Source organism: Nostoc sp., from assembly GCF_036917575.1.
Lineage (GTDB): Bacteria > Cyanobacteriota > Cyanobacteriia > Cyanobacteriales > Nostocaceae > Nostoc.
The window spans coordinates 57672-115342 of sequence record NZ_JBALDC010000042.1 but is presented as its reverse complement, the minus strand read 5'-3'; the positions used below and the strand labels follow the sequence as shown (position 1 = coordinate 115342).

The 57671-nt window shown below is 41.5% G+C and carries 56 protein-coding genes, 2 tRNA genes, 1 pseudogene and 1 other annotated feature (2 of these 60 cut by a window edge); of the genes and pseudogenes, 35 read left to right on the top strand and 24 right to left on the bottom strand.

Annotated features, from left to right (window positions below; genetic code table 11):
* Nucleotides 1-79 carry the 5' end (the start) of an LLM class flavin-dependent oxidoreductase gene (locus V7K79_RS11115; RefSeq protein ID WP_335047524.1) on the bottom strand. 1286 nt of this gene lie to the left of the window's left edge, so the window shows 79 of its 1365 coding nt (coding positions 1-79); the start codon lies at nucleotides 77-79; its stop codon lies beyond the left edge, outside the window.
* A 1210-nt stretch (nucleotides 80-1289) separates the two neighbouring features.
* On the bottom strand, nucleotides 1290-2273 hold the full coding sequence (locus V7K79_RS11110; protein ID WP_335047522.1) for a CHAD domain-containing protein: 984 nt from the start codon (nucleotides 2271-2273) through the stop codon (nucleotides 1290-1292).
* A gap of 264 nt (nucleotides 2274-2537) precedes the next feature.
* Between V7K79_RS11110 and V7K79_RS11105 the strand changes: the two genes are divergently transcribed.
* The gene (locus tag V7K79_RS11105) at nucleotides 2538-3605 is read left to right on the top strand and encodes a DUF3616 domain-containing protein (protein WP_335047519.1); all 1068 of its coding nucleotides are present in this window, start codon (nucleotides 2538-2540) and stop codon (nucleotides 3603-3605) included.
* A gap of 75 nt (nucleotides 3606-3680) precedes the next feature.
* Here V7K79_RS11105 and V7K79_RS11100 read toward each other — a convergent pair whose 3' ends face one another.
* Nucleotides 3681-4085: an NIL domain-containing protein gene (locus tag V7K79_RS11100; protein ID WP_094347724.1), complete on the bottom strand. Its 405-nt coding sequence runs from the start codon at nucleotides 4083-4085 to the stop codon at nucleotides 3681-3683.
* A gap of 649 nt (nucleotides 4086-4734) precedes the next feature.
* Here V7K79_RS11100 and V7K79_RS11095 point away from each other — a divergent pair.
* Nucleotides 4735-5490, top strand: coding sequence for a sterol desaturase family protein (locus V7K79_RS11095; protein ID WP_335047517.1), 756 nt, complete (start codon nucleotides 4735-4737; stop codon nucleotides 5488-5490).
* A 183-nt stretch (nucleotides 5491-5673) separates the two neighbouring features.
* Here the strand turns inward: V7K79_RS11095 and V7K79_RS11090 are convergent, their stop codons facing one another.
* Nucleotides 5674-6030, bottom strand: coding sequence for a hypothetical protein (locus tag V7K79_RS11090; RefSeq protein ID WP_335047515.1), 357 nt, complete (start codon nucleotides 6028-6030; stop codon nucleotides 5674-5676).
* A 415-nt stretch (nucleotides 6031-6445) separates the two neighbouring features.
* Nucleotides 6446-7318, bottom strand: a complete 873-nt coding sequence (aroF, locus tag V7K79_RS11085; RefSeq protein ID WP_335047513.1) for a 3-deoxy-7-phosphoheptulonate synthase — start codon at nucleotides 7316-7318, stop codon at nucleotides 6446-6448.
* A gap of 773 nt (nucleotides 7319-8091) precedes the next feature.
* Between aroF and V7K79_RS11080 the strand changes: the two genes are divergently transcribed.
* The 4 genes from V7K79_RS11080 to V7K79_RS11065 all read left to right on the top strand — a co-directional run bounded on the left by V7K79_RS11080 (nucleotide 8092) and on the right by V7K79_RS11065 (nucleotide 11082).
* Nucleotides 8092-8586, top strand: coding sequence for a hypothetical protein (locus V7K79_RS11080; protein WP_335047510.1), 495 nt, complete (start codon nucleotides 8092-8094; stop codon nucleotides 8584-8586).
* 195 nt (nucleotides 8587-8781) lie between these two features.
* Nucleotides 8782-9489 carry a pentapeptide repeat-containing protein gene (locus V7K79_RS11075; RefSeq protein ID WP_335047507.1) on the top strand — a complete coding sequence of 236 codons (708 nt, stop codon included), beginning with the start codon at nucleotides 8782-8784 and terminating at the stop codon, nucleotides 9487-9489.
* A 212-nt stretch (nucleotides 9490-9701) separates the two neighbouring features.
* Entirely contained in the window at nucleotides 9702-10556 is an 855-nt protein-coding gene (locus V7K79_RS11070) for a DUF72 domain-containing protein (protein WP_335047505.1), read from the top strand.
* An 85-nt stretch (nucleotides 10557-10641) separates the two neighbouring features.
* A complete protein-coding gene (locus V7K79_RS11065; protein ID WP_335047502.1) occupies nucleotides 10642-11082 on the top strand; it encodes a hypothetical protein in 441 nt (146 codons plus the stop codon).
* Nucleotides 11083-11388: 306 nt separating this feature from the next.
* Here V7K79_RS11065 and V7K79_RS11060 read toward each other — a convergent pair whose 3' ends face one another.
* The 4 genes from V7K79_RS11060 to V7K79_RS11045 all read right to left on the bottom strand — a co-directional run bounded on the left by V7K79_RS11060 (nucleotide 11389) and on the right by V7K79_RS11045 (nucleotide 12725).
* Nucleotides 11389-11796, bottom strand: coding sequence for a VOC family protein (locus V7K79_RS11060; RefSeq protein WP_335047500.1), 408 nt, complete (start codon nucleotides 11794-11796; stop codon nucleotides 11389-11391).
* Between the two features lie 144 nt (nucleotides 11797-11940).
* Nucleotides 11941-12189, bottom strand: a complete 249-nt coding sequence (locus V7K79_RS11055) for a YybH family protein (RefSeq protein ID WP_335047498.1) — start codon at nucleotides 12187-12189, stop codon at nucleotides 11941-11943.
* A 6-nt stretch (nucleotides 12190-12195) separates the two neighbouring features.
* Nucleotides 12196-12384: a YybH family protein gene (locus V7K79_RS11050; RefSeq protein WP_335047495.1), complete on the bottom strand. Its 189-nt coding sequence runs from the start codon at nucleotides 12382-12384 to the stop codon at nucleotides 12196-12198.
* A gap of 161 nt (nucleotides 12385-12545) precedes the next feature.
* Nucleotides 12546-12725: a hypothetical protein gene (locus V7K79_RS11045; protein ID WP_335047492.1), complete on the bottom strand. Its 180-nt coding sequence runs from the start codon at nucleotides 12723-12725 to the stop codon at nucleotides 12546-12548.
* A 707-nt stretch (nucleotides 12726-13432) separates the two neighbouring features.
* Here V7K79_RS11045 and V7K79_RS11040 point away from each other — a divergent pair.
* The 6 genes from V7K79_RS11040 (at nucleotide 13433) to purU (ending at nucleotide 20291) form a co-directional block, all read left to right on the top strand.
* Nucleotides 13433-14650, top strand: coding sequence for a glutathione S-transferase family protein (locus tag V7K79_RS11040; RefSeq protein WP_335047490.1), 1218 nt, complete (start codon nucleotides 13433-13435; stop codon nucleotides 14648-14650).
* A 416-nt stretch (nucleotides 14651-15066) separates the two neighbouring features.
* Entirely contained in the window at nucleotides 15067-16077 is a 1011-nt protein-coding gene (locus V7K79_RS11035) for an ABC transporter ATP-binding protein (RefSeq protein WP_335047487.1), read from the top strand.
* Nucleotides 16078-16890, top strand: coding sequence for an ABC transporter permease (locus V7K79_RS11030; RefSeq protein ID WP_335047484.1), 813 nt, complete (start codon nucleotides 16078-16080; stop codon nucleotides 16888-16890).
* Between the two features lie 99 nt (nucleotides 16891-16989).
* On the top strand, nucleotides 16990-18732 hold the full coding sequence (locus V7K79_RS11025; RefSeq protein WP_335047585.1) for a GldG family protein: 1743 nt from the start codon (nucleotides 16990-16992) through the stop codon (nucleotides 18730-18732).
* A 51-nt stretch (nucleotides 18733-18783) separates the two neighbouring features.
* Nucleotides 18784-19410 carry a DUF4340 domain-containing protein gene (locus tag V7K79_RS11020; protein WP_335047482.1) on the top strand — a complete coding sequence of 209 codons (627 nt, stop codon included), beginning with the start codon at nucleotides 18784-18786 and terminating at the stop codon, nucleotides 19408-19410.
* A gap of 26 nt (nucleotides 19411-19436) precedes the next feature.
* A complete protein-coding gene (gene purU / locus V7K79_RS11015) occupies nucleotides 19437-20291 on the top strand; it encodes a formyltetrahydrofolate deformylase (RefSeq protein ID WP_335047480.1) in 855 nt (284 codons plus the stop codon).
* A gap of 85 nt (nucleotides 20292-20376) precedes the next feature.
* Here purU and V7K79_RS11010 read toward each other — a convergent pair whose 3' ends face one another.
* The 3 genes from V7K79_RS11010 to V7K79_RS11000 are packed head-to-tail and all read right to left on the bottom strand — an operon-like array spanning nucleotide 20377 to nucleotide 23912.
* Entirely contained in the window at nucleotides 20377-21612 is a 1236-nt protein-coding gene (locus V7K79_RS11010) for a hypothetical protein (protein ID WP_335047478.1), read from the bottom strand.
* 27 nt (nucleotides 21613-21639) lie between these two features.
* Complete coding sequence (locus V7K79_RS11005; RefSeq protein ID WP_335047476.1) at nucleotides 21640-22338, bottom strand: hypothetical protein; 699 nt, start codon at nucleotides 22336-22338, stop codon at nucleotides 21640-21642.
* Nucleotides 22339-22340: 2 nt separating this feature from the next.
* Nucleotides 22341-23912, bottom strand: coding sequence for a tetratricopeptide repeat protein (locus V7K79_RS11000; RefSeq protein WP_335047473.1), 1572 nt, complete (start codon nucleotides 23910-23912; stop codon nucleotides 22341-22343).
* Between the two features lie 426 nt (nucleotides 23913-24338).
* Here V7K79_RS11000 and V7K79_RS10995 point away from each other — a divergent pair, with 426 nt between their 5' ends.
* The gene (locus V7K79_RS10995) at nucleotides 24339-26627 is read left to right on the top strand and encodes an FUSC family protein (protein WP_335047470.1); all 2289 of its coding nucleotides are present in this window, start codon (nucleotides 24339-24341) and stop codon (nucleotides 26625-26627) included.
* A 229-nt stretch (nucleotides 26628-26856) separates the two neighbouring features.
* On the opposite strand, the gene V7K79_RS10990 is transcribed toward V7K79_RS10995, so the two are convergent.
* Entirely contained in the window at nucleotides 26857-27912 is a 1056-nt protein-coding gene (locus tag V7K79_RS10990; protein WP_335047467.1) for a glycosyltransferase family 2 protein, read from the bottom strand.
* 153 nt (nucleotides 27913-28065) lie between these two features.
* Here V7K79_RS10990 and rplS point away from each other — a divergent pair, with 153 nt between their 5' ends.
* The 8 genes from rplS to rplL all read left to right on the top strand — a co-directional run bounded on the left by rplS (nucleotide 28066) and on the right by rplL (nucleotide 32443).
* The gene (gene rplS, locus V7K79_RS10985) at nucleotides 28066-28428 is read left to right on the top strand and encodes a 50S ribosomal protein L19 (protein WP_335047464.1); all 363 of its coding nucleotides are present in this window, start codon (nucleotides 28066-28068) and stop codon (nucleotides 28426-28428) included.
* A gap of 152 nt (nucleotides 28429-28580) precedes the next feature.
* Nucleotides 28581-28653 (top strand) — tRNA-Trp (locus V7K79_RS10980).
* Between the two features lie 188 nt (nucleotides 28654-28841).
* The gene (gene secE, locus V7K79_RS10975; protein ID WP_335047461.1) at nucleotides 28842-29063 is read left to right on the top strand and encodes a preprotein translocase subunit SecE; all 222 of its coding nucleotides are present in this window, start codon (nucleotides 28842-28844) and stop codon (nucleotides 29061-29063) included.
* Complete coding sequence (gene nusG, locus V7K79_RS10970; protein WP_335047458.1) at nucleotides 29063-29716, top strand: transcription termination/antitermination protein NusG; 654 nt, start codon at nucleotides 29063-29065, stop codon at nucleotides 29714-29716. The genes secE and nusG overlap by 1 nt, the downstream gene beginning before the upstream one ends.
* A 6-nt stretch (nucleotides 29717-29722) precedes the next feature.
* The gene (gene rplK, locus V7K79_RS10965) at nucleotides 29723-30148 is read left to right on the top strand and encodes a 50S ribosomal protein L11 (protein WP_104904955.1); all 426 of its coding nucleotides are present in this window, start codon (nucleotides 29723-29725) and stop codon (nucleotides 30146-30148) included.
* A gap of 150 nt (nucleotides 30149-30298) precedes the next feature.
* A complete protein-coding gene (gene rplA / locus V7K79_RS10960) occupies nucleotides 30299-31012 on the top strand; it encodes a 50S ribosomal protein L1 (RefSeq protein WP_335047455.1) in 714 nt (237 codons plus the stop codon).
* A gap of 99 nt (nucleotides 31013-31111) precedes the next feature.
* Nucleotides 31112-31279 (top strand) — a sequence feature (ribosomal protein L10 leader region).
* Nucleotides 31280-31342: 63 nt separating this feature from the next.
* Nucleotides 31343-31957: a 50S ribosomal protein L10 gene (gene rplJ / locus V7K79_RS10955; protein ID WP_335047452.1), complete on the top strand. Its 615-nt coding sequence runs from the start codon at nucleotides 31343-31345 to the stop codon at nucleotides 31955-31957.
* 93 nt (nucleotides 31958-32050) lie between these two features.
* Nucleotides 32051-32443 (top strand): 50S ribosomal protein L7/L12, encoded by a 393-nt coding sequence (rplL, locus tag V7K79_RS10950; RefSeq protein WP_335047450.1) that lies wholly within the window; start codon nucleotides 32051-32053, stop codon nucleotides 32441-32443.
* A 263-nt stretch (nucleotides 32444-32706) separates the two neighbouring features.
* Here the strand turns inward: rplL and V7K79_RS10945 are convergent, their stop codons facing one another.
* Nucleotides 32707-32946, bottom strand: coding sequence for a group I intron-associated PD-(D/E)XK endonuclease (locus tag V7K79_RS10945; protein ID WP_335047448.1), 240 nt, complete (start codon nucleotides 32944-32946; stop codon nucleotides 32707-32709).
* 39 nt (nucleotides 32947-32985) lie between these two features.
* Nucleotides 32986-33058, bottom strand: a tRNA-Arg gene (locus tag V7K79_RS10940).
* A gap of 358 nt (nucleotides 33059-33416) precedes the next feature.
* On the opposite strand from V7K79_RS10940, the gene V7K79_RS10935 reads away from it, so the two are divergent.
* The 3 genes from V7K79_RS10935 (at nucleotide 33417) to V7K79_RS10925 (ending at nucleotide 36094) form a co-directional block, all read left to right on the top strand.
* Entirely contained in the window at nucleotides 33417-34076 is a 660-nt protein-coding gene (locus V7K79_RS10935; protein WP_335047444.1) for an Npun_F0813 family protein, read from the top strand.
* A gap of 140 nt (nucleotides 34077-34216) precedes the next feature.
* Nucleotides 34217-35068: a hypothetical protein gene (locus V7K79_RS10930; RefSeq protein ID WP_335047441.1), complete on the top strand. Its 852-nt coding sequence runs from the start codon at nucleotides 34217-34219 to the stop codon at nucleotides 35066-35068.
* Between the two features lie 21 nt (nucleotides 35069-35089).
* Nucleotides 35090-36094, top strand: coding sequence for a transposase (locus V7K79_RS10925; protein WP_335047440.1), 1005 nt, complete (start codon nucleotides 35090-35092; stop codon nucleotides 36092-36094).
* A 407-nt stretch (nucleotides 36095-36501) separates the two neighbouring features.
* Here the strand turns inward: V7K79_RS10925 and ileS are convergent, their stop codons facing one another.
* Both ileS and V7K79_RS10915 read right to left on the bottom strand, forming a co-directional pair.
* The gene (ileS, locus tag V7K79_RS10920) at nucleotides 36502-39384 is read right to left on the bottom strand and encodes an isoleucine--tRNA ligase (RefSeq protein ID WP_335047584.1); all 2883 of its coding nucleotides are present in this window, start codon (nucleotides 39382-39384) and stop codon (nucleotides 36502-36504) included.
* A 364-nt stretch (nucleotides 39385-39748) separates the two neighbouring features.
* Nucleotides 39749-40186, bottom strand: a complete 438-nt coding sequence (locus tag V7K79_RS10915; protein ID WP_335047438.1) for a hypothetical protein — start codon at nucleotides 40184-40186, stop codon at nucleotides 39749-39751.
* Between the two features lie 153 nt (nucleotides 40187-40339).
* Between V7K79_RS10915 and V7K79_RS10910 the strand changes: the two genes are divergently transcribed.
* Nucleotides 40340-40750, top strand: coding sequence for a hypothetical protein (locus V7K79_RS10910; RefSeq protein ID WP_335047435.1), 411 nt, complete (start codon nucleotides 40340-40342; stop codon nucleotides 40748-40750).
* 588 nt (nucleotides 40751-41338) lie between these two features.
* On the opposite strand, the gene V7K79_RS10905 is transcribed toward V7K79_RS10910, so the two are convergent.
* Both V7K79_RS10905 and V7K79_RS10900 read right to left on the bottom strand, forming a co-directional pair.
* A complete protein-coding gene (locus V7K79_RS10905) occupies nucleotides 41339-42787 on the bottom strand; it encodes a serine/threonine protein kinase (RefSeq protein ID WP_335047433.1) in 1449 nt (482 codons plus the stop codon).
* Nucleotides 42788-42832: 45 nt separating this feature from the next.
* Entirely contained in the window at nucleotides 42833-43861 is a 1029-nt protein-coding gene (locus V7K79_RS10900; RefSeq protein WP_335047431.1) for a serine/threonine protein kinase, read from the bottom strand.
* 149 nt (nucleotides 43862-44010) lie between these two features.
* On the opposite strand from V7K79_RS10900, the gene V7K79_RS10895 reads away from it, so the two are divergent.
* A complete protein-coding gene (locus tag V7K79_RS10895; RefSeq protein ID WP_335047429.1) occupies nucleotides 44011-44715 on the top strand; it encodes a Uma2 family endonuclease in 705 nt (234 codons plus the stop codon).
* Nucleotides 44716-44926: 211 nt separating this feature from the next.
* Nucleotides 44927-45397, top strand: a complete 471-nt coding sequence (locus V7K79_RS10890) for a GNAT family N-acetyltransferase (protein ID WP_335047427.1) — start codon at nucleotides 44927-44929, stop codon at nucleotides 45395-45397.
* A gap of 19 nt (nucleotides 45398-45416) precedes the next feature.
* On the opposite strand, the gene V7K79_RS10885 is transcribed toward V7K79_RS10890, so the two are convergent.
* The 5 genes from V7K79_RS10885 to V7K79_RS10865 form a co-directional block, all read right to left on the bottom strand.
* Complete coding sequence (locus V7K79_RS10885) at nucleotides 45417-46079, bottom strand: class I SAM-dependent methyltransferase (protein ID WP_335047425.1); 663 nt, start codon at nucleotides 46077-46079, stop codon at nucleotides 45417-45419.
* 151 nt (nucleotides 46080-46230) lie between these two features.
* A complete protein-coding gene (locus V7K79_RS10880) occupies nucleotides 46231-46365 on the bottom strand; it encodes a hypothetical protein (protein WP_335047424.1) in 135 nt (44 codons plus the stop codon).
* Nucleotides 46362-47492 (bottom strand): CO2 hydration protein, encoded by a 1131-nt coding sequence (locus V7K79_RS10875; protein ID WP_335047582.1) that lies wholly within the window; start codon nucleotides 47490-47492, stop codon nucleotides 46362-46364. The genes V7K79_RS10880 and V7K79_RS10875 overlap by 4 nt, the downstream gene beginning before the upstream one ends.
* Before the next feature lie 172 nt (nucleotides 47493-47664).
* Nucleotides 47665-49170 (bottom strand): NADH-quinone oxidoreductase subunit M, encoded by a 1506-nt coding sequence (locus V7K79_RS10870; RefSeq protein WP_335047422.1) that lies wholly within the window; start codon nucleotides 49168-49170, stop codon nucleotides 47665-47667.
* Between the two features lie 89 nt (nucleotides 49171-49259).
* Nucleotides 49260-51116, bottom strand: coding sequence for an NAD(P)H-quinone oxidoreductase subunit F (locus V7K79_RS10865; protein WP_335047420.1), 1857 nt, complete (start codon nucleotides 51114-51116; stop codon nucleotides 49260-49262).
* A 654-nt stretch (nucleotides 51117-51770) separates the two neighbouring features.
* Between V7K79_RS10865 and V7K79_RS10860 the strand changes: the two genes are divergently transcribed.
* The 8 genes and pseudogenes from V7K79_RS10860 to V7K79_RS10830 all read left to right on the top strand — a co-directional run.
* Nucleotides 51771-52079 (top strand): carbon dioxide-concentrating mechanism protein CcmK, encoded by a 309-nt coding sequence (locus V7K79_RS10860; protein WP_012410633.1) that lies wholly within the window; start codon nucleotides 51771-51773, stop codon nucleotides 52077-52079.
* Nucleotides 52080-52171: 92 nt separating this feature from the next.
* A complete protein-coding gene (locus tag V7K79_RS10855) occupies nucleotides 52172-52516 on the top strand; it encodes a carbon dioxide-concentrating mechanism protein CcmK (RefSeq protein WP_010995041.1) in 345 nt (114 codons plus the stop codon).
* 6 nt (nucleotides 52517-52522) lie between these two features.
* Nucleotides 52523-52825, top strand: coding sequence for a EutN/CcmL family microcompartment protein (locus V7K79_RS10850; RefSeq protein ID WP_335047418.1), 303 nt, complete (start codon nucleotides 52523-52525; stop codon nucleotides 52823-52825).
* 222 nt (nucleotides 52826-53047) lie between these two features.
* Nucleotides 53048-54712 (top strand): annotated as a pseudogene (locus V7K79_RS10845) (ribulose bisphosphate carboxylase small subunit); the annotation flags it as partial.
* A 93-nt stretch (nucleotides 54713-54805) separates the two neighbouring features.
* A complete protein-coding gene (locus tag V7K79_RS29975; protein WP_442938909.1) occupies nucleotides 54806-55063 on the top strand; it encodes a ribulose bisphosphate carboxylase small subunit in 258 nt (85 codons plus the stop codon).
* A gap of 190 nt (nucleotides 55064-55253) precedes the next feature.
* Complete coding sequence (locus V7K79_RS10840) at nucleotides 55254-56027, top strand: transferase (protein ID WP_335047414.1); 774 nt, start codon at nucleotides 55254-55256, stop codon at nucleotides 56025-56027.
* A 57-nt stretch (nucleotides 56028-56084) separates the two neighbouring features.
* Nucleotides 56085-56879 carry a BMC domain-containing protein gene (locus V7K79_RS10835; RefSeq protein ID WP_335047413.1) on the top strand — a complete coding sequence of 265 codons (795 nt, stop codon included), beginning with the start codon at nucleotides 56085-56087 and terminating at the stop codon, nucleotides 56877-56879.
* 246 nt (nucleotides 56880-57125) lie between these two features.
* A protein-coding gene (locus V7K79_RS10830; RefSeq protein ID WP_335047411.1) for a LysR family transcriptional regulator crosses the window boundary here: on the top strand, nucleotides 57126-57671 show its 5' portion. 396 nt of this gene lie beyond the right edge of the window; the window shows 546 of its 942 coding nt (coding positions 1-546); the start codon lies at nucleotides 57126-57128; its stop codon lies beyond the right edge, outside the window.

Genomic DNA, 57671 nt, shown 5'->3' with positions numbered 1-57671 from the left:
TGGGGTGTCGCCAAGCAGAGACATGATGTCCGGTAGCTTGAATGAATGCACCTAAACGAATTTTGCGTGTTGTACTCATGCTTTTTTCTTTTCTTAAAATTGCCTTAGCTGTAGCTCTATGGTTGTTATCGCTGATTTGTATATAACTGAATAGCACAAAGAAAAAGTGAAACCTCGCCTTTGTCAGGGTGTAGGGGATAGTGCTAAGAGACTTTGCATTATTTGAGAGTGTAAAACCTAGCTCAACTCTTCTCATATTCCTTACACCTCAAAAGCAATAATCTCAAGGGTTAGCACTTTTATTCGTGCCATTGGTACGGCTACGTCAGTACTAAATGTAATTATGGAATGCTCTCTAGCAACCAAACTTACCGTTTAGCTACCTAATAATTGCTCAAAAATTAAATAATCAAATTGCAAATTGTAAGTAAGTTTAATAGCACAGCAGAATTAGGGATGCTGCTGCTTGGTGCTTAAATTACCATAAATTTATTTAGTAATTTTACCCAGGAGATATGAGCCTACACGATCGCTATAAAAAAAGATGTGCTGGCAATCACAATCTTATGAAATACTAATTATTAGTTTCACTAATATTAAGTTTTGCAAATTATTTGTCTGCGGAGTTTATAGTTATGTATGATACCCAAAGTTTGTTAGACAATACTCTAAATTCGCTTAATTTCTCTCTATAATAAGAAATTGAGGGTTTTCACTCTAGCAATTGTTCGCTAGTTTTAAGATTCTGTTTTACGGCAGCACCGATGGCATGAACGGTTGGTTCTGTACTTTGTAGCAACGCATCTGCAACATTACTCTGGTAAAAATGACTGCAATTTTAGCTCAGGCAAATTGGCAACTCTAAGAAAATTAACTGTGTTATTTTCAATACTATATAAGGTGTATTTGCACTTTCAAGCTATTTAGACGGGCTGCAACCCGTCTTTTTTATCCCTGACTCGTTTTCAAATCTCCTCAAATCTCGTTTTCGGGTAGAACTGAAAATGCTCTTTAATTTAACTATGTACAAACTAGTAAAATCATTGAGAATAGCTCTGTTAGGGCAGGATTGTTAGAAGTACCTAGAACTTTTTCAGGCAAAGTACTCCCTGGACAAATTGAGCGGGGAATAATGTTAGAAAGCACTATTAGACTAATTTCAGGTTTGATTTAGCCAAAGAAAACCATATTGTACAAATTCTCCAGAGCAATGTTTATCTTTTGTCTCTATAAGCTTCTATTTAATTATCTATTCGTTAGTCCAATCCTTGCCCAACAAACAATAACTTTTAACTGATTACTCCTGAAAGCGGGTGCAATATTGTTAAATGAAAACTATGTCTGGTTTCAGTTTTCAGATACCGTTCTTGCAAAGGTTGCCACTGCTGCCACGACTCGTAACGATTTTCAGTTAACAAATTAGTAAGGGTGGGCAACTCAGTCTGAATTTCTGATTTGTAGACATCTGCAAGCCAGTCAGTTAAAACGGCACTATCTTGCATCGTACCCAAAATTTCTTGGATATTTTTCACTTCTGTAATATAAACTTCGTAAGATTCGCCATATAAGTCAGTAAATAACTCCATTTGATAGCGTATACGTTTAGCTTCTTTTCGTAAACTATGAAGATTTTCACCTTCTGTTGTCAATTGTTTTTCTATCTTTTTTGGTTTCCAGTTTTTCTGGATCTTAACTTCTGATTCTATAATTTCAGTACCAATTAGCCAGCCCGGATGCAATAAGAAGTTACTTACTTCTGGTAAAAGTAAGTCTGGTAGAACTTGCTGAATGGCAATAGATGCCAAAGGTTGATAAGTAGGTTTGTCTAACCACTTATTCAATGCATCTTTTAAAGACTTGTAAGATTCATCATTTAATGTTTTCTGCACGCTCGATTGTACATCTTCACGTTGTTTTTCCAAAGCGGCAAAAGCTATTTGTAGAGATTCCTGTTCTTTGCGGGGTAAGTTTGGTTTGTAATTATTTTCCAAACTTTCTTTGAGTACGTCTAAATCTCGCAGATTACCAAGACGACGAGCTATTTTACCAATATTTTTATCGCTGACTGGTTTCGATACATCCACCGCTAACCCAAACCGAGTTACTGCTGTCCGTAGGCGGCGCATTCCCACCCGCATTTGGTGTAGCGCTTCTGGATCTTCATCTTTCTTCACTGATTTTTCCCACTTCAAGGTTTTCTTAAAGTGTTTTTCAATCGCTTGGTAGGCGTAGTCACCGAGAGTTTTTACGGTGGGTTGTGTAGCTAATTTCATAATGGTTTGAATTATTACCTCATGAGATTAATGCATAATAACAATATTATTTAATAATTTACATCTACTTTTAATATTTTTTAGCTATGACTATTGATAGTTGTATACTCTTTTATAAATCTGTAATATCTGTCAAAGGTTTAAATAGTAGTTCATATTTTCAAGTTAATACTAGCTATAGTTTTAAGATAATCTTTCGTAATAATTAAATAATATATTATAATATCAATATTTCCATTTTTATAAATATCAATATAATTTAAAATGCCCAACTTACATTTGTTAAATCAAGTTTTATTGACTTTTGTAGATTCTTTTAAAGAACATAGAGAAGACTTATCAGCAGTACTACTAACACATGAGAAGTATTTATGGTTGGGGTCAGATGAAACCTCAACCATTGAGCGTTTATCTTTGGTTGATACTGATAAATTTACAGAACATCAACAATTTAAAGTAGCAGATTTTATCAATTTACCCGCACCAGAAGAAGAAGAAATTGATATAGAAGGACTGGCTTACGCTGATAATTACTTATGGTTTGTTGGTTCTCACAGCTACAAACGCAAAAAATCTAAACCGGAAAATACAGATGCTAAAAACTTTAAAAGGCTAGCAAAAATTGAATCAGAACCTAACCGTTACATTTTAGGGCGGATTCCTCTAATAGACGGTAAGCTATTCTCATCTTGCCCACATCCCGAAAAGCCAGATGTGCAATTGAATGCCGCTAAACTAGAAGTGACGAATCAGGGTAATTTGCTGATGACAGCTTTAGCAGATGATGCCCATCTTGGCTTGTTTATTCAAGCAGGAATTCCCGGAAAGGATAATGGCTTTGATATTGAAGGAATAGGCATTTATCAAAACCGCATCTTCCTGGGTTTGCGGGGCCCTGTATTACGGGGTTGGGCTGTGGTGCTGGAAATAGAGTTAGAAGATTCTACCCCTGGACTGATGAAATTAAAGCAAATTGGGGAATTAAAAGAGTTATATAAAAAGCATTTTATTTGCTTGAATGGTTTGGGAATTAGAGATTTGTATGTAGATGATCAAGATTTGTTGATATTAGCCGGCCCAACGATGGATTTAGATGGCCCTGTGCAAGTTTATCGTTGGGTAAATGGTGTGAATTTACGAGAAAATGTCTTCAGCAATCCTGGTTTTGTGCAAGATATTCCTTATGGAAATCGAGAAGAACACGCTGAGGGAATGGCGCTGTTTCAGGATGTAGCTGGTATACCTTCGCTATTGGTAGTTTATGACTCTCCAGCAAAAAGTAGGCTGGTGGGTGATGGTGGTGTAATAGCGGATGTGTTTAAGTTGGGCTAAATTCAATTTTAGATTTTAGATTTTGGATTGCTGAGAAACTTGGATGGGCAATCCTCCGTGGTGTATGCGGTAATCTTAAATGTTAGTAGAGATTGCTTGTACAGGACAAGTAGGGATACACTGTTCGCAGACAATACAGCGCGATCGCGTGAATGTCAACTTGTATGTCTCTGGCTGGAGGGTGAGAGCTTCAGTAGGACAAACCCCAGTACACAAGCCACAGTGTACACACACATCCTCGTCGATCGCAATTTCGCCTAATGTAGAAGAAACATTAACATTACGCGATCGCATCCACTCGATCGCTGCATCTAATTGATCGATATCTCCCGATAATTCCACTACCAGTTTGCCAATTTGATTTGGGGCAACTTGGGCGCGGATAATATTAGCGGCGACGTTGAACTCTTTGGCCAGTACGTAAGTGACTGGCATTTGCACAGCACGTTTCGGGAAGGTAAGTGTTACTCTTTTTTTCACAGATTTAGCAGAAGGTTTTTTCTGTTGTAGCGCATTGAGAGTTTTATCAGTCCTTCTCTACGGTAACTGCTTAGTGACTGGGTAGTGCCGACACTTCCAAATTGAAGCAAGAAGAAAATGTAAGCAATATACATTGATAAACCGTATTATAAGTAATTACCCAGACTTAATATTCTTTGTAATTTCAAGACTTGATCAGACATTATTCAAAAATAAAATATGCAAGCAAAATAATTTATAAAAAGTAAACGTAGAAAAAAGTGAGTTAAAAGTTTTTTTATGTATTGAAAAACACAATTGTTTAAAAATCAAGCCAGTTCTTGTTAGAATATACAATATAAACGAACGATTTAAATAAATTATAGCTTGGTTGCAAAATTAGGTATTTACCACAATTTCAGTTAACCAATAACCTTTTTTTCATGAATAGTAATAACTTATATTTTATAGATATACTAAAATTAGTTTAACTTTTCTTAATAAAATTTAATATATATTTGCTAAACTACTTAATGCTGTAAAATAAGCAGTGGGTTTTGTCTATTAACAAATTAAATCGTAATTTGCTTATTTTTGGTAATGAAGACCAAAACAATTGGACATGATCAGCATTTTCATTTCACCGAATTAATATTACGGATGGGTCTAATTGACGAACCACTCATTTTGGTATTATTGCTTTTCCTTCTTCGGTATCACTCTTGCTCGATACTTTCTGATTGCTGGTGGAGCATACTTGCTCTTTTATTTAATTCTGGGCAAGTATCTCGCCAACAAGAGTTTGCGTTTGAAACCGTTAATGACTTGTTCGATAAAAAAGGATATTGAATTATCAGTAATCTCCACAGTAGTTTTCGCTATTTCTGGAGCATTTATGATCTCAGAGTATAATTTGGGAGCAACGCTGTTATACACTGACATCTGGAAATACGGACTGTGGTATTTAATAGTTAGCTTTATTGTAGTGCTAATTCTTCAGGATACTTACTTTTATTTTGTCCATCGGATGTTTCATCAGCCGCTAATTTTTAGATGGATGCATTATGGACACCACCGTTCAGGCGAGCCAACACCCTGGAGTTCCTCTGCCTTCGATTTACCAGAAGCGATCGTACAAGCACTTTTTTTTGTAGGTGTAAGCTTCATAGTTCCACTGCATTTTGTCACCTTAGTTGCTGCACTTATAACTATGACAGTGTGGGCAGTGTTTACCCATCTCGGATTTGAACTATTTCCCTCCTCTAAAAGTTACTGGATTGGAAAGTGGCTTATTGGTTCTATGCATCATTCCATACATCATCGCAAATATAAAGTACATTACGGTTTGTATTTTACGTTCTGGGACAAACTGCTTGGTACTGAAGATGCTAATTATCAAAACAAAACCCACACAAGAGAATTTTAACTATAGCAGTCCTAAATCATTTGTGAAATATTTTTGGAGTTGGCTGTCATTAGTCATTTGTCCTTTGTAATTGTAAATAATAAAGGACAAATCACCAAGAATGACCATAATAATAATTTTCACAATCTCATTTAAAATTGTTATAGCAGCACCGATTAAATTAGCGAAATTTTAGAGTACTGACTATTTAATTTTTGTGGAATTCTCAAGCTTGTTTGGATTCACCCAACGATTGACAAATTCGTTGTTATGTTTGTAAACCTTGATTTGCACTTGCTTAGAACTTAACTTGACTATTTCGGCAGGAATTTTTTGGACATCGCTAGAATCTGTGCGGGGTTTGTAAAGCCAAATGACTTTTTGCCCAACTCGAAAGTTGTTAGGATTGCTAGTTAAAGAAAGCGTACTTTCTGCCAAAGAGGGGAAAGCAATTACTAAGTCGATTAACAATATTAATATCACTAGAGTGATTTGAAAAAGTTTTACACTCATCGCACTTGTCTTAGGTCTGATGGGGCAATCAATCTGCTGCTCTAGCATTTAGTTATTGTCCTTCTTTGGATTATCAAAGTTGAAAGCTCGGTATACTAAAACTTGTTTAAACAATTTAGTAGAAATTAAAATATCTACTGATTTCAGGATAAAACGATTTATAGAATAAAATCAAATAGTCTTATTTGTTAAAAGGATAATTTAGATTTATATAGCAATTCTAAATCAGTCGTGAAAAGTTAGATCCCTGACAACTTTTACGAAGTCGGGGATCTGGACACCAAGAATTTTCACAAACCAGATAGGATTGCTATGTATAAAAGATTGTGTTGCAAAAATATGTTTGAGAACAAATAGAATAGCTGAAGTAACAACTTAATTTTATAAAAGCGATCGCTATTTATCCTTAAGCCAAAAGAAATATTTTGACTTCAAACATTCAAGCGTTCGCCTTGTGTGAAATTTAAGCAGCACAAAAAATCGGGGCAGGTGACAAGCCCGCCCCGACATCTGATGATATAATACGCCCAACGGCTGTGGCTACAGGCTTTAAACTATTAACTAAATGCACCATATCTTCCAAAGAAAGTGCTTGACGGGCATCAGAAACAGATTTTTCTGGTTCTGGGTGACATTCAATAATTAATCCATCTGCACCGCAAGCGATCGCAGCCCTAGCCACAGGTGCGACCAACTCCCGTTTACCAACAGCATGAGAAGGATCTACAATTACAGGCAAGTGAGTTATTTGCTTGAGTGCTGCCACTGCCCCTAAATCTAGGACGTTACGGGTGTAATCATCGAAGCTGCGAATACCTCTTTCGCACAACACCACATCAGGATTACCGTGGCTGAGGATATATTCAGCAGCCATGACAAACTCTTCTATAGTCGCTGCTAAACCACGTTTGAGCAGTATTGGTTTACCAGCTTGTCCCAAAGCTTTGAGCAAATCAAAGTTTTGCATATTGCGGCTACCAACTTGCAGCATATCAGCGTGGGCGGCGACTACTTCAATTTGGGAAATTGACATCACCTCCGTGACAACTGGCATATCGTAATGCGATCGCACCTTGGCTAAAATCTCTAACCCTGACTCTCCCATACCCTGGAAAGCATAAGGAGATGTGCGGGGTTTGTAAACACCGCCACGCAACCCCTGTACTGATGCAGTAGATAACTTTTCGGCGACTATCTCCATTTGTTCTAAGCTTTCAACAGTGCAGGGGCCACCGATGATTACCAATTCTTTACCGCCGAAAGCGACTTCTTTCGAGATTTTAACGATTGTCTGGTGGTTTAGATGGGATTGTGCAGCAAGTTTGGCATTAATCATGATTACATTCTCCAGAGAAATTAAGTATTGGATATTGGGTATGGGGTATTAGTTATTGGGGATTAGGACAAGAGTTATTTTCCAATCCCCAGTCCCCGATAACAATAAAAAAGCCCGAAACCTTCAAGAGTTCCGGGCGCGTTCTGATTTATTGGCATGACGCTATTTACCCGGAATTTATTCTGGGCCAAAAGTAAAAGCCGTAAAACCAGCTACTGAAATAAGTCATGACAATGAAATTCTCCTTAAAAAAACAAAAACCGCAGAGTTTGCTCTGCGGTTCACTGGGCGGTTTCCATTAGGAAACTTAATTCACTCCCGGTGAACCACCCCAAACCAAAAATAAAAGTAGGAATTTGTGTTAAGCATTTGCGGAATTTTTGCTAGAAAAATTAACAAATATACCTATATGACTTTAAAAATAGCAGGAAAAGTCGGCTTTGTCAAGACCTGCATAAACTATAAAAAAGCGATAGACTCAGTACAACTCTGGGGATTAAGACTAATCACGCTTTGCACAATTCAAAATCACACCCTGTTCTAGATTGTACTAGTTGTTTATTTGCGTAGCGAAAAAAGCGGCTTGTCATTAGACATTACGATAGTTATATAACCTCAAAACAAAAAGCCAGGATTGAGAAGTTAAAATATATAATTCTCCTGACTTATGATTTCATCTTACGAAAGCTGATTGCAGGGAATCGACAACCGTCATACATTATTACCCAAATTCTCATTAACCAGATCAATTTTTTAGGATCATCAGTCTGATTATGCCCAGTTCCAAAATCTTAACCCAATCTTTCGACTATTATGGAGCTTATCCCTGCCCAGTCTGTCGAATAGGTAAGATTTCTCACATGCCATTGATGGAAGCTATGGCTTGCGACTTTTGCCAAGAGATTTTTACAGTCAACTTAGAACAACAGCAAATCAAGATGCCTTCTAGGCAACCACCTTTAATTTGGCGTTGGAATGGGTTTAGTTGGACAGAAGGCCAGTTGGAAGGTGTGGAATTAGGTTGGGGTTATGGACTAGCAGCAGCAATTTTTATAATTTTTCCTACTACTCTAATTGGCATAGTAGCTTACTATTTTCCTGCTAATCTGAAAGAACCCATTACCTGGATGCCATATATTTGGACAATATTAACCTTCTTATCACATTTATCAATTATTGTTTGGATTTATATAGAAGTTTATCAAATTCCAGTCGCAGCATATTTTAGAGCGATCGCTCGATGGAGAAATGGAGAGATGGGGAGATGAGCAGGAAAGCAGGAAAGCAGGGGACAAGGGGACTAAAGTTAGAACTTGTAACAAGTCTTTCCCTTCCCCTTGCTCCAATTCTCCTTATCCTTAAGTCTCTGCCCATGCTTCATATCCTATAATCCATAATAAATAATGCAGCGTATAGATGGCTCCATCACTCATAATTAAGTTGATTGTCCACCAAAATATCGTATGAGCGATCTGGAGCGGTACTATAGAATTTTGGAATTAGAGCCTGGAGCAACACTTGAAGAAGTAAACCAGGCTTACAAAGATTTAGTCTTTGTTTGGCATCCCGATCGCATTCCCAAAGACAATCTCCGTTTACAGCAGAAAGCACAAGACAAGCTGAAAGCTATAAATGAAGCTCGTGAAAAGTTGCGCTCTCTAAAAACCAAACCTCAAACCACACATCAAACCACTCATCAAACTACACAGCAAACTACATATCAAACTACATATCAAACCACACATTACTCACCGTCACCTCAACAGGAAAAACCATCTCAACCAACCCAGAAACCACCAAAACAAAACTCAGATTTAAGCGGCAAAGACTACAGTCGCGCAAATTTGAGCAATAAAGACTTATCTGGCAGAAATCTAAGTTATGCCAATTTGAGTGGTGCTAATCTCAGCGATAGTTTTATGCACAAAGTCAACCTCAGAGGTGCAGATTTATCTGAAGCAAATCTATTTCGGGCAAACCTACTTTTAGCCGATCTCAGGGAAGCGAATTTACGCGCTGCTAATTTGATTGGAGCGGATCTCAGTGGGGCCGACTTGCGAGGAGCCGACTTGACGGGAGCGCGGATTCGCTCTGGTGAGCGTCTTCTGGTTAAATTAGTTGGGACTAACTTAGCAGGGGCAATTATGCCTGATGGTTCAATTTATCAATAAGTGAGGTTGTGCCATAACACCAAAACTCTCATGTAGATACGCAATTTATCGCTCATGTAGAGACGCGATTTATCGTGTCTTAAAAACCAATTATCTACACCAATCACCCTTAACTAAAATGTATCAGTACATAAATTACTCTTATGCAATGCAATTGAAAACTGCTATATGCCTGTAAAATTGAATATGATACATCAAGGCTTTTAGGCACTGTGAACTTTTTTATCGGTTGTGCTGTTTGGGCATATAAAGGTTGGGTAGGCGAACTCTATCCCCAAGGTACTCGCACTGCCGATTTTCTGCATCTCTACAGTCGTCGCTTCACCACTGTAGAAGGTAATACCACCTTTTATGCCGTGCCTAACCAAGAAACTGTAACCCGTTGGGCTGCCGACACACCAGCAGGTTTTGAATTTTGTCTAAAATTACCACGAGATATTACCCATAAAGGATTGCTAAAACCTTATATTCCGACTGCTTTAAAATTTCTGGAAGGGATGCGCCCTTTAGGTAAGCATCTTGGGCCAATATTTGCCCAGTTACCACCCAGCTATGCACCTGCATTACTTGACGATTTGTCCAACTTTCTGGAAGCTTGGCCGCGTACAGAATCACCCCTAGCAGTGGAAGTTCGGCATCCCGACTGGTTCAAGGAACCCCATGCTAGTAATTTGACGGCGCTTTTAGAAAAGTTAGGTGTCGGACGAGTACTGTTAGACTCACGCCCCATTTACACTGGAGATGATGACCCACAATTACAATCGGAACGGCGCAAACCGAAATTACCGTTGCAATTGAGTGTGACAGCATCTTTTACTTTAATTCGGTTTATTTCTCATCCGAATTTATCAGTGAATCAGCCATTTATGGAAGAGTGGGTAAGGCAGATTCAGCAATGGTTACAGATGGGAGTGCGAATTTATTTCTTTGTCCATTGTCCAATAGAAGCGCGATCGCCCAACACAGCCCGTCACTTCCAACAGCTATTAGAACAGAGTAGTACACCAGTTCCACCCCTACCTTGGAATAACCTTGAGCATCCCCCTAATCAACTCAGTTTATTGTGAGCGTATTTAGTAGATAATTGGTGTTGTCATACTTTTTTATTAAAGTAAAAGTTTTTTCAGAGTAGTTCTACCAAAGGAGGTTGATATGAGTCGTCTTCTTTATGAAAAATCAGTTTCATATAAAGGATATCTCATTATTCCATTTGTTTTTGGCAAGGCGGATAATTACGAAATTTATTCGTATAAAATGCTATCTGAAATTGGGCACAGAAGCGAATTTCATAAAGCAGAAAATCCAGCACAAATCTATGGAGGTGAGGTTAGTAACATTATTGATATTGCTAAAGAGCATATCGATCAAAATTCCGAGTCTGTTCATCTGGGGGATAGTTTTAAGTCTCGCTATGTTTATCGGAACAATTTAATTATCATCTTCCAAGAAGGAGATAAATATTTTTATGACCATTACCCACCAGAGTTATTGAATAATATTGCAGCTCCAAAGTTATTCAAATCTGAATATGAATGTCTGAACTGGATTAAGCAAGGGTTTGATGGGCGACATGTGCGGCAAAGAGCTATTTGAAAAAGTTCACGAAGAGGGGGAAAGGGTAAGGATTTTGGAGTTCTTGATTGTGACAATAACACCAAAATAAAACCACGTGAGATCGAGGGGGCTTTAAACCCGTATTAGGGAAAAGAAAAGAAAAAATTTTATGCGTATTTAAAATAATTTCCTCATGCACCCCTTTTTTCCTTTCCCCTTTTCCCCTCCCTTCGGTAAGAGTATTTGCATTTGTGTATTACAGCTATAGTGGTTCCCATACAGATACGATATGACGTTGTACTACATCTGAATGGGAACTACTATAATTCCTCAAACATGAAATTTTCAACCTTGATTTATTGCGCTTGGCTCCATGTAGATAATTTCCCAAATGTGGCCATCTAAGTCAGCGAATCCATGTCCATACATAAAACCATGATCTTGCGGTTCATTGTAGATTGTTCCACCAGCGGCGACAGCCTTGCGAACTATTTCATCAACTTGTTCTCGGCTATCAGAAGATAAACACACAAGCACTTCTGTGCTTTTTGTGGCATCACAAATTTCTTTGGGAGTAAACGTCTTAAACTTCTCATGGGTCAAGAGCATGACGAAAATGTTTTCGGACACAATCATACAGGTGGAAGTTTCGTCAGTGAATTGAGAATTAAACTCAAAGCCGAGTTGAGTAAAGAACTCGATTGATTGATTGAGGTTTTTGACTGGCAGATTAACGAAAATTTGAGTATTCATGGATTCTTCTTTTGAATTATTGTACGGCGCATCATGACAATTTTGCCGCCAAGACAGTGTTCGTAGAACTTGAACGCTGCCTCACAGTTGCCGTTGAACATGAGATAAGGATTAAGTTTCATAGCGTTGGCTCAGTAGATTAGTTTATGGGTTGAGCGTGAATACAGCTTGAGAAGTCTCTGGATCAAATAGAACCGAGAGATGTTCGTGTAATATCTGCCATTTGCCTTGATTTTTCTGGCAGACAGTGGTGACGCGCATCCACGTCTGCATTGCTGGATGGTTTTGGGTTCGTGTGAAGCGAAATAGCCAATGTGCAACCGCTAAGTTTTCACTGACAGTAATTTTGAGGTCTCGTGTTTCAATCTCAAAGGTATCGGGGAAGTAAGGCAAACATTCTCACCACACTTGACTCCAAGCATCTTTTCCTTGGGTTTGGAAAGGAGGTTTAACATCGAAGATGATCACTTCGGTGGCATAATGGGACATAATTTGCTCAACATCCTTGGTGCAGATGGCACGTTGTTGCTCGGTAATTAGTTGGCGAATCTGAACTTCATTAGTTGCGATCGTGCTTTTGGTTGTCATCGTTATCTCTCCTTTTGGGTTGAGGTTGAGTGCAGTTACGAAAAACAGAGAGTAGGGAGTAGGGAGTAGAGATGTGCAATAAATACTAAAGTTTAGGGTCTAAAGCCCCCTAACAATCAAATAATTATGTCGAGATACGTAGTACGAGACATAAAACGTCATTATTCCAATCCCATGTCTTTAGGCATGGGTTCCCTACTCCCTACTCCCTTATCTCTACTCCCTCTTGAAAAATTCTCTGGCAAGCCTGCAACTTCAATTACAGGTCGAATTTCAACGGTGCCAACGCGTGCGCTTGGAATCCGCGCGGCGATCGCGATCGTCTCAGCCATTTTAGCCATTCACTTTCGTATCAATCCTGCATGGTTATATCATGTCCGCTTAATTAGCTATAATTCTCGCATCTGTGCAAAAAGGGCAAAAGCCTCTTTCCCCCTGCTAAGAGCTCCCTGCCCCCCTGCGGTCTAAATGATAAGTCTTTAAACGGATACGATATTAGTCTTTGGTAGCGCCTTCATTGGATGGGGTGCTTCACTCTTAGGCTACATTCGATGAAATTGCAAGCAAGTATTTTAGATTATTAGCAGCTCTTAACTTGACTTTATACACTTGTTTGTTTAAGTATATTTTTTAACTTCAGGTTTTTTTCCTCTATATGACTCGAATTTATAGAGGTTTTTCTGATTTTGACGGCTTCAGTAAGTCAAAAAATAGATATATTAAATCTTGCTTTCAAACTATTTTCATGTGATAATCACCGTTAACTACGATAAGCATATAGATTTACAGTACTTAACGGTCAAAGTTCAAAATTTTAGCTTTTTATCTATTAAAAAATAGATGTAGTTTGGGTTGAGTTACACCAAACCCTATATTGATTGGAGTGTTGGAAAACAAAACCCAACTTCAATTTTTTTGCAACAATTTAGCCTTGCTACGCCAGTATGGTGTGTTATGGCTTTAGCCTAAAGCACCGTACTTAGATTTACTTTATAAATCAACTCTGACTCATTTGTGGAAATAAACTTAACTTAAACCAAGGTAAAATATGTCAATTCAAGACACAGTAGCTAATTGGGAACAACTATTAGAAATTGCCCGAAAAAATACCCCGGCTCGACGGGTGCGTAGACCAGGGCAATCTCCTTCTACTGCTCCCATACCTAGCAGTCTCCATAAACTGCCACCAGATACAGAACCACCAGTACTGCTCTACCGCGATACCAACTCTTGGTGTCCATTTTGTGAACGGGTTTGGTTTGCTCTCGAAGAAAAAGAAATTCCTTTTGCAACAGAGTTTATCGACTTGACTAACAAGCCTAAATGGTATATTGATTTAGTTCCCACAACCCTTGTCCCGGCGGCGAAAATTGAGGACAAGTTAGTTTATGAATCCAAAGATATTCTGTTAGCCTTAGAAGAAAGATTTGGGTCAACCTTGCTTCCTGAAAACCCAGAGGAAAACGCCGTTGCTAGGCAGTGGCTTGAGGATGCTGAAACCAATGGTATCAGAGATATCGCTTATAAATTTCTTAGACAAGCTCCAGAAGATCCGAATGAATTAGCAAGCTTACAAGCAGCTTTTGAAGCGAAATTAGACGAATTGGAGCAACTTCTCGGAAAGTATCCTGGCCCATACTTTTTATCAACATTTAGCGTGGTAGATATTACCTATAGTCCCCATTTAGATAGATTGGCGGCTAACTTACCCGTTTATCGGGGATATCATCTCAAGGGAAATCCCCGGTATCCTCGGATCAACGCTTGGTTTGAAGCGCTCAAACAGCGTCCTGCTTATCACCGCGTCAAATCGGATGATACTACCAACAATTTACTTTTGCGTCGCCGATGGGGCGTGACACCAATCGGTAATCCTTTGCCCCCTGACCCAACTGTTAGCCAAGAAATCCAATTTCGGGCCGAAGCGGCTGAGAGGTTGACTGATAACCGAGAAGTTGCTTTAGGAGATATTCTGAAAAACTCTGGGGTGCAAGCATTGGCGGTCAATGGCGACACAACAGCCGTTAAAGAAACGGTTGATTTTCACCTCAGATTGCTAGCTGACTATCTGATCAATGGCAATGGTGCAGCATTACCGTGGGGACGCGTGGGTGGTAAAGATAATGCCGATCCCACTGCGGCTGCGATTGGTGCGATCGCACTTGCCTATGTAAGAAATCGCATTTGTGCGCCACGGGATATGAGCGCTGGTGCTGCAACTGCATTCCGAGCAGCAGCAGATAAAGTGTTGACATCTCTTTATTAGCGATCGCATTTCCAGGTCATTTACAAAAGAATAGACCTCTTGCAAAAGTGCTTTTTGCAAGAGGGGGGAAAAGGGTAAAGGTTAAAGGGGAAGGGGACAATACAGAACTCTGCACCACCTAAATCACACTTGGAACATTTTTTAGTTGTCAGCAGCTGCTTTATGTAACTGAAATTTGCAGTTATTTTAGCCTCACAATCTCTACAACTAAAAAGAAAACTAATTAATAGAACTGATGCAATTAGTTCTATTAATTTCATATACATAATCAATTATGAGTTATCAATTATTTTGATACAAAGAGATTTTTCAGGAACTTTACCCGTTGTCGGCGAATCTTAGTGCCAATCCTCCATACCCAATATTGCGATCTAAGATTGTTGGGTATTCTATAATTTGCGATCGCCACTATACGGATGATTGAAGTTGAACATCTGAGTAAAATATACGGCTCTACTCCAGCGATTACTGATGTCACCTTTAGCGTCGAGCCTGGGGAGATTTTAGGGTTGTTGGGCCCCAATGGCGCTGGTAAAACTACAACTATGCGGATTCTGGCTGGTTATTTACCGGCAACTAATGGAAATGCCCGGATTGCTGGTTATGATGTCCATGAAAATTCCCTGGCTGTGCGCCAACGGATTGGTTATTTACCGGAAACACCGCCGTTATATCCAGATATGACGGTGGAGGGATTTTTGCATTTTGTCGCCCGAATTAAGGGAGTTCCAGCAGGCGATCGCCCCAACAAGGTAACAGCCGCCATCGAACGCTGCAATTTAGAAGACAAGCGGCGGGTGATTATCCGCAAACTTTCTAAAGGATATCGCCAACGTGTAGGAATTGCTCAAGCGATCGTTCACGATCCTCCAGCAATCATTCTTGATGAACCCACCGTTGGACTCGATCCCCGACAAATAATTGAGGTGCGGAATTTAATTAAAAGTCTTGCTGGTACTCACACAATTATTCTTTCCACACACATTCTGCCAGAAGTAAGTATGACTTGTAGCCGCGTCGCCATCATCAATCGCGGTAAAGTTGTGGCAACTAATACACCAGAAAACCTGATGACTCAGTTGACAGGCGGCTCAGGGTATGAACTAGAGATAGAAGGAGAAGCCGCCCTAGCAAAACAGGTATTACAAAAGGTTGCGGGTGTGAGTTTGGTAGAATCAATTCCCACAGCCGGAATGCACAACCATCAACCCCAGGAAAATCGCGCTTACCTGCGGGTGATATCGCAACCGGGAAAAGAACCAGGACGCGATATTGCCATAACATTAGTGCGTTCAGGATTCGGTTTACACGAACTGCGGCGGGTTAACGCTACCTTAGAAGATGTATTCTTGCAACTAACTACAGAAGAAAAGAATTTCGATCCTGAGGTAGACTTAGCAGCAGACAACGAAGGAGAAGCAGCGTAAATGGGTATAGTGCTGAGTAATATTATTGCCATTTATCGCCGAGAGTTACAAAGTTATTTTGTATCGCCTTTAGCTTACGCGATCGCAGGCATATTTTGGTTCATCGCCGGGTTATTCTTCGTGATGATTTTGCTAGGGCCAGACGGCATTTTGGTAGGAGTTGCGGCAATAGATGCACAAGGACAACAACTGGGAGTACCAGTACCACCGATAGATGTCCCCTACGAATTTATCCGGGCATTTTTAGATCGCATGGGGTGGCTATTGTTGTTTATTCTGCCCATACTGTCGATGGGACTCTATGCCGAAGAACGCAAGCGCGGCACTTTAGAACTATTAGCCACCTCACCAATCACCAATTGGGCGGTAGCTGTAGGTAAATTATTAGGCGTGATCACATTTTTTATCACAATGGTTGCACCCATGCTAGTGTTGGAAGCGATCGCTATTAGCGGCTCAAATCCACCAATGACACCCTCAATTCCCTTGCTCGGTCATATTGGATTAATCTTACTAGCGGCGGCAATTTTATCAGTAGGAATGTTTATTTCTTCATTAACAGACAGCACAATTCTATCTGCCGTTTTTACCTTTGCAGTAATCTTATTATTGTTATTGATTGATTTAATCGCCAAAATTGTCCCTGGCCCTGTAGGCGAAGCTTTAGGTTATCTGTCGTTGCTGAAACATTACAACACTTTAACCCAAGGCATTTTTGATACTAGCGCCTTGATTTTATTCGCCAGTTACATTTTTTTGGGAATTTTTCTTACAGCTCAATCAATTGATGCCCTGCGCTTTCAAAGGCAGTAGTCATTTGTCATTGGTTCTTATTTTTAGTTACTTAATTTTCGTCCATATATTTTTACTTGCCACTATTTTTAGACCAATAAACAATGACAAATGACAAATATGAAGATAGTTGCAAAAAATAAACTCTGGAAATATCTATTTTGGTTGGGCCCGTTCCTAATTACTGTCGGCTTAACAGTTGGATTAGTCTCTGAACAGTGGGGATTAATTCCCTTAGTATTTTTGATTGGGGGAATTGTCATCAGTGGCTTAGGCTTAATATGGCAAAGCTACCAGAGTAACTGGTGGAACCGTCGTTCTACCCAAGCTGGGACTAATGCCCTAGTGGCAACTCTGGCAGTATTGGCAATTTTGGGATTGATAAACTTTTTGGGAACTCGTTATCACTTGCGGGCAGACTTAACAGAGGCTCAATTATTTACCCTCGCACCCCAGTCACGTGAATTAGTAAGGGTTTTACCACAGCCAGTTAAAGTGTGGGTGTTTGATGTTACCCAAAATCCCCAAGACAGAGAACTGCTAGAAAATTATCAACGCCAAAGCTCAAAATTTAAATACGAGTATATCGACCCCCAAGCTAGACCAGGACTTGCAGAAAAGTTTGGCGTTAAAGATTATGGAGAAGTTTATTTAGAATCTGGCGATAAACGGCAATTAGTACAAACAATAAATGAAAATGAGCGATTGTCAGAAATCAGATTAACTAGTCGCTTACAACAACTAACAAATTCAACCACAGCCAAAGTTTACTTACTGCAAGGTCATGGTGAACGCCAACTTTCGCCTGGTAAAGATGCAATATCACAAGCAGTTCAGGGATTAGGCGATAAAAATTTCACAACATCACCGTTGAATTTGGGAGAAACTTCCAAAGTTCCTCAAGATGCGGCTGTCGTAATACTAGCAGGCCCCAAACGAGGACTGTTTGAGGGTGAAGTCAAAGCTTTGCAAGATTACCTTAATCGTGGCGGTAACTTACTGCTGATGATCGATCCTAATACCGATCCCAAACTTAATAGCTTGCTACAAGAGTGGGGTGTTCGTCTGGATAATCGTTTAGCAGTCGATGTCTCTGGCGAAAGCGTTGTAGGACTTGGCCCTGCTGCGCCCTTAGTAACAGAATACGGAAAACATCCAATTACCAAAGATTTCGGTAACGGCAATTCTTTTTATCCGATTGCCCGTCCACTGGAAATTACCTCTGTGTCTGGTGTTCAGGCTACTCCACTGTTACGAACTAAACCCTACCCCAGCAGTTGGGCAGAAAGCGACCTCCAAAGCGAAAAATTGGAGTTTAATGCAGATAAAGACCTCAAAGGCCCTTTAACCTTGGGCGTTGCTTTAACAAGAAAACAAACACCCAAATCTACTTCCACTCCCCAAGCTTCACCCACACCTTCACTCCTACCATCACCAACCACTCAAAGCAAGACTAGCCCGACTCCTTCCCCTTCTCCCAAGACTCCGCAAGCGTTACCTTTACCATCGCCAAGCACTCAAAGCAAGGCCTCCCCTGCTCCCCCTACCTCCCCCACTCCCCCTGCCTCCCCTACTGCCTCATCTCAAACAGCTACCGAGTCACGGTTAGTAGTTTTAGGAAATTCCGATTTTGCCACCGATGGGTTGTTTCAACAGCAATTAAATGGAGATGTATTCCTCAACTCAGTTACTTGGCTGAGTCAACAGGATGAGCAACCCCTTTCCATTCGTCCCAAAGAACCGAAAAATCGGCGGATAACCCTAACAACCACCCAAGGTAATCTTTTAATATTGTCATCTCTGTTAGTTTTACCCTTAATTGGGTTTGCGATCGCAGTTATTATTTGGTGGAAACGACGGTAGAGTGAAGAATTCTCCCTCAATTCCAATTGACAAATGACAAATGACTAAAAAATGAAATTGCCGCGAACAACTTTAATTTTGATACTGCTAGCCCTGGGTTTGGGTGGTTTTGTTTACTTCCATGAAATTCGGGGTGCAACTGTGCGAGAAGAAGCAAAAGAGCAAAAACAGAAAATTTTCTCTTTTGGAGAAGATGATGTGCAGTCTTTAACAGTCAATACAAAAAAACTCACCCTGAGTCTGGAACGAAACCCTGAATCTTCTAGTAAGCCCAAGTGGTTAATCAAATCTCCCATATCGGATCCAGCAAATGATGCTATTGTTTCTTATCTAATGGATTTATTGGTCAAAGGTAATAGCGATCGCACTTTATCAACTCCAGCAAAACAGCTTGGAGAATTTGCCTTAGATCCAGCCCAAGCAACTATTAATATAACCCTGAAAAACCGACAAAGCCATCAGCTAATTTTGGGTAAATCTAACTTTAATGGTCGTTTCTTGTATGCTCAAGCTGACCCTGCTGCAAAACCTGATGGTTATATAAATGTGCTGTTGGTATCTACAGATTTTGCAAATGCTGTGAATCGGGAATTATCAGAGTGGAAACAACCTGTAGATAATAGTCAGAAACTTCCTCCACTCACCATTCCCAATCCGAGTCCGACAAACAGCAAATAATTAATTCCAAATCTGGCGATATTATTATGACAAATCCGACAGCAACATTGCTGATTTCCTGTCCCGATCGACGGGGATTGGTGGCAAAATTTGCCAATTTCATCTATTCTAACGGTGGTAATATTATCCATGCAGACCAGCATACAGATTTTGCTGCTGGGTTATTCCTTACGCGCATTGAATGGCAGTTAGATGGGTTTAATTTGCCACGAGAATTTATTGCCCCGGCATTTAATGCGATCGCACAACCTTTAGGCGCTAAATGGGAAATACGTTTTTCTGATACAGTACCACGCATTGCTATTTGGGTAAGTCGGCAAGACCATTGTCTATTTGATTTAATTTGGCGACAACGCGCTAAAGAATTTATTGCTGAAATTCCTTTAATTATTAGTAATCATTCTAATTTAAAAGTAGTAGCAGAACAATTTAATATTGAGTTTCAATATATTCCCATAAATAAAGACAATAAATCAGAACAAGAAGCCCAACAACTAGAATTACTTTGTAAATACAAAATAGATTTAGTTGTATTGGCGAAATATATGCAGATTGTTAGTGCAAATTTTATTAGTCAATTTCCGCAAATTATTAATATACATCATTCATTTTTACCAGCTTTTATCGGAGCAAACCCTTATCACCGAGCTTTTGAACGGGGTGTAAAAATTATTGGAGCAACGGCACATTATGCAACTCCTGATTTAGATGCAGGCCCAATTATTGAACAAGATGTGGTACGAGTCAGTCACCGTGATGAAGTTGATGATTTGGTGAGAAAAGGTAAAGATTTGGAGAGAATTGTATTAGCAAGAGCGGTGCGATCGCACTTGCAAAATCGTGTATTAGTATATGGAAATAGGACAGTAGTATTTGAGTAATTTGTAATTATTAACTACCTCTTTCCTTCTCTTCCTCTGTATACTTTACGCCTTTATAGGATAAATGCTATAAACAAGATACTATTCAAGATTTTGGGGCAGATTTCGATATATTGTCAATTAAAACAGATAATAAATAACTAATAGTAGCAGCCCCGAAAGAGAATATAGCAATAATCGCATCACGGGGTAAAATACCATCTAACCAGCTTCCTTGAATACTGGAAACAGGAAAATCCTTATCTAGACCGATTTTAATCTGTTGAGCTTTACCAGCAATGCGAACTTCTAACCCCTTATTGGGAACAATCTGAAGATAGCGTATCAGTTCTATATTTAGGGGAATATCAGGCTTTTCTCCCATGAGAAACTGATTGTCTTTAATATCCTTTTCCTGCTCTACCATACGAATTTTGCCTTCAATAATTGTGGAAATAGCTAAATCATCCCTGATATCACCGCTCCTATCTATTCGTTGAAAGTTTACATTTTTAGTAAATATTTTTCCCCGAAACCATTGTTCTAAATCATTTTTGTAAGGTGCAGTTGTGGTAATATATAAGTTAGTATCTTTTGCTAATTCTAAATTTAATTCTTTGTTATCTGGAAGGTAAATAAATTCTAGTACAGTCTGTTCTGGCCTATTTGGTAATTTTACAGATGGTAATTCATAACCTTCTAAACTAACTTTAAGTGGTTGCTCTCCCAAATAAAGTTTTAAATCATTTGGTTTATTATCTAACTTTGATATAGGCTGAGGTTGTAGAGAAAAATCCAGCCTCTTATTATAAGAGTCGTAGCTTAATCCAGCTACTTCTGTATTTGGTTGTAGTAGTAGTTTAGTTAGGTCTATTTCGCTGGGTAATTTAGAATTCGCTGGAGCGATAATAAATTTACTTTCGCTACTATTAAGTTCAATTTTAAGGTCTTTTAACTGATTAAGTTGAGGGAATGATTCACTTTCAAACTTTCCTGCAAAATTCAGAGTTTGAACGCCTTCACTTTCTAAGTTACTGATACTACGCATTGATTGGAGAAAGAGTTTTGGTTCTTGTCCATTATAGGTAAAGCTTATTTCTCCCACAGTCAGGCTACCTTCAAATATATGACTATGAGGAAGGATAATAGAAAAAGTGATGGTTCCAAAACTTAGCAATAAAAGTAATACGAAAATCACTATCTTTTTTCGAGCCAAGAATTTTCTCAAATGCTTGAAGCCCTGGCGAATATAATTTACGCCTGCACCCAAAAAACCTACCAGTGTGATTATAAAATTTCTGATTACTTGTAGTAACCATCTGAAGAATAAGAGAAGTTTCATCTCAGACTTTTGCCTGCGTACCATGATTTATATCAACCACTTTGGGTTGTGTTCAAATTTAAAACGTCGATCAAATTTCTCTGGTGGTCTGCCAATTCGTTCTTGTTCAGCAACTACATGGATTTCATAGCTGCCAGCTGGTGCTTTGCGTCCATTCCAGGTGAAAATTACTTCGCCACGTTGGGCATTATTACGAGGTTTGCTATAAACAACTTTACTGTTGCGGAGGATTTCAAAGGTGGAGAATTTCGCCCGATTAGAAGTGTAAAAAACAAATTCATACTGTCCAGAGGGTTGCCCAATAGTCACAGGTAGATAAACCGAGTTGACCTCAGCTAAGGCGCGTAGCGTGTTTGGGAGAATTGCGGCTTTGTTTAAAACATCGGGTTTTAAGGGAAAGGTGAAACGAGACTGACTTTGTATCAAAGATAAGTTATCCAAAAGATAATTTTTGTTTAGGGATTCCACTGTCACTTCTGGAGTACTGTTACCAAGGCGGGGAATTAGCAAAGTCAGAAGGTTGGGATATTTGTCAATGCCACGAGTGACAAGGGAAATTAGGTTAATGCCACTAACAACTTCTCTGGGTTGAATGCCTTCGCAGCGGTTGTTGTCCCGGCGAATATAAGCTATTGATTGGGGGTTACCACCATTACAAGCCGCTTGGGCTGGAAGGGTGCTAAGGCTGATAAGAAATATAGTTGTGAGTAAAAGTTGATATTTCATAGTTAGGGTATTCCCCAGTTACGGAGTTTTTTAATCACTACATCCATGTCGAAAGCAAAACCAAAGCCACCTGTGGCTGGAGTTGATAGTTCACCCTGACTAGTTTTGGTTGCATCCTGGCGTTGTTGATTGGGGTCTAAAATTGCCACCATGAGACCGACAACCTGCTGATTATCTTTGTCAATCACTGGTCCCCCAGAATTACCTTCGGCGAGGGTGGCTGTTATTTGTAGTTTGTTATCTTTGGAGAGGACGTTGCTAATCTCTCCAGAGACAGTAGTCCAGTCACCGCCATTGCTAGGATGACCAATTGCAAGAACCTGAGTGGTACGACCAACTCTACCTGAATACATTGGCAAGGGCCGAATATCTTCGGGGATGCCTGTGACTTCAAGTAAGGCTAAATCTAAAGGGTCATTGGCATCTGTGATTTGAAGAATTTTGGCAGTATAACGGGGAAGAAATATACCAGTAGGCGGTTGGCTAAAAAATTCCAACTCAATTTTTTCGCTGCTGCGTTTTGTATTAGCATCCGTCACTACATGACGATTGGTAACAATCCAGGCCTTATTTCCCTCTCGTTTCACTACCCAGCCAGTAGCAATATTATTTCCTGTGGGAATCTCGGCAATAATTCGTACCACAGATCGCAACACACCAACTAAAGGTTCCTCTTGTGGACTGGGTAACCATTTTTGATCATCGATCGCAATTGGCTGCGGTTTTTGCTGCAATGCCAACAACCTCTGCGCTTCCTTGAGATTGTTTTGGGCAGTTACATAATTCGGGTCTAACCTAGTCGCTTGCTTAAACTCCTGAATTGCCTCTTTTAAGTTCCCTTGCTGCTGAAGTGCGTAGCCCAGACCATTGTAAGCATCAGCATATTTGGGGTTCAGTTGGATAGCTTTTTGGAAAGCAGTGATCGCTTCATCATATTTCCCCTGGCTTACCAGTGAATTGCCCACACTGCCGTATGCATAGGCATTTTTGGGGTTGAGTTGGATGGCTTTTTGGTATGCGACGAGCGCTTCATCATGTTTCCCGTGATTTTCCAGGACATAGCCCAAACTAATATATGCATTAGCATATTTGGGGTCGAGTTGGATGGCTTTTTGGTATGCGGCGATCGCTTCATCATATTTCCCCTGGTTTACCAGCATATAGCCCAAACCGCCGTATGCATAGGCATTTTCGGGGTCGAGTTGGATGGCTTTTTGGAAAGCGGCGAGCGCTTCATCATATTTCCCCTGGTCTCCCAGCGCCCTTACCAAACCGCCGTATGCATTGGCATTGTTGGGGTCGAGTTGGATGGCTTTTTGGAAAGCGGCGAGCGCTTCATCATATTTCCCCTGGCTTCCCAACGCCCTCCCTAGACCAACGTATGCATTAGCATTTTTAGAGTCAATTTGCAGAACTCTATACCAAATTGCTTCGGCTTCGGAGAATTTATAGGCTGTTTGGGCAGCACTACCTTGTTGAGATAGCTGTTCAATACTGGTTTGGGCTACTGCCACTTGGGGTGTCGTAGCCAGAGATAAGCTTAACAACAGAGCTACTAACTTAGGATTTCGCACTATTTACCTCTAGGCATCATCAAATATCTGAGTTTCATGTACACTTCAGATTCTATGAATTTCTGAAAAATATATAGGTGATTATACGAGTATACTAACAGAATGATTGCCACTACTCTGTAAGTTGCGATCGCCTGATATTGTTTAATTGCTTTCTTTACAGACTTCTCTTTGCTTACGCGGGTGTTAAACCCTTGATTTTCAAGCAAAGATTTAGAGCAAGTTGTATTAGCAAGATCAGTGCGATGCCTACGGTAGGCTACGTCTACGCACTTGCAAAATCGTGTATTAGTCTATGGAAATAGGACAAGTAGTATTTGAGTGATTTATATATTTGAGCGAATATAAAGCCGTCCTCCACGCAGTTATATCTGGCTAAAATGCTTTAAGAAGCGATCGCGCTTTGTTATAGTCGCCAGTCTCATAATGTCATTTACAGATAAACTTCCTCTGGGTTGGTTGTTGCAGCAGTTTCAACTCCAGCCAGGTAAACCCGCCCTTTCCTCTGGATTGCGTAGCCTTTTTATACTGGGTGTTCCAATTGGAATTGGCATCATTACAGGTCATGCTGCTGAAAGTGCGATCGCCACTATGGCAGCTTGGTTCGTTGGCATGGTAAATGTTGACGGAGCCTACCGTCAGCGAGCGATTGCGATGATCGCAGCTACGATTGGGGTAACTGTGATGTTCCTAATCGCAAGTCTGGTTAGCAGTCATCTTTGGTTAGCTGTCCCCACCACGTTCTTGGTAATATTTATCACAGGTTTAGCAAATCTCTATGGCAACGTGGCTGCATCTGTCAGCTTGATTACTTCGATTATGTTTGTGATTGCGCTGGCTAGATTCGCTGCATTTTCTAATTTGCCTACTCTTATTCAACACTGTGGGCTATGTCTGGCTGGTGGAACATGGACAACTGTCTTGTCATTAGGACTGTGGGTGGTGCGTCCCTATATACCTGCAATGCAGATAGTCGCTAACTGTTATTTCTCATTAAGCAATTTTGTGGACTTGGTAGGCTACAGAGCATTAAATCCAAAGGATCGTCAGGAGTGGGAACAGCGATTTTTGCAAGCTCAGGATACAATTATTCAAAACTTGACATCTGCCCGTAGCGTCTGGACAACTATCTGGACTAGGCAAAGAGGAGCTAACCTGCGGGGAAATCAGTTACTCGTATTAATTGAGGATATAAATCAAATTGTCAATTCTGTTGTAGCACTGAACGAACTAATGGCGATCGCATCCGAACATCAACTATTTTCTCGGTTACAGCCAGAAATTCAGCAAGTGATACAACAGCTGGCAATTGCTCTACAAATGTTATCACAAGCGATCGCTAAAGGAAAAAGCTCACCTCACTTAGGGGATCTGGATCGAAGTATTGAAGCACTAGAACACCAAAGGCAAATTCTGCGTTCTCAAGTCCTCAATCAAACCATCACTGCTCACACAAATGACTATTCCGATTTACTCAACCTTGGGAAGATTACAGCCAGTCTGACAAAGCTGGCAGAGCAAATTCATACTGATGCAGAGATTGTTACAGATTTAAGCCAAGGAAAACTGCGTAACAGCATTGCCCAGCGAGATATTTCCCCCCCAGCCCAACCAGAGCGTTCTACAATTATTGAGACGCTACGAAATAATTTCACTTTTGATTCAGTCCTCTTTCGTCATGCGTTGCGTTTGGCACTGATCACAACTTTTGCTGAATTAATTGCCTCACTATTGCAACTACCTAGAGGTTACTGGATAACGCTCACAGCTTTAGTTGCACTCAAACCCAACTTTGGGGGAACGTCACAGACAACAGTCCAAAGAGTCATCGGTACTATTTTAGGTGGAATTATTGGCATTGCTCTGATTTTACTAGTTAAGAATCAATTGGCAAGTGCAGTTTGTTTCCTGCTGCTTGTCTTTGTGGCGATGTCGGTGCGATCGTTAAGCTATAGCATATTCACCATACTGCTTACTCCCGCCATCATATTGCTACTCAACATTATTAGTGCAGGTGGCTGGCAGGTTGGAGTATTGCGGATCTTCGATAGCTTTGCTGGGGGTGTCTTAGCACTACTTGGTAGCTATTTGCTTTTCCCTCGTTGGGAACGACAGCAACTTCCTGCACAATTGGAAAAGACAATTCGAGCTAATCTTGCTTACTTTCAGCAAGTAATAGCTAACTATCTCCATCCACAACATAATGCATTTGCCGATTCTATCAATATGCTACGCCACCAAGCAGCATTAGAGAACGTCAACGCTAACGCCGCAGCTCAACGATTGTTCAGCGAACCTCGTCACATTCAGGGAGAAATCGAACCTGTAATGACGCTGATGGCATATATTCGTGGCTTTTTCAGTTCGGTAACAACTTTGGCAGAACATCTGCGAGAATTTAGCGGTGAGTACCAATTTACTGAACTCAAGCGACTTGCCGATGCCATTGTCCAAGTTTTGGAAAACTTAGCAGATGCCCTTGGCCAGAAACAGCCACCCCAACCATTACCAGCGCTGGATAACTATCTCGAAGCAATTCACAACCAAATCCAACAGCTACATACTGCTCGGTTATCAGAGATTGCCACCAATTCCAACACTTTAACTCCCACATTACAAGCCGTTCGAGAACAAACTCTGCTCTCCACAGAACTGGATCGAATTGTTAATGAAATTAAAGTTATGCACTGTGTAATTGCTCGTCTGCAAGAATAATTTTCTTTTCGCGCTGGCGCTGCGCTTTGCACATCACGGGGGTGTTAACCTCTTGATTTTTTGTGAGTCTGCGATCGCTTAGGCTTTAGGATTACCAGTAACAGTAATAAAGCAGTTAATACGTTATCGTATTGAAAATTAAAAGATTACTATTTGATTTTTTCAAAAATCTTAAGCCATAATCTTTGTTTAGTGACAGATTGAGTCTCAATACACTTACCAAAAATGTCTAGCGCTCAGAGTTCGACTGGGCGCTCACGGGCAAGTCCACCAGTTGCTCAGAATTTAATTCTAACTTTTGAAGACTGGCGCTTTTATTCTGGTCATTTTGCCAGACATCATACAACTCAATCAATACAAGTTTACGAATCTGAGAATTGTTTCCCTGAGAGCGGCGTGATGAAACAGCAGTTAGCAAAAACTTCCAAGACCGAGGAGAAAGTATAGATGGATCTATCATTGAAAGAAAACTCTTGAGATTTTTTTGCTTCAGTGCGACTAAAATCCAATGGAGTTTTAAATAATTTTTTATATCCTGAAAGACAGGAATCTTTGAGCGATGTTGCTCATTTACCAAAGCGTAAATTTTCTCCTTCATCAAAATATTTGTCGCCAACCGCCGAGACAAAGAAAACTTTTGATTATATGCACCTGGCCAGATAGTACGGTAAGCAAGACACTGGTTGAAGAAAATAGCATCGCCAAACTGAGCAATCCGAATCCAGGAATCGATGTCATCACAGTTAGCATCGAGTGTGGAGTCCCAACCACCACTTTGCAGAAAAGCATCACGTTGACAAGCTACTTGTACAGGTGTGCCAAAAGGTACTAGCTCTAAAAGCATTCCGTAGTGGATATCAGCTTGTGGGATATAAAAAGCTAAACCGGGGCCAACTTGGGGGGTGCGAGAGAGTTCAACTTCATTGCCATCCACCTGAGCCGCTACACAAGAGCAGATTACAGCTTCGGGACGAAGTGCGATCGCCTTAATCATCTCTTCTGTGCAGTTAGGCGCTAAATAGTCATCATCATCTAAGAACTTAATCCAGTCGCCACTAGCTTTGGCAACTCCAGCATTTACCGTTGCTGCATGACCAAGGTTCACTTCGTTACGATGGTAAACAATCTTGTCCCCTAAGCTTTTAAGATAGGTTTGGGTGTCATCATCAGAACAATCGTCAGCAACAACCACCTCGCACTCGATTGTTTGGTTACGAGCCGAATCAATTGCTCTTTGCAGCAAATTCAAGCGATTATAAGTACTGATGACGATGCTAAATTTCATAAATTTTTCCTTTTTAGTACGGTATTTTGCAATATAGCTTTGATATGCAGGCTGTTGTATCAGTACAATTAGCAATCCTAACAAGTAGACTGAAATAGGATTATCAATCTATCATTGATGATCGTGAGTTTTTTTTAAGCAGACAGAAAGACTATGAACGCTCAAGAGATCATCCGCTCCATTGAAGCGGAACAGATAAAATCGAATCTGCCCGATATTTATGTGGGCGACACTGTAAAAGTGGGAGTGAAAATCAAGGAAGGCGAAAAATACCGCGTGCAACCCTACGAGGGAGTAGTGATTGCCAAGCGTAATGGCGGCATCAACGAAACTATTACAGTTCGTAAGGTTTTTCAAGGCGTGGGCGTTGAGCGGGTATTTCTGTTGCATTCTCCCCGGATTGACAGCATCAAGGTATTACGTCGCGGTAAAGTACGCCGTGCTAAATTGTATTATCTCCGCGATCGCGTAGGCAAGGCAACTCGGATCAAGCAACGGTTTGACCGTCCTGTGTGATTCGCCTTCAAAAATATGGGAGAAATCTCTTTTCTGCAAGCGGCATCTGCCGCTAACTTGTTTTTCCAACCAAATTAAGGTATGATGTAAATCGCATATTGCGTTAAACTGAAATTTAGTTCAGCGCAATCACTGAATCAAAAACAGCTTGTGCGCTCTTAGTTCAGTTGGTAGAACGCAGGTCTCCAAAACCTGATGTCGGGGGTTCAAGTCCTCCAGGGCGCGCTCAAGAGCAAAAAACAAAGCCCGAAATTAATTACGTAACTGCTATATTAGCAGTTAGCGCTAATAATTTCGGGTAAACTTATTGTATTTGCAGTTGTTTTGCTGACAGTAAGTAAAATAGAGTCGAAACTGCAAACCTAGATGACAATTAAACAGGATCTAGTATAAGAAACGGGGGATAAACGGTCGTGGCCAAAAAAAGTGAAGCAGAATTGCCAGAAACCGCAAATGGTTTTAGCTTTAACAACTTCATACAGGGAACCAAAGAAGAACTTGAAAAAGTAGTTTGGCCCAGTCGGAAACAGATAGTGAGCGAATCCGCCGCTGTGTTGTTAATGGTGGCACTCTCCGCATCTTTGATATACTTGGTCGATGGATTGTTTCATTGGGCAGCAAAACAGGTGTTCTAATGAGTTTTGCAACAGATGAACCACGCAACTCAATGTTGCAGTCAGAAGAAACAGCAGAAACAGCAGAAGCAGCAGAAGCAGCGTCAAAAGAAGCACGCTGGTATGCAGTACAAGTAGCTTCAGGCTGCGAAAAGCGTGTAAAGACTAACTTAGAGCAACGCATTCAAACTTTTGATGTCGCTGACAAAATTATCCAGGTAGAAATTCCCCAGACACCAGCGGTGAAAATCCGCAAAGATGGCAGTCGCCAGCATACAGAAGAAAAAGTTTTCCCTGGCTATGTGCTGGTACGAATGATGATGGATGATGATACTTGGCAGGTGGTACGCAACACCTCTCATGTAATTAACTTTGTCGGTTCCGAACAAAAACGTGGTGGTAGTAGTAAGGGTCGCGGTCATGTGCATCCCATACCACTGAGTGCTTCAGAAGTCGAACGTATATTCAAACAAACTAGCGAACAAGAAGCTGTTGTCAAAATTGACATGGCTACTGGTGATAAGATAATGGTGCTTTCTGGCCCATTTAAAGACTTTGAAGGAGAGGTGATTGAAGTCTCTCCAGAGCGGAGTAAACTTAAAGCCTTGCTTTCAATTTTCGGCAGGGATACACCAGTAGAATTGGAATTTAATCAGGTAGAGAAACAGAGTTAAATACAAATGGCGAAGAAAATAGTGGCGGTCATTAAACTGGCCCTGAATGCTGGAAAAGCCAACCCAGCACCGCCAGTTGGGCCCGCCTTGGGTCAACATGGTGTCAACATCATGATGTTTTGTAAAGAGTACAACGCCAAAACAGCAGATCAAGCTGGAACGGTAATACCTGTAGAAATTTCGGTTTTTGAAGACCGTAGTTTTACATTCGTACTCAAAACGCCACCCGCATCAGTGCTGATTCGGAAGGCGGCGAAAGTTGAAAAAGGCTCAAATGAACCCAATAAAAAGAAAGTTGGGTCAATAACCAAAGCACAATTGCAAGAAATAGCCCAAACCAAACTCCCCGACCTCAACGCCAATGATATCGACGCGGCAATGAAGATTGTGGCAGGAACGGCTAAAAACATGGGCGTAACAGTTACGGATTAGTCATTCGGTCATTAGTCATTAGTCAATTTAGAAAAAAATCAACAAATGACATAGACGCGCCAGCGGCTTACCGCAGGGTAGAACAAAGGACAAGTAACCAAAAATTATCGGGGGAGAGGCGAGGCTTCGGAATTACCCCAGGAGAACAAAATGCCAAAAATATCGCGTCGTTTGCAGAGTCTGCAAGCAAAAGTAGAAGACAAGGACTATAATCCCTTAGAGGCTTTAGCCCTTCTTAAAGACACAGCAACAGCTAAATTTACCGAAACTGCTGAAGCGCATATCCGGTTGGGAATTGACCCCAAGTATACAGACCAACAGTTGCGGACAACGGTAGCACTACCCAAAGGTACAGGACAAATCGTCCGAGTGGCGGTGATAGCCAGAGGCGAAAAGGTAAACGAAGCCAGCAGTGCTGGTGCTGATATAGTTGGGTCAGAAGAATTGATTGACGAAATCCAAAAAGGTAGAATGGATTTTGACAAGCTGATTGCCACACCCGATGTGATGCCACAGGTGGCAAAGCTAGGTAAGTTGCTTGGGCCGCGTGGTTTGATGCCATCGCCCAAGGGTGGAACCGTAACATTTGACTTAGCAGGTGCGATCGCAGAATTTAAAGCAGGTAAATTAGAATTCCGGGCCGATCGAACTGGTATTGTCCATGTTATGTTTGGTAAGACAACTTTCTCGCCCGAAGATTTATTAGTTAACCTAAAGGCATTGCAGGAAACGATTGACCGTAACCGTCCTTCCGGAGCTAAAGGTCGTTATTGGCGCACATTTTATGTGTCAGCCACAATGGGCCCATCAATTAAACTTGATATCAATGCCCTACGAGATTTGAAACTGAGCCAAGCAGCGTAAAAGGGACTGGGGACTAGGCGGACTAGGGAAATTATTGAATTAAGTCTCTACCTTTTGTGTCTTCCCAATCCCCAGTACCCAATACCCAATCACCAGTACCTAATTGAATAGGCAAAGCCGGAGACAGCAGGTGCTAATAACTTAATATCCTGCCGAGGTTAAAACTCTAATTGTCAGAATTACCACCCGTAAAGGTGTGATAACTATGGCATCACGAGTATTAATACTCAACCCCGGCTAAGTTAGCTGGGGTTTGTTGTTTGGGTTCAGATTGAGAAAAAACGTACAACTAGGGCACTTCCCTGATTGTTTTAAGGAGGTGAGATTGGAATGGGTAGAACAGTAGAAGATAAAAAAGAAATAGTCGCTGACCTCAAAGAAACTTTGAGTGAGTCAACTCTGGCACTGGTAATTGATTATCAGGGGCTAACAGTTTCGGAAATCACAGACTTACGGCGGCGGCTGCGTCCCAGTGGCACCGTTTGTAAAGTGACTAAAAACACCCTGATGGGTATTGCCATTAAAGACGATGAAAAATGGCAACCTCTGTCGGAATTACTCAGTGGTTCTTCCGCCTTTTTGCTGGTAAAAGAAGATTTTTCATCGGCAATTAAGGCATACCAAGAATTCCAAAAAGTCACCAAGAAGACAGAACTTCGTGGTGGTGTACTCGAAGGTCGCCTACTTAAAGAACCTGATGTCAAGGTACTGGGAGACTTGCCATCTAAGGAACAACTCATGGCCCAAATTGCTGGGGCTATCAACGCTTTGGCTACCAAGATTGCTGTGGGTATCAATGAAGTTCCTGGTTCACTGGCTCGTGCTTTGCAGGCTGTGGCCGACCAAGAGCAAAGTGGTGGTAGCACTGAAACTGCTGCTGAAACTGATAGCAGCACCGAAACCGCCACTGAAGCTGATAGCAGCACTGAAACTGCTGCTGAATAGACTTTGTGGTTCATTAGTCAAAAGTCAAAAGTCTATAGTTAAAGACCAATGACCGATGACAAATAAATAATCAAAATTACAGGAGTTATATCAATGTCTGCTGCAACCGATCAAATTTTAGAACTGTTAAAAAGCCTTCCTTTGCTAGAAGCTGCTGAGTTAGTCAAGGATATTGAAGAAACTTTTGGCGTGAGTGCTGCTGCACCGGTTGGCGTAGCCTTCACTGGTACTGGTGGTGGTACTGCTGCTCCGGCTGAAGAAGTTGTTGAGCAAACCGAGTTTGAAGTGATTCTCGAATCAGTCCCAGCTGATAAGAAGATTGCCGTGCTGAAGATTGTCCGGGAATTGACCGGTTTGGGTTTGAAAGAAGCTAAAGACTTGGTGGAAGCTGCGCCCAAGGCAGTTAAAGAAGGTATTGCTAAGGATGCTGCTGAAGATGCTAAGAAGCGCATCGAAGAAGCTGGCGGTAAGGTGACTGTTAAGTAGTCACAATTTTATTACCAGTTTTTTATTAAGGAGCCTAAGTTAGGCTCTTTTTTATCGTAGAGTCTTCTGTTGCAGATAAAAATACTATTAAGTATGACAACGCTTATTTATCCCTCTTCTGTCAGTCTCCGAAAACATTTGCCATTTCTGAATTCTAGAGCTTTTGTACAGCAAGTGTAGGCTAGCAAGCACCGCAGGCATCGTGCGATTATTTTCTAATAACAAATACAAGAGCAATTTTTTTGTAATAGTATAGCTTGTATTCATTGCCTCATGAGGCTTAAGCGCGATTGTCCTCTGGGAAAGTGACACAAGAGGGGTATTTTGTAACATTTATTGTCTTTGTAAGCAACAAAGTCAAAAGGTAAATGCTCACAAACAACTGGTGTGAGAATTAAGTATCCTTTAAGTGTTAGATCGGCGATCGCTTTTGTAGCAGCAATATCGCCTTTGTTCTTAGTATGATGCAGCAATAACGAACCCTCAATTGAGGAAGTCATCATATCACTTTACACTGCTTAAGGGTTCGTATTAAGTTAAAACGAGCGCGGCAGGGTTCGAACCTGCGACCAACGGATTAGAAATCCGTGGCTCTATCCACTGAGCTACGCGCCCAATACAAATTAATGGCTCCCAAAGGAGTCATTTATATTATTGTATCGTCTTCACGCACCAAGAAGCAATGGAAAATTGCAGATTTACCACTAGCAAGGCTAAGATGCTAGTCGCTAGTTAGTTAATCTACATTAAAAACGAAACAGATGGGGTATTGGTTTAAATATATTGAGTTTGTCAACGGGTTATTTGCCTGTTAACGCCACCGTCCTCTGGGCGGCTAGCTTCGGGAAGGATCTAGCGATCGCAAAGCTCATTTCCACAGTATGCTAGGTAATTTCAGCCTTGGCGATGCTGCCAAATGCCATTATATATTCCATATTAAGAGTGCCCCTGTGAGGAGTTATTTGCTAGTGCCATGTTTATTCTCAAACGGCAGGATGTTGAAATATCAAGCATTCAGCACCCAAAAAAGGATCAGCAGGTGCCGATCCTTAGTTATCAAGGGCAGACTTTTCGGTTGATTAGTGTATTCAAAGCTAGTCAAGAGGAAGAAGCTAGAGGCTTATGGAGAGAATTAACGGATAACCGAGGCAAAGCCTGTGTTTTGCTGGAAGAGCCGGAACGCTTTAGTGTTTGGGGTAAAATCCGTTTAGAGCAGCTAGATAGTGACACAGGTAATCATGGCAAAACGGCGATTTTAATCCAAGCCAGTATTTTGCTGTTGCAAGGTGTTTCTATCGATATTGAAGAGTTTTTAGGTGCTAGGCAAGCTGGCTTATTTGAAAAAGATATTGCGGAGGTGTTAAAGCAGAAACAATTTCCCCAAATATCCTCTCCAGAAGCAGTTAAATATTTAGTATCTACTAATCCTTTGCCGACAGCCAAAATACCTGATTGGCAAGAAAATCATGTAGTTATCTTGTTACAAGAACTGCATCGATTAGGAAAAGCTTATTTTGGCAACGCTAATTTTACCAAACAAGTAATTTATAAGCTAGAAGATATGCCAGAAGCCGAGCGATCGCTGTTTATCATTTGGCTAAATCAATCGCCACTAGGTAAACTATGGCAGTAGCATGGAAATTTTTTTACAAAATTCCTGCCACTGGCACTTGCTTGTGGTGTCCGATTGTGCATTAACTGATAGACATATTGCAAGATATACAGTCTTTTAACTCAAAATCCTGCTAGAGTGCATCTACATAGTTAAGTCCTATGAATAACTCTTACGAGAATTCGTTTCTTTCTAAATCAATTTTTACCACTCAGAACATTGTCTTAGCTAATATTGGCTGGGCCGTATTAGCACTGCTATACTTTTTGTTGTTTAGTGCCAAAGTTCCCGGAGCAGATGGCATAGAAAGCCGGGCCGAGTGGTATGTGATTGGTACAAATATTTTTGAAGCTTTAGCTTATTTGGGTGCCAGTATCTTATGCTTGAGGAATTGGCTGAGTCCGCAAATCGTCAGTGGGCGAAATGTTTGGCTCTTAATTGGGTTAGGTATGCTTTCCTATTTCGTTGGGGGGATAATTTTTGGCTATACCGAAATAGTTTTAAAAGATGAACCGGATGTATCTGTGGGCGATATATTTTTTGTACTGACTTATCTATTACTTGGCGCAGGCATGATTTTAGCTGTGGCTTCCAGGCGAATCAATCTGGAAAAATGGCAGTGGCTCATTGTGTTAGCAATTGCAGTATTCGGTAGTTTGTTGGCATGGTGGATTTCTATGCAACAGGAAACATCCCCAGAACTGCTAGTCGCTATTTTAAATTGGTTTTACGTAGTTAGCGATGTGGTTTTGTTAATTATTGCTACCACTTTACTACTAGCATTTTGGGGGGGAAGAGTTTCCCAGTCTTGGCGAATGATTGCAGCGGCAGCCTTTTCGCTCTACATTGCAGATATGTGGTTTAAATATGCCCAAGGCCCCAATTATCAAAGTGGGGAGATATTAGAAGTGTTTTGGGTGTTTAGTGGAGTGTTATTTGGTATGGGCGCTGTCTTAGAATATGACGCATCACTAAGACGAACGCGGCGTACCAGCGGACGTAAACGAGCTTAGTAAGGATTTTTGGTATCTACCGTGAGAAAATTAACAGACTCTGACAAGCAAGAAATTCTGAAGTTATATCGAGAGACTGCCGAAACAACCTCAACTTTAGCAGACCGCTATGGTGTGAGTAACTCGACAATTAGTCGTCTGCTCAAAAGCACTTTGCCAGAGGATGAGTATGAATACTTAGTCTCTTTAAAGCGGGCTGCGAGAACTCCTGAGGGAAGGGCACAGGTAAGCTACGAGCAGTTACCCCTGCTGAGTCAACCGGAACCAGAGCCGGAGATAGAAGTTCCACCCAGCGAAAGCCCACCTGTGGAAGTGCCAAAGGTTGAGCCACTACCACGTAAGATAATTCGTGTAGAGCAGGAACTTTACTCAGAGGAAACGGCGGAGTCAATTTCTGCTAGTAGACGAGTGCGGCGACGCCCCTCGGCGACGGAGAAACCCAAACTCCGAGTCACAGAGAAATTAGAAACTCCAGAGCCAAAGCCGCCGGAAATAGTCAGCATTCCCATCCCACCGCTAAAGAACGAACATCCAGGAGCGGCTGTTATCGCGCACATGCTGGGCGAAGATTTGCTCGACGAATCTGAGGATTTGGATGATTTAGAAGATGATGATTTAGAAGATGATGACTTTGAGGAAGAAGACTTTGATGATGATGACCTAGATGAGCAAAGACCTTTAGTTACAAGAAGAAGACCAGGTGAAACATCAGTTGAAGTTTTACCATTATCGGTAGCCAATTTACCCAAAACTTGCTATTTGGTAATTGACCGTTCCTCAGAATTAATTACGCGACCTCTGAAGGACTTTGGTGACTTGGGACAGATTCCCAGCCTAGAAACCCAGCAAAGAACTCTGCCGGTGTTTGATAATCATCGCGTCGCCAAGCGTTTTTCTACTAAACGCGATCGCGTCATTAAAGTTCCAGATAGTAAAATGCTCCATAAGGCTCGTACTCATCTACAAGCTAAGGGCATCACGCGACTGCTAATCGATGGTCAGGTCTATTCGTTGTCTACGGTTTAGGAGTTAGCAGTTAGGTAGAGTATCGATTCAGTAATTAAAAACAGGGCTGTTTCATCTTTGCATCCATAATTTTTCATCCCCTAGATAGTTGTAATTTTACATTTTTTAGGGCGTGAAACAATCCTGCCCTACCTACTTTTACCCTAGCCTGCGCCTTAGAGATTAGTTTGAGAAATGCAGGCTTTATAGGGTGGTCGCCGCTTATCTCGGCAGCCACCCTATAGCTTTATGCATCAAAAAAGCGCTCTCTGTTTAGAGAGCGCAGTGAATTTTAACTTACAATTAACCGTGAATTACAGGTACGATCGTTGCTAACGTAGTAATTTATTTGTTGGAAGTCCCTAAGTGCATTTAGCCATCTCTAGGTTAACGATTTCTTGTCTGTTAGCACCGTGAGATTTTTGCTTTTAGAATTCTCCAGCTAAGGCTGCTACACACCGTTCGCAAATTAAGGGATGTTCTGCTGATTCTCCCACATGAGTAGAGTAGTTCCAACAGCGATCGCATTTTTGCCCGTCTGCATTCACTACACCAATTCCCCAGTCTTCCGTCTGCACTGTATATTTTAATCCTTGCAACCCTTGAGCAGAATCTAATAATTCCACTTGGGAAGTCAGCAATAAATACCGCAGTTCGTCAATCTCGTTACCCTTAACGGGGTTAAAGGCTTTGATAGTATCACCTAATTGTTTGTCAGGTATATGAATCAAAGCTTTCGCTTCCAGGGAAGAACCAATGAGTTTTTCTATCCTGGCTTGTTCCAACACCTTATTAACATCGGTGCGGAGTTGTCGCAGCACTGACCAAAATTTTGCTAAATCTGGATTACGCCATTTTTCTTCAATCTGCACCCAACCAGCTTCAAACACTGATTTGTAAGGTGTTTTATAAGGGAGATATTGCCAGATATCTTCAGCAGTGTGAGATAACACTGGTGCGATCGCTCGTGCTAAATTATCTATTGCTATCTTCAGCACTGTTTGACAACTGCGACGGCGGAATGCATCTTTTGCACTGATGTACAATCTATCTTTGGCAATATCTAAATAAAAGTTGGATAAATCCACCACGCAGAAATTCTGCACTGTTTGGAAAAAGCGGAAGAATTGGAAACTTTCAAAGGCTTCTGTGACTTCCTCAAATACCTCGGTGATGCGGTGCAGCATATAACGGTCAAGTTCTGGCAATTCCTCAAAGGGAACTGCATCTTTTTCGGGGTCAAAATCATCCAAGCTACCCAACAAAAACCGCGCCGTATTGCGAATCTTACCTCTAACATCATTCATTTGCTTAATGATGTTTTTGCCAATACGGACATCACCAGAGTAGTCAACTGATGACACCCACAATCGTAATACATCTGCACCGTAGGGCGGTTCTACTTTTTGATTTTTCCCGCCTTCAATGATTGTATTTGGATCGATCACATTTCCTTCTGATTTACTCATCTTTCGCCCTTGTTCGTCCAAAGCGAAGCCGTGAGTTAAAACAGTTTTGTAAGGCGCAATCTCATTTACTGCTACGCTGGTAAGCAAGCTGGATTGAAACCAACCGCGATGTTGGTCGGAACCTTCCAAGTATATATCAGCAGGGTAGCGTAATTCTGGACGCTGCTGGACGACAGCCGCCCAAGATGAGCCAGAATCAAACCATACATCCATTGTGTCTGTACCTTTGCGGTAAGACTTGCCATTATTACGATAGGATTCGGGTAATAATTCCTCAACTGAAAGTTCCCACCAAGTATCGGAACCTTTTTCGGCGATGATTCCTTGGACGTGATTGATAATTTCTTCATTAAGCAGTGGTTCTCCCGTGGCTTCATCATAGAAAACCGGAATCGGTACACCCCAACTCCGTTGACGAGAGATACACCAATCGGAACGTTCCGCTACCATTGGTGTGATCCGATTTTCACCTTGGGCTGGAATCCATTTTACAGTTGCGATCGCCTCTAGCGCTTCTTCTCTAAATCCTTCTACGGAAGCAAACCATTGTTCGGTGGCGCGGAAAATTGTTGGCTTCTTCGTCCGCCAATCATAAGGGTACTTGTGGGGGTATGGTTCTTCTTTCAACAAAGAACCAGCCGCAGCCATTGCATCAATCACCGCTTGATTCCCATCACCCAACACATTTAACCCCGCAAATTCTCCCGCTTCTTGGGTAAAGTTGCCATTGTCATCCACTGGTGCAAGGATGGGTAAACCGTAGCGCTGACCAACAATGTAATCTTCTTGTCCATGACCGGGGGCTGTATGTACCAACCCAGTACCCGATTCAGTAGTAATGTAATCACCCCCGACGACAATCGGACTTTCCCGGTCAAATAGAGGATGACGGTAAGTAGTATGTTCTAAGTCATTTCCTTTAAAGGTGGCTTTTACAGTTAACTCAACTCCCAAGGTTGAAGATAAACGTTCGACTAAATCAGCAGCAACGATGAGGTATTTGAAATTACTCTCTTGCTCTCCCTCTGGGTGAGAAACTTCCACCACTGCATAATTTAAATCTGCATTTACCGCCACAGCCAAATTCCCCGGAATTGTCCAAGGTGTAGTCGTCCAGATAGCCACACCTAAATCTGACTGATATTCTGCCAACAGTGGTTTTACAGTTTCCGCCAAACTTGTAACCAGAAAAGCTGCATAGATACTGCGAGAAACATGACCTTCAGGATATTCCAACTCAGCTTCAGCCAAAGCAGTATGAGAACTGGGACTCCAGTGAACCGGCTTTAAACCGCGATAGATATAGCCTTTTAAGAACATCTGACCAAACACGCCAATTTGAGCCGCTTCGTATTCCGGCTTCAGAGTTAGATAAGGGTGGTTCCAATCACCCCAAATACCGTAACGTTGAAAATTTTGGCGCTGGTCATTTACTGTAGCTAGGGCAAATTCTTTCGCTTTCTGTCGCAGTTGTAAAGGCGTTAAATTTTGCCGTTCTGCTGACTTCATGTTCTGCAAAACTTTTAACTCAATCGGTAATCCGTGACAATCCCAACCAGGAACGTAGTAAACTTTACGCCCTTGTAACATTTGGTAGCGATTAATAATATCTTTAAGAATTTTATTTAAGGCATGACCAATATGGAGTGAGCCATTAGCGTAGGGAGGCCCATCGTGCAGTATAAATAATTCGCCAGGGTTATTTTCAAAGAGGCGATCGTAAATTTTATTTTCTTCCCAAAATTTTTGGATTTCAGGCTCACGCTTGATAGCGTTTGCCCGCATATCAAAGTTAGTTTTGGGTAGATTTACAGTATCTTTATAACTTCCTGATTCGGTCACAGTCTCATGCCTAGAATTAGGTGTGCAGGTTTTATCAATTATAGAAGATGACATGAAAACCAAAATTTGCTTTTTGAGAGCAAGTTTGATAAACCTCTCCTACCTTGAATTTTCGTTAATAAAGTTGCAAATAAAAGATAGGATTCCACAAGGGCGACGCCAAATAGCCCGTCGTAGACATCGCTACTATAAAATTTAGATGGATTAAAGGTAGTGGCGTGGCAAGCCTTAAATGTTGCAATAAATTTTCTTGTTGGATGGGTGTCCTCACCCGTCCGGGCGGGCAAGATGCCCACCCCACAAGAGCTAAATTTTATGCACAAATTTAGACTTGACACAGCATTAGATTTATGCATGAAGTGGATTATTGCAGCAAATGAGTTGTGCCGTTACCGTTAATTGACGCATTCGCAATTGCAGCTTGAGCAGGTTGACTGGCAAGAACCGCTACAACTGGAGCAACTTTTGAACTAGATTGTTTATTTCTTTTTCCATTAGAGCCGCCAGCCTTAGAATACTCTATACTGTTTCTGCCGTAGATAGTTGCAACTCCACTTAGCATTCGTTCAGACATTTCGGAGAGGGCTTTATCCATCTGGGTGATTATTTTACGCGATTCTTCAAGATTGGACACAAGCGTGTTATGAGCTTCTAAGGTTGCACGGGTAGTGTTGAGCAGGTGGTTATAGGCTTCAATGGTTAATCCATGTCCTAAATCCAGATTTTCATCAACGGATTTAAGCAAGGCGAGACGAAGTTGGGCTTTGTCAACAGCAGCAGAACTACGAGTTCTCAAAGACATGAGATATCCTTTTTTTTTAAATTACTTTTTCAACATAGTGGAGTATCCTTTTGCCTGAGATGGGTAGTTTTGTGGATTTATTTTATTAAAGTTTCAACAAAATAATTACGAGTTTGTCTGTATTTTTACTCATTTTTCATATCGATTTGTTGTTTGAGAATAAGTGCAATCAGCAAGTGCAATCAACAAATGCGATCGCTAAATCAACAAATGCGAACACCAAATCAGCAAATGCGATCGCCAAATCAACAAATGCGAACGCTAAATCAACAAATGCGAACGCTAAATCAACAAATACGAACGCTAAATCAACAAATACGAACGCTAAATCAACAAATGCGAACGCTAAATCAACAAATGCGAACGCTAAATCAACAAATGCGAACGCTAAATCAACAAATGCGAACGCCGAATCAACAAATGCGATCGCCGAATCAACAAATGCGATCGCCGAATCAACAAATGCGTTCGCCAAATCAACAAATGCGATCACCAAATCAACAAATGCGTTCGCCAAATCAACAAATGCGTTCGCCGAATCAGCAAATGCGAACGCCAAAATAACATTAGAAAGGGGAAACTAGAATATCTAATTTCCACTCCTTTATAAGCTACGGTCGGTGTACACACAAGTCGAATTACCCCTCTTAATCCCCCCTTGTAAAGCTATCCATTACCCGAATCTTTCTTAACATGGCTGAAAAGCAGACAAGATAAAGATTATAGAAATTGATATTGTTGTATGGCTTGACAAAATAAAATAATTATGATTTTGAGAATAAATTCTGAGAAGTGCGATCGTTAACTGTAGACAACAGATGGTGAATCGGAGTGAAGCAGTTGCCAGGTAGCAGCAATATCGTGTAAGCGCCGTAGCCCACGCCAAATTGTTAATGGCGATCGCACCATTAGTAAAACTCAAGCAGAAGCGTTGGCGGACTATTTTAATGTAGATATCAGTTTATTTACCTAGCTTATCTTCCATAACAACGCTCTTAAAACCAGCGTTTGGTATTGAAGCCGAAAATTTAATATTTTGGTATGAGGTGAAACGTGCGTAGATGCGTAGCGGCTTGTCCTTAGACATCGTTTCTCTATTCGATACAACAGCTACAAAATCTTTTGTCATTTAGCTTCTAGAGCTTGAGTAAGCTATGAACCTGTATTAAAAATCCTATGTCCCAACCATCCCAAACCCAAGCCTAGACTAGAAGTGCTAGCTAAAATTAGAAAAATATGAAATTTGCTAAAAGATTCTAATAATTTATTTCCAGCTACAGCCACAGTCAAAGAGACAGCCCCAACTACAGCCACAAGCCCACCCGAAGCCCCAGCCACAGCCACAGCCCGAGCCCAATCCCCAGCCACAGCCACAGTCAAACCCACAGCCACAGCCACAGCCCCAGCCCCAGTCACAGCCAAAGCCACAGCCACAGTCCAAGCCCCATCCAAAGCCACAGCCAAAGCCACAGCCAAAGCCACAGCCACAGCCCAAATTATGTACGCATCCTTAGACGCTGCTAACGAATAGCCTATCAATAGGTAGCTTAATAATACACCCATCAACCAGCCCCAGGGAATAATTCTAGATGATTTAGTACTTGGTTTACTTGGAATTGGTTCTAATAGCTTGGCTTTAGAACGAACAACTTCTTTTTTATGGACTGGAGCAACAGATGGTGGAGGCGTTGCTTTCGGTGCTTCTAGCATTGCCAACCATGCCTGCATCGACTGGGGGCGGTCTTTTGCCTCCAGCGCCATACCCTTGAGAATTGCTTGATTTAATTGATCGCTGATGTTTGGATTAATTTGTTTAGGTAATTTCAGAGAAGCATTATCAAGCTTGCGAGCTAAAGAAGTTGTAGGGCGTTGACCTGTCACTGCATAATAAAGTGTAGCAGCCAAACAATAAACATCCACTGTTGGCTCACGACTACCTCTGCTCATCTGTTCATAGGGCGCAAACCCTTCATTACCCGCAATACCCTTTGAACTCAAAGTTTTAGGTAAAAGTTCTTTAGCGATTCCAAAGTCAATTAAGACGGCTTTGCCATTTCTCCGCACCATGATGTTTCCAGGATGGGCATCTCTATGTACTAAACCTGCTTGATGCACTACGCTCAAAGCTTCCCCAATCTGGAGGATACAAGGCACAGTTTCCGCTTCTGGTAAAGCTCCTTTACGCCTCACCGCCTCAAATAAATTTTTTCCCTCAACAAAGTCCATCACTAAACAGTAGGTAGCACCTTCCCGAAACAAATCAATCACTCCCACAATATGAGGATGAGGGTCTTCTGATAAACGTGCGAGTATCCGCCCTTCTTGGATAAATCTCTCTATGTACTTTTCATATTCCGAATCATGGCTGAGATATTCATTAGGTGTCTTAATTACAACTATCTGGTTTAGTTCAACATGCAAAGCTTTGTAAGTAATCCCAAATCCTCCCTGTCCCAGGACTGTCTCAATTACATATTTGCCACTTTGCAATTTCTGTCCTGCTATCCAGGGCATGAATACCTCTAATAATTCGTAATTCGTAATTAAGGCACGCTCAACAATATATAAGACAATCTCTTTAGATAATTGGGCATGAGTCAAAATCGTTATTTTAATATCAACACCCTGATGAAAGTTTACCGAAATCTACGGTGTTTTGCTAGATGATGGGCTGGGAGATAGCGATGGTGGACTGGAAGACGGAGAGGGTTTGAAAATAGGAATCCAACCAACCATACCTGACAGTAAGGTTCCAATAGCTGCAATTAAAGTTGCAATGGCAGTAACAGCAACCCAATTAATTTTTGAAACAGGTGGGGGTACAGGTGTTTCCTTCTTGCCAATGTCCCCAGTCAAACCTAAAGAATCGAGCCATTCTCGTACTGACTGCGATCGCTGTTTCGAGTCTAGCTTCATCCCTGTTAAAATTGCTCGGTTTGTGCGATCGCTAATCTGAGGATTATGTTTTTTCGGTTCCACTAAAGGAGCATTATCCACTTTACGTTTGAGCGCACTGACTGGTGTTTTTCCAGTCAAAAGCACATAAAGAGTTGCCGCCAGAGAATAAATATCGCTATATGCTCCAGTTGGTTTAGTATGTTGAGCATAAAGCTCAGGCGGTGTAAATCCCTCAGAAGTTTCCTTAGTTCTACTTGTAGTTAAGATATGGTCGAAATCGAGAGCTAAACCAAAATCAATTAGCACCGCTTCCGGCTGTCCTTCTCGCACTCGTAAAAAGATATTTCCTGGATGTACATCTCGATGAATCAACCGATTTTCATGTACTTTAATCAGTGCTTCCCCAATTTGTTGAATATAGCGTAAAGCGTCTAATTCAGAAAGTATTTGTTGGCGACGGTCAGCTAAACTCACACCATCCACATATTCCATTACCAGACACCAGTGTTCTCCTTCTTTGAAGGGTTCTGCAACCTGCACAATATGTTTGTGTTTACATTGAGTAAGTTTTACCGCCTCTTGCCAAAACATTGTTTCCAGTCGTCCGCGTTCAGACTGACTTAGGGACGTTAATAAGTCATCATTTAAGGTTTTAATGACTTGGCGATCGCTATTCTGATTTTTGACCAAATAGGTGATACCAAAGCGTCCTCTTCCCAATTCTCTTTCAATGGTGTACTTTCCACCTTGCAAGCGATCGCCAGCTACCCAAGCCATCTTTGCAACTCCCAAAATGCTTAGATTAATTCTCACACAAGAGAGCATTAATAACTTGAGCCTAGCTTAACAGAACTGGTGCGATCGCCCTGCTTCTGCCTTTATTGCTAAACTAAAAAACAACCCTTATCCAGTGCAAAGGTAATCTTATGACCTCTGCAACCAATCCAACCACCGACGAACTCACTCCTTTCCCTGACCATACGCAGCTACCAGAGTCTGACGGTACATTCGTGAAAAACTGGCAAGAGCATCCTCAAAGCATTTTACTGACTGACTCAATTACACCCGTGCTGAAGCAGTTATATTCCGATGGTCAGTATTGTATCGGCCAGGATTTAGGTATTTACTGGCGCTTGACCGAACCCCCAGAAAAAGGTGCAGAAGCACCCGACTGGTTTTTTGTACCGAATGTACCGCCTTCATTGGATGGACTTTCACGAAGGTCTTATGTGTTGTGGCGAGAATTTATCGCACCATTGATTGCTTTGGAATTTGTTTCTGGAGATGGTAGCGAAGAACGAGACAAAACTCCTTGGAAGGGCAAATTTTGGATTTATGAGCAAGTAATTCATCCAGCTTTTTACGGCATTTATGAAGTAAGTAAAGCCAGTGTGGAAGTTTATGAATTAGTTGGTGGACAATATCAGTTATTAGTAGCAAATGAACGTGGACATTATTCTATTACACCCTTGGGTCTTGAATTAGGTATATGGCAAGGACAATATCAGAATATGGAATTACCTTGGCTACGCTGGTGGGATTTGCAAGGTAATTTGTTGTTGACTGGTGAAGAAAGAGCCGATCGCTTGACTGCTCAATTGCGATCGCTCGGTATTGAGCCAGAAGCATAATATTGATCAAAAATCAATTATTTATTTACATCCATTCCGTTATGGATGGAAGAAACAAGTCAAATCCTCTTCCCTTCTGGAGGCAGTGCAGTCTTCTCCCAAGGGGAGACGCTAAGGGCGATGGGGTCTCCCCAAGTGGAGCAACTGCCGTCCTTCTGCCTCCTGTCTTGTTTCTTAGAAGAGGGATTATTTGTGATTAATTACTTTCTTTATGAAATTAAGAATATACGAAATAGCTGATACCGAAGAAATTATGAAATTGTTCTACGACACTATTCATGAAGTGAATATTCACGATTACACACAAGAACAAGTAGCTGCTTGGGCACTAGCAAATATGGATATTGAAGTTTGGATTAAAAGTTTAGGAAGTAAGTTTACTTATGTAGCAGAAGAACAAGACAAAATTATTGGTTTTGGAGAATTAGAAGCTAATGGTCATATCAATCGTTTCTATTGTCATAAAGATTTTCAAAGGAAAGGTGTTGGTAAGAAAATATTAGAACAGATTGAATTAAAAGCAAACTCTTTAGGTGTGGACAAGTTATTTACAGAAGCCAGTATTACTGCTAAACCTTTTTTTGAGAGTCAGGGATTTATTGTTATCAAAAAGCAAGAAGTAGAGCGTATAGGGCAAAAGCTGATAAATTTTGTCATGGAAAAATGCTTAAAAATTGACTAAATTCAAAGGTTGTTCTAGCTTATGGTTTGTAAGCGAGAGTCAGCATCACAGAAGCGGGAATTTCCACACCATTTTCTGTGACATATTTTGAGGCTCCCTCGATAATTGCGTTTTCAATATTACGCCTTTGCTCATCGCTTTGCATTGCCAACATCGACCCCAGACGTACCGAACTTACAATAATCTTTGGCATCACATCTTCTGGTGTAGAAAAAGTCCACTTGATCGGCAGTTCGGTAACAGATACCTGAGTAAATCCCTCGGCGCTTAAAACCATTTCGCATTCAGTGGGGTCGCTAAAGCGAAACAGGGGTGGCCCAGAAGGTAAGTTCAGATTCATGCTGCCATAAGTCTGCACTGAACTTAGTATCAGAGCCATAAATGGATTGCGTGTTGGCGGTGTCCAGCAGGTAAAAGCGTAGCGCCCTCCTGATTTGAGTACGTGAAAGGATTCAGCGATCGCTTTTTCTGGGTTTGGGAAATGGAGGATACCCAAGCTACAAACTACTGCCTCAAACTGGCCCGACTCGAAAGTTAAGTTTTCAGCGTCCCCTTGATACAATGAGCCTTGAGGACATCGCCCTTTGGCAATGGCCACCATATTCTCAGCAAAGTCTAATCCTGTGACTATAGCCTGCCGCTTTAGTGCTGCGGCACTAAGCCATCCAGTTCCGCAAGCCACGTCTAGCAATTGAATAAGCTAAACCACATCTAGTTTACATAATCTGAAATTGTACATTTTTTGTGGGGTGGGCGTCTCGCCCGCCCAGTATATGCAAGGTTATTTGTGGAACAGCTTACCAGACTTAGCTCCCACGGCATCCAATATGGCTTCATCTACCTGAGAAGTCACAACAGCGATACCTCCGCTTCGCTAACGCGCGATCGTATTCTTGAGCTACAACAGAAAATTTGTCGCGCTCGAATTGCTTAAATACCTCGTGAGTAATGGTGGAATCATCTGTCATTTATTCACATCCAGTAACCGCGAAGTTTGTAACCGACTCATCCACTTCTCTAAATATACTTGATTACCTTTTTGCTCATTTGGATCTTTAGTATCTAAAGGATGAGGCATCAGTCCCAAAATCGTTGCTGTCGTCACACAAAACATCGATTTTTGGAAACTCATACAAATTTGGACTCGCAAATCATCTTCACCCCGAAGACTGTGACGATAAATTTCGTGCAAATATTCTGGAAGATAATGACGCATATCTTGCATCAACAAAGTAGGAGGAATACCAGCGCCACCGATGGGTAAAGGATCGGCATACAATGCACCATATTGAAATCTACTTTGATCCGGGGGAATTTGATATCCTTGGGCGTTGTATGAAACAGTACCGTGGAAAGGAGTTCCTCGGAAGAATACTGCTTCTACATAAGGTATTGCTGTATCTGCTAAGAAGGTCATACCAACGCTTTTAGGAATTATTTCATAGACCTTACCTCGAATTTTGACAGCGTAGGTAATTGGGTTTGATGCATTTGCCACTAACCCTACTTTAATATGGTCTACAACTTGAGGAATCGATTTGATTTCGCCTCGATCATAGCGGTCTGACAAGTTGAGGAACATATCAGCCATGACTCGCCAGAATTGACCTAAACCGGTGTAGTAAGCAGAGACGCGCAACTGTTCTGTTAAGAAATCTGGAAAAAGTTGGTTAATAGCCAGAATCAAGGGATTATTTTTAAATTTTGCGGCGATAACAGCTTGCGCTCTTTCTTGAAACTCTTGTGTATCTAAATAAGTATCTAGTCCACCGCCACCGTGCCACATCATCCCTTTCATGCAATACTCGGCATATTCAAAATTAATTCGATCATGCCACCAGTGACGGAGTAATTTCTGCAAAGAAACCTCTCCATTAAAGTATTTAAAAAATGGGAAAAAGACTAAAAACTGATACTCGGCAATATAGTTAAGATTTTTTGAATAAGCGTCTAAAACTACCCCATAGCTTTTCAGAATACCAACAACTTCCAGCACATTCTCTGGACTATCAGGGAGTAATGCATCTCCATTTTGTAGACGTTCAATATACTCAGCTAAAGGATTGCGAGTAGCTTTCTTTTTAATAGTTACCATTGCCATCTCTCCAAAAAGTTTAGGGATTGGGGCATTGGGGATTGGGGATTGGGGATTGGGGAGGCAGCGCCGCGCCGTGGGCCGATTTCCCGACTTGAGGCGACTGGCGTCATTGGGCATTGGGAAAACTTTTTTCCTTAGTCCTCAGCCCCCAGTCCCCAGTCCCCAATTCCTACTCCCCAGTCTCCATTGCTTTATCCAAGGACACTGTTGCTACTACGTTTTGGGTATTTACCATTGCTGTAATTGTTGGTTCAGTCCAACGCACTAACCAACTAGGTTGAATGCCGAAAATCACAATTAGTACAGCTAAAATTGCAGCTGGGATGCGATCGCTCCAATACACACGTGGTAAGTTGGTAACTGGTGCAGATAGGCGTCCAAAAAAGGCGCGGTTGACGAGTATTAAAAAATAAACTGCTGTTAAACCAGTACCAAGCATACATAATAAGGTTTGCACTGGGAAAACTGCAAAACTTCCCCGATAAACTACGAATTCGGAAATAAACCCTAGCATTCCCGGTATACCAGCGCTGGCCATAACTCCGACAATCATCAAGCTACCGATTACTGGCATACCGCGTTCTGGGTTCAGTAATCCTTGAATAATTGCTAAATCACGGCTTCCGGCTTTTTTATACACAACACCTACCAACAAAAATAGCATTGCCGAAATCAAGCCGTGGCTAATCATTTGCATCACAGCACCCAACACACTTAAAGGTGTAGCCGCTGCCGCCGCTAAAAGCACGTAACCCATGTGTCCAATGGAGCTGTATGCTACCATTTTTTTCATATCAGTTTGGGCGATCGCGCAGGATGAACCATACAGCACACTTACTACTGCCCAAATTGCCAACCAAGGAGCTAGATAACTCCAAGCTTCTGGTAACAAGTTCATGCCAAAGCGCAGTAAGCCATAGGTTCCCAACTTTAACAAAATCCCAGCCAATAGCACGGAAATCGGCGTGGAAGCTTCAACGTGAGCATCTGGCAACCAAGTATGAAAGGGAACTAAAGGAATTTTAATCCCAAAACCTACCAAAATTCCCGCTAGCAGTAATAGCTGTGTTGCTAAAGGTAAAGTTGTTGTGTTTAAGGTTGCTAGTGCAAAGTTAGAGGAACCACTCAGCCAAACCATGCCCAGGAAACTTGCTAAAATCAAAATTCCCGAAACGGCTGTATAAATGAGAAATTTAGTCGCAGCATAACCCCGCTTGGCGCCACCCCAAATAGCTATCAGCAAATACAGCGGAATCAGTTCCAATTCGTAAAATAGGAAAAATAACAGTAAATCTTGTGCTAGAAAGGCTCCTGTCACCCCAGTGTTTAATAATAGTATCAAAGAGTAATAAAATTTAGGACGCTGTAGGGATTCATCGCTGCTATAGATGGCAATACAAGTTAACAATCCATTTAAAACCAGCAACGGTAAAGATAAACCATCTATCCCAAGGTTATAATTCAACCCTAAAGCATCTACCCAAGGGAAAGATTCAGCAAACTGTTGAGTAATTTCTCCGGGATGGAACTGAGTTACTAATAGGATTGTCCACAAGAAAGCAATACTGGCAATGACCAAAGCCACCCTACGAGCAAATTTCCCACTGATGCCAGAGGGCCAGAAACCAATTAAAGCCGCACCAATTAACGGCACTATAATTAAAACACTAAGCATAGACTTCGGGTAACGGGGGATGACAGAGAATAACAGATGCGATAAATCGCGTCTCTACGTTTTGTACAGACGCGATTTATCGCGTCTCTCTAAAAAGGTAATTTATCAAGTAAACCCAATGACCAACTGATGAAAAAACCCAGGACGCTGACAACTGCTAGGATGGTCAACATATAGCCCTGAGATTGCCCAGAAATGCTGTACTTTAAAGTTTGTCCGCCGAAAATAGTCGCAAACCCAACCAAGTTTACTAAACCGTCAACCAAGTAGCGATCGCTCCAAGCAGAAATTTTAGATAGCAGTCCTACTATACTTACCACGGTTACAAGATAAACTCGGTCAATATAAAAATCATAACCTAACAGGTCTTGCAGAAATCTCCACGTCAAGATTCTGGATCTTGACCAAGCTTTGTGCAGATAAACTGTACACCCTACACCTACCCCCACTACGGTAGAACTAAACAAGGCTAACACCACATACCAATTAATACTTTCCCAATCTGGTAGTAAATACCATTGCTGTAACATCAGAGGTAGAAGCAGAGTCAGTACTATCAAAAACACCATTGGTAAAGCCATCTGCCAACCAACTTCTGGAGTGCGACGGGTCTTTTGTTGCGGTTTACCCCAGAAGACTAATCTAAATACTCTGGTCAAATTCAATGCTGTCAAACCATTGACTAATATTAAAACCCCAATCACCCAAGGGCTAATATTCACAAAACCATCAGCCCATGCTAGCATTGCCCAGAAACTTCCTAATGGTAGTAGTGTCACCATCCCTGCCGAACCGACCACAAAGGCTGTGGTGGTGGCTGGCATCCGTGACCACAAACCGCCCATTTCTGTTAAGTCTTGGCTTTGGGTAGTCAAGATGACTGAACCTGAACTCATAAATAATAATGCTTTAGCGATCGCATGAGTTAACAGCAACATCAAGGCTACACCCCCTTGCTGCAACCCCACTGCCAAAAACACTAACCCCATGTATGCACTAGTAGAATGAGATAGCGATCGCTTAATGTCAATTTGAGCTATGGATACTAATGTCGCCCCAATTGCTGTCACCGTACCCATGACTACCAAAGCATTCAAGGCAACTGGCGACAAGGCTAACAATGGTTGAAGTTTATACAGTAAATAAGCACCACCCGCTACGACTAGAGAGTTCCGCATTACCGAGGCTGGGTTGGGCCCTTCCATTGCCTCATCTAACCACAGGTGCAGTGGAAATTGGGCACATTTACCAGCAGGCCCAGCAATTAACGCCAACCCTAGTAATGTCGATGTCATGGGACTTAAATTGGCTGTTTGTGCCCACTCATATAAATCCGAAATGTTCAAACTCCCAGCTAAGGTAGAAAGTGTCACTACAGCCATCAGCAGCAACAAGTCTCCTACCCGTTTAGTCCAAAACGCATCCCGCGCCGCCGTCACTACTAGTGGTTGAGCATACCAGAACCCCACCAGCAAGTAAGTTGAAAGCGTCAATACTTCCAAAAGGGCATAGCTGAGAAACAAAGAATCACTGATTGCTAGACCACATAGCGCTGCTTCAAAAAATCCCAGTAGCCCAAAAAAACGCGCCAACGACCAGTCCTTTTCCATGTAACCCAGAGCGTAAACTTGTGCCAGTAAGCTTAACCCTGTAATTAAAACTGTTGCCCCAATACTGACTGAGGATAGTTCCAAGGAAAAAGATAAGTCTAAATCTGCTGCTTTGAACCAATTAATTAGTAAGGTTTCTGGTTCTCTATCCCAGACATTTTTAAATACAACTAGGCTATGGAAAAAAGCTAAAACGGTCGTCAACAAGTTGAAGTATGCCGCAGGTCTTGGCCCTGTTCGCCGAATTATTCCTATTCCCCACGGCAAGGTCAAAATTGCGCCCAATAAGCTGTACAAAGGCACAAACCAACTTGTTGAAAATAGAAATTGCTCCATTTAAATTTCCTTGATGACTCAGCCTTTATTTTTTAAAATCAAAACAAGTTTCTATTTAATAAAATGAATTTATCAAAATGTCGCTGTTTTTTACTATTATTTTAACTAAATTTTCAGAAGTACTTTTACTTAACATTACTCTATTAAATACTAAGTAAAATATAACTTTACATAAGCTAAAGCATCTACTTGCCTTAACATCATCCACCTTTTTACATTTTTATTTCTACTTTGACCAGAGTACTTTATACGATATATTGAAAAAACTTATATATATTTCACCTAGTCCTTGTACACTTAGTAATGTTTTATGAAAGATAGATACAGTAGAACATACAGCCACTGGTTAACCGTCGTCAGATAAGATTAGCCTTGGTTATGAATGTCGTTTTGTAAATGTGATAAAGAAATTATAAAGCATAAGTGGCTACTCAAGGAATCTGTAAACTTTAATTGCTCAGAAGCCTAGATAAATTTTTGTTAAGTTTTTTAAAACTTTCTTATCACAAACTATTATAGTAATTTATATTGCCAGGAACGCCAAGCTTTCCTATGCTTAAATTGGAAGTGTTTTCTTAGCTATAAGATCAGGCTCTCCCCGTCAAAAAATTCAAACGATAGTACAGATTGCATTAATTTTGTAGGAGTTCTGCGATGCCAATTGCAGTTGGAATGATTGAAACGAAGGGCTTTCCAGCAGTGGTGGAAGCTGCTGATGCGATGGTGAAAGCCGCCCGTGTCACCTTAGTGGGGTATGAAAAAATTGGTAGCGCTCGCGTCACCGTGATAGTTAGGGGAGATGTATCGGAAGTGCAAGCTTCTGTAGCAGCGGGAGTTGAAGCGGCAAAAAGAGTGTTTGGTGGTGAAGTGTTATCCACTCATATCATTGCTCGTCCTCACGAAAACCTGGAATACGTCTTGCCGATACGTTACACAGAAGCGGTCGAACAATTCCGTACTTAAAAGCTGTTTAAACAAAGTAATTAACGCTCTTTGCCTGAAAAGAGCATCATTTTTGTCCAAGACTAAAAACTTTGAAATAGGGATTAAAACTAATGTCAATTGCAGTGGGAATGGTTGAAACGCTAGGCTTTCCAGCAGTAGTAGAAGCTGCTGATGCAATGGTGAAAGCTGCTCGTGTTACTCTAGTAGGCTATGAAAAAATCGGTAGTGGTCGGGTAACGGTGATTGTTCGGGGTGACGTTTCAGAAGTGCAAGCTTCTGTAGCCGCAGGTGTTGAATCAGTGAAGCGAGTTAATGGTGGACAAGTGCTGTCTACTCACATCATCGCTCGTCCTCACGAAAACTTGGAATACGTCCTCCCAATTCGTTATACCGAAGACGTAGAGCAGTTCCGGGAAAATGTAAATGCAATTCGTCCTTTTGGTAGAAGACCGTAATTTGTAATGCAAGTTGCTAAAGTTCGCGGCACAGTAGTTAGCACCCAAAAAGATCCAAGTCTTAGAGGTGTAAAACTACTGTTATTACAATTAGTGGATGAAGACGGAAACGTCCTGCCACAATATGAGGTAGCAGCAGATAGTGTAGGAGCAGGAGTAGATGAGTGGGTACTTGTCAGTCGTGGCAGTGTTGCTCGTCAAGTGCTTGGAAATGAACAACGTCCATTAGATGCAGTAGTGGTGGCGATCGTAGATACCATTCATGTTGAAGATCGCCTCATTTACAGCAAAAAAGATCAATATCGATAGTCATTAGTCATTAGTCATTAGTCATTAGTCATTAGTTCTCGACAAATGACAAAGTGCAAAGTCTGAGCGGAGGTTTCCTCCGTTGGCGCAGCCCGCCGCAGGCATCAGAACTTTGTAAGAGAAGACAACTGACAAAGCGCAAAGTCTGAGCGGAGGTTTCCTCCAATCAGAACTTTGTAAGAGAAGACAACTGACAAATGACAATAAAGGAGGAATTTCGCGATGGCAGTCCGCAGCACGGCGGCACCCCCAACCCCGTGGTCAAGGAATTTAGCTGAACCCAAAATCCATGAAACTGCCTTTGTACATACATTCTCCAATTTAATTGGGGATGTGCGAATAGGTGCAAATGTAATCGTTGCTCCGGGGACTACGATTAGAGCAGATGAAGGCACACCTTTTTATCTGGGTGAAAACACTAATATTCAAGATGGTGTTGTCATTCATGGGTTAGAGCAAGGTCGAGTAATTGGCGATGACCAAAATAAATACTCAGTATGGATTGGTAAAAACGCTTGCATTACTCACATGGCTTTAATTCACGGGCCAGCTTATGTAGGTGATAGTTCCTTCATTGGCTTTCGCTCTACGGTGTTTAATGCCAGGGTGGGTGCAGGTTGCATCGTGATGATGCACGCTTTGATTCAAGACGTAGAGATTCCCCCTGGTAAGTATGTACCTTCGGGAGCAATAATTACCAGCCAGCAGCAAGCTGATCGGTTGCCAGATGTGCAAGATCAGGATAAAGAATTTGCTCATCATGTGGTTGGGATTAATCAGGCATTACGAGCTGGTTATCTCTGTGCTGCGGATAGTAAATGTATAGCACCCATTCGGGATGAGAACGCTAAATCTTATACAGGTAATGGTATTACTGTTTTAGAGTTGGAAAGGAGTAGTGAAGTGTCGAGCAATAGCTTGGGTGCAGAAACAATAGATCAGTTGCAGTATTTATTAGAACAGGGATACAAGATTGGTACGGAACACGTAGACGAAAGACGTTTCCGCACGGGTTCTTGGACTAGTTGTCAACCAATCGAACCGAGATCGCTTGGTGAAGCGACCGCAGCATTAGAAAGCTGTCTACAAGAGCATAGCGGCGAGTATGTCCGACTGTTTGGCATTGATAAAGGTAGACGGCGCGTGCTAGAAGCCATCATCCAACGTCCTGATGATGATGCAAAACCAGCTAGCAGCTTTAAAGCTCCGGCTAGTCGTGGCAATAGCAGTTACAGCAGTTACAGCAGCTACAGCAGTAATGGTAACAGTTCTAGCAGTGGCAATATCAATGGCGAAACTCTAGAGCAAATTCGCCAACTGTTGGCAGGTGGTTACAAAATTGGCATGGAACACGTGGATGAGCGGCGTTTCCGCACTGGTTCCTGGACTAGTTGCAAGCCAATTGAAGCAACTTCTACAAATCAAGTCATCTCCGCTTTGGAAGAATGTATAGCAAGTCATCAAGGCGAGTATGTACGTTTAATCGGCATTGACACCAAAGCCAAACGGCGGGTATTAGAGACCATTATCCAACGTCCAAATGGTCAAGTAGCTTCCTCTGGTAGTCACAAATCATTTACTAATACTAGTAGTGCAGCATTCTCTGGTAAGGGAACAGTTAGCAGTAATCGCTTGAGTAGTGAAGTAGTAGACCAACTCCGGCAATTATTGGCTGGCGGGTCTAAAATTAGCCTTGAACACGTGGATGAGCGCCGCTTCCGGATAAATTCCTGGAATAGTATCGGTCAAATTCAAGCCTCCTCAGAAAGAGAAGCGATCGCAGCTATAGAAGCACACCTTGGTGAATACGAAGGGGAATATGTACGCTTAATTGGTATTGACCCCAAAGCCAAACGGCGGGTATTAGAGACTATTATCCAACGTCCAAATGGTCAAGCAACCTCTTCTAGCAGCCAGAAATCATTTACTAGCAGTGCATCGTACTCTACTACTGCTACAGCAACAGCTACCAGTACTCGTTTGAGTTCTGAAGTAGTAGACCAACTCCGGCAATTATTGGCTAGCGGCTCAAAAATTAGCCTTGAACACGTGGATGAGCGCCGCTTCCGGATAAATTCCTGGACTAGTATCGGTCACATTCAAGCATCCTCAGAAAGAGAAGCGATCGCTGCTGTAGAAGGGCACCTCCACGAATATCCAGGGGAATATGTGCGCTTAATTGGTGTTGACCCCAAAGCCAAGCGTCGCGTATTAGAAACGATTATTCAAAGACCATAGCAGTGCTGAGTTAAAAGTGCTGAGTGCTGAGTTAACACTTTCAAGAGACCAGTCACACCAACTGTAAACTCAAATTTTAAAACATACTAATTACTCAGCACCCGCCAAATGCCCCGCTGACGCTAACAGAACTCAGCACTCAGCACTCATCACTCAGAACTACATCCGGCTTGAGAGGTTATAAATTTCCATGTCTGTGCCGCTACTGCGCCTCAACAATAACTTTGATACTTACATTAGTGGTGAGGTGACTATTCATCCAAGCGCGGTACTTGCACCTGGTGTGATCCTGCAAGCGGCTGTAAACAGCAAGATCATCATTGGACCAGGGGTCTGTATTGGCATGGGAGCAATTCTCCAAGTCCATGAAGGCACTCTAGAAGTAGAAGCAGGTGCAAACCTGGGAGCAGGTTTTTTGATGATTGGTGAGGGCAAAATTGGCGCAAATGCTTGTATTGGTTCTGCGACTACAGTTTTTAACTACTCGGTTGAACCTGGACAAGTAGTACCGCCTGGTTCAATTTTAGGAGACACCAGTCGGCAGATTGCTCTGACAAAGCAGCCAGAACCATCTATAAATAACCCAACTTCTACTACAAATACACCATCACCGAAGGGAGAGGAAAATCGTTTTGGTGGAGTTAAGGAAAAGGAAATTTCCTCAACTAATTTCTCAGCTTCGGCTTTTGTAGATTTCAAACAAAACAAGTCGATTTCTTATTTTAAATCTCCCGCAACTCCAGAAAGTCAGCCTCCTCCTGTGGAGGAACCAACGAATTATACTGACTCCACTTTGGCAAAAGCTCCCCAACAGTCTACAGAACAGAACTCAGACCTCAGTCAGGCAGCCGCAGAATCCTCTAACGGTTTTGGGACTCAAATTTATGGACAAGGGAGCATAAACAGACTGTTGACTACACTGTTTCCTCATAGACAATCCTTGAGCGACCCAAATGACGATTAGTCCGAGTAAGTGTTAATTGTAAGTTATCGGCTTTTTCCGTATTTTGGAGAATTCATCATGGAAACATACAATCAACGGTCTATTCGCACTATTCAGGGAGCGAGTGGTCGAGAAACTTTTCAGGATACTGCTTTGGGTTTAGTTTCTACCCGCAGCTTTCCGGCGATCGTTGGTACAGCAGATATGATGCTGAAATCAGCGGGAGTTCATCTGGTAGGGTATGAAAAAATCGGTAGCGGTTATTGTACTGCGATCGTTCGGGGTGGAATTGCTGACGTGCGTTTGGCGGTAGAATCAGGCGTGCAAACGGCTGAACAGTTTGGTCAATTGATTTCTAGCTTAGTGATTCCCCGACCCTATCCCAACCTAGATATAGTACTTCCCATCACAACCCGTTTCACTAAATTGATGGAGGAGGGCAATTCCAGCCGTCTGAGTAATCAAGCAATTGGTTTGGTAGAAACGCGAGGATTTCCAGCGATGGTTGGAGCGTGTGATGCCATGCTCAAAGCTGCTGATGTTCATTTAGCAGCTTATGAAAAAATTGGTGGGGGTTTGTGTACGGCTATTATTCGTGGTTCTGTAGCAAATGTGGCAGTAGCAGTGGAAGCGGGAATGTTTGAAGCAGAACGCATTGGGGAATTGAATGCAGTGATGGTAATTCCTCGACCGCTGGATGAAATGGAGCAAACCTTGCCATTGGCAAGCTGCTGGATAGAAGAACACGAACCGTTAAACTTGCCAGTGAATATTAAAGAAAAAGAACAAGTTGCAGAAATCGAGGTACTAAGATTACCAGACTTAACCAAACTACCTACAAAAGTTCAAGAAGAATTATGGAATGATGAATGATGATAGATGAATTTTTAAAAATCATCTATCATCATTCATCGTTTAGATGGAAGGCATCTTATGCTTAAGCTATTCAAAATAATAGCTTTTTCAATATATAAATAAAATATCTTTATTTGAATAAACATGATAGAGTTTTATCTATGATAAAACTCGTAACTTTCTGTGAGCATTAGTATATCATTTGCCAGTGTTCAGCAATACTAGATTTATATCTATTAATCGCTATATATAGGAGAATCATCTTTGAACCAAGCGACGCTGCACCAGTTAAAGGTGTTCGAGGCAGCGGCACGGCACAGTAGCTTTACTCGTGCTGCTGAGGAATTGTTTCTCACCCAACCTACCGTTTCTATGCAGATCAAGCAGCTCACAAAATCGGTAGGTTTGCCATTATTTGAGCAAGTGGGGAAGCGATTGTATCTGACGGAGGCAGGACGAGAATTATTTGCTACTTGTCGGCAAATTTTTCACAATATAGCCCAGTATGAGATGAAGGTAGCAGATTTAAAAGGGCTAAAACAAGGACAATTACGTTTGGCAGTGATTACAACAGCAAAATATTTTATCCCACGTTTGTTAGGCCCATTTTGCGAACTTTATCCAGGGATTGATATCTCGCTGCAAGTTACAAATCACGAACAAATTTTGGAACGGATGAGTCAAAACCTGGATGACTTATATATTATGAGTCAAATTCCAGACAATATAGATGTGACTTGTGAACCATTTTTAGAAAATCCTTTGATAGTCTTTGCACCAACAAATCATCCTTTATCCAAAGAAAAAAAT

Bases quoted from the DNA above. Each gene is read 5' to 3' on its own strand.
- V7K79_RS10850 (WP_335047418.1), top strand. From the start codon at position 52,523: ATGCAAGTTGCTAAAGTTCGCGGCACAGTAGTTAGCACCCAAAAAGAT.
- rplK (WP_104904955.1), top strand. From the start codon at position 29,723: ATGGCGAAGAAAATAGTGGCGGTCATTAAACTGGCCCTGAATGCTGGA.
- V7K79_RS10930 (WP_335047441.1), top strand. From the start codon at position 34,217: ATGAATAACTCTTACGAGAATTCGTTTCTTTCTAAATCAATTTTTACC.
- rplL (WP_335047450.1), top strand. From the start codon at position 32,051: ATGTCTGCTGCAACCGATCAAATTTTAGAACTGTTAAAAAGCCTTCCT.
- rplJ (WP_335047452.1), top strand. From the start codon at position 31,343: ATGGGTAGAACAGTAGAAGATAAAAAAGAAATAGTCGCTGACCTCAAA.
- V7K79_RS11105 (WP_335047519.1), top strand. From the start codon at position 2,538: ATGCCCAACTTACATTTGTTAAATCAAGTTTTATTGACTTTTGTAGAT.
- V7K79_RS10945 (WP_335047448.1), bottom strand. From the start codon at position 32,946: ATGATGACTTCCTCAATTGAGGGTTCGTTATTGCTGCATCATACTAAG.
- V7K79_RS10860 (WP_012410633.1), top strand. From the start codon at position 51,771: ATGCCAATTGCAGTTGGAATGATTGAAACGAAGGGCTTTCCAGCAGTG.
- V7K79_RS10855 (WP_010995041.1), top strand. From the start codon at position 52,172: ATGTCAATTGCAGTGGGAATGGTTGAAACGCTAGGCTTTCCAGCAGTA.
- V7K79_RS10995 (WP_335047470.1), top strand. From the start codon at position 24,339: ATGTCATTTACAGATAAACTTCCTCTGGGTTGGTTGTTGCAGCAGTTT.
- purU (WP_335047480.1), top strand. From the start codon at position 19,437: ATGACAAATCCGACAGCAACATTGCTGATTTCCTGTCCCGATCGACGG.
- V7K79_RS11040 (WP_335047490.1), top strand. From the start codon at position 13,433: ATGTCAATTCAAGACACAGTAGCTAATTGGGAACAACTATTAGAAATT.
- V7K79_RS10865 (WP_335047420.1), bottom strand. From the start codon at position 51,116: ATGGAGCAATTTCTATTTTCAACAAGTTGGTTTGTGCCTTTGTACAGC.
- nusG (WP_335047458.1), top strand. From the start codon at position 29,063: ATGAGTTTTGCAACAGATGAACCACGCAACTCAATGTTGCAGTCAGAA.
- V7K79_RS11035 (WP_335047487.1), top strand. From the start codon at position 15,067: ATGATTGAAGTTGAACATCTGAGTAAAATATACGGCTCTACTCCAGCG.
- V7K79_RS10915 (WP_335047438.1), bottom strand. From the start codon at position 40,186: ATGTCTTTGAGAACTCGTAGTTCTGCTGCTGTTGACAAAGCCCAACTT.
- V7K79_RS10835 (WP_335047413.1), top strand. From the start codon at position 56,085: ATGGAAACATACAATCAACGGTCTATTCGCACTATTCAGGGAGCGAGT.
- V7K79_RS11065 (WP_335047502.1), top strand. From the start codon at position 10,642: ATGAGTCGTCTTCTTTATGAAAAATCAGTTTCATATAAAGGATATCTC.
- V7K79_RS11110 (WP_335047522.1), bottom strand. From the start codon at position 2,273: ATGAAATTAGCTACACAACCCACCGTAAAAACTCTCGGTGACTACGCC.
- V7K79_RS10895 (WP_335047429.1), top strand. From the start codon at position 44,011: ATGACCTCTGCAACCAATCCAACCACCGACGAACTCACTCCTTTCCCT.
- V7K79_RS10880 (WP_335047424.1), bottom strand. From the start codon at position 46,365: ATGACAGATGATTCCACCATTACTCACGAGGTATTTAAGCAATTCGAG.
- V7K79_RS11045 (WP_335047492.1), bottom strand. From the start codon at position 12,725: ATGGCTAAAATGGCTGAGACGATCGCGATCGCCGCGCGGATTCCAAGC.
- V7K79_RS11080 (WP_335047510.1), top strand. From the start codon at position 8,092: ATGCCCAGTTCCAAAATCTTAACCCAATCTTTCGACTATTATGGAGCT.
- V7K79_RS11020 (WP_335047482.1), top strand. From the start codon at position 18,784: ATGAAATTGCCGCGAACAACTTTAATTTTGATACTGCTAGCCCTGGGT.
- V7K79_RS11075 (WP_335047507.1), top strand. From the start codon at position 8,782: ATGAGCGATCTGGAGCGGTACTATAGAATTTTGGAATTAGAGCCTGGA.
- V7K79_RS10875 (WP_335047582.1), bottom strand. From the start codon at position 47,492: ATGGTAACTATTAAAAAGAAAGCTACTCGCAATCCTTTAGCTGAGTAT.
- V7K79_RS10935 (WP_335047444.1), top strand. From the start codon at position 33,417: ATGTTTATTCTCAAACGGCAGGATGTTGAAATATCAAGCATTCAGCAC.
- V7K79_RS11005 (WP_335047476.1), bottom strand. From the start codon at position 22,338: ATGAAATATCAACTTTTACTCACAACTATATTTCTTATCAGCCTTAGC.
- V7K79_RS11010 (WP_335047478.1), bottom strand. From the start codon at position 21,612: ATGAAACTTCTCTTATTCTTCAGATGGTTACTACAAGTAATCAGAAAT.
- V7K79_RS10840 (WP_335047414.1), top strand. From the start codon at position 55,254: ATGTCTGTGCCGCTACTGCGCCTCAACAATAACTTTGATACTTACATT.
- V7K79_RS11060 (WP_335047500.1), bottom strand. From the start codon at position 11,796: ATGAATACTCAAATTTTCGTTAATCTGCCAGTCAAAAACCTCAATCAA.
- aroF (WP_335047513.1), bottom strand. From the start codon at position 7,318: ATGATTAATGCCAAACTTGCTGCACAATCCCATCTAAACCACCAGACA.
- V7K79_RS10900 (WP_335047431.1), bottom strand. From the start codon at position 43,861: ATGGCTTGGGTAGCTGGCGATCGCTTGCAAGGTGGAAAGTACACCATT.
- V7K79_RS11090 (WP_335047515.1), bottom strand. From the start codon at position 6,030: ATGCTAGAGCAGCAGATTGATTGCCCCATCAGACCTAAGACAAGTGCG.
- V7K79_RS11025 (WP_335047585.1), top strand. From the start codon at position 16,990: ATGAAGATAGTTGCAAAAAATAAACTCTGGAAATATCTATTTTGGTTG.
- rplA (WP_335047455.1), top strand. From the start codon at position 30,299: ATGCCAAAAATATCGCGTCGTTTGCAGAGTCTGCAAGCAAAAGTAGAA.
- V7K79_RS10990 (WP_335047467.1), bottom strand. From the start codon at position 27,912: ATGAAATTTAGCATCGTCATCAGTACTTATAATCGCTTGAATTTGCTG.
- V7K79_RS10870 (WP_335047422.1), bottom strand. From the start codon at position 49,170: ATGCTTAGTGTTTTAATTATAGTGCCGTTAATTGGTGCGGCTTTAATT.
- V7K79_RS10890 (WP_335047427.1), top strand. From the start codon at position 44,927: ATGAAATTAAGAATATACGAAATAGCTGATACCGAAGAAATTATGAAA.
- V7K79_RS11030 (WP_335047484.1), top strand. From the start codon at position 16,078: ATGGGTATAGTGCTGAGTAATATTATTGCCATTTATCGCCGAGAGTTA.
- rplS (WP_335047464.1), top strand. From the start codon at position 28,066: ATGAACGCTCAAGAGATCATCCGCTCCATTGAAGCGGAACAGATAAAA.
- V7K79_RS11050 (WP_335047495.1), bottom strand. From the start codon at position 12,384: ATGACAACCAAAAGCACGATCGCAACTAATGAAGTTCAGATTCGCCAA.